The 57671-nt window shown below is 46.3% G+C and carries 53 protein-coding genes and 1 other annotated feature (1 of these 54 running past the window's edge); of the genes, 49 read left to right on the top strand and 4 right to left on the bottom strand.

Features of this window, described 5'->3' with window-relative positions; genetic code table 11:
* Positions 1 to 945, top strand: the 3' portion of a protein-coding gene (locus P364_RS0101740) for an LCP family protein (protein ID WP_024628441.1). It extends 117 nt beyond the left edge of the window; only the last 945 of its 1062 coding nucleotides appear in the window; the start codon falls outside the window, past its left edge; it ends in the stop codon at positions 943 to 945.
* 99 nt (positions 946 to 1044) lie between these two features.
* A complete protein-coding gene (locus P364_RS0101735; protein ID WP_024628440.1) occupies positions 1045 to 1497 on the top strand; it encodes a pyridoxamine 5'-phosphate oxidase family protein in 453 nt (150 codons plus the stop codon).
* 7 nt (positions 1498 to 1504) lie between these two features.
* On the opposite strand, the gene P364_RS0101730 is transcribed toward P364_RS0101735, so the two are convergent.
* Positions 1505 to 2200, bottom strand: a complete 696-nt coding sequence (locus tag P364_RS0101730) for a YhcN/YlaJ family sporulation lipoprotein (RefSeq protein ID WP_024628439.1) — start codon at positions 2198 to 2200, stop codon at positions 1505 to 1507.
* A 240-nt stretch (positions 2201 to 2440) separates the two neighbouring features.
* Between P364_RS0101730 and P364_RS0101725 the strand changes: the two genes are divergently transcribed.
* The gene (locus P364_RS0101725; RefSeq protein WP_024628438.1) at positions 2441 to 3775 is read left to right on the top strand and encodes a PhoH family protein; all 1335 of its coding nucleotides are present in this window, start codon (positions 2441 to 2443) and stop codon (positions 3773 to 3775) included.
* Between the two features lie 221 nt (positions 3776 to 3996).
* A complete protein-coding gene (locus P364_RS0101720; RefSeq protein WP_024628437.1) occupies positions 3997 to 5277 on the top strand; it encodes an ABC transporter substrate-binding protein in 1281 nt (426 codons plus the stop codon).
* On the opposite strand, the gene P364_RS0101715 is transcribed toward P364_RS0101720, so the two are convergent.
* Together P364_RS0101715 and P364_RS0101710 are read right to left on the bottom strand one after the other, a co-directional pair.
* A complete protein-coding gene (locus P364_RS0101715; protein ID WP_024628436.1) occupies positions 5269 to 6348 on the bottom strand; it encodes a coiled-coil domain-containing protein in 1080 nt (359 codons plus the stop codon). The two genes, P364_RS0101720 and P364_RS0101715, sit on opposite strands and share 9 nt — an antisense overlap.
* Before the next feature lie 180 nt (positions 6349 to 6528).
* Positions 6529 to 6765 carry a DUF2626 domain-containing protein gene (locus P364_RS0101710; RefSeq protein WP_017687281.1) on the bottom strand — a complete coding sequence of 79 codons (237 nt, stop codon included), beginning with the start codon at positions 6763 to 6765 and terminating at the stop codon, positions 6529 to 6531.
* A gap of 314 nt (positions 6766 to 7079) precedes the next feature.
* Here P364_RS0101710 and P364_RS0101705 point away from each other — a divergent pair, with 314 nt between their 5' ends.
* The 37 genes from P364_RS0101705 to P364_RS0101525 all read left to right on the top strand — a co-directional run bounded on the left by P364_RS0101705 (position 7080) and on the right by P364_RS0101525 (position 50115).
* Positions 7080 to 7730: an RsfA family transcriptional regulator gene (locus tag P364_RS0101705; protein ID WP_024628435.1), complete on the top strand. Its 651-nt coding sequence runs from the start codon at positions 7080 to 7082 to the stop codon at positions 7728 to 7730.
* Positions 7731 to 7874: 144 nt separating this feature from the next.
* Positions 7875 to 8837 carry a ketopantoate reductase family protein gene (locus P364_RS0101700; protein WP_029880646.1) on the top strand — a complete coding sequence of 321 codons (963 nt, stop codon included), beginning with the start codon at positions 7875 to 7877 and terminating at the stop codon, positions 8835 to 8837.
* Positions 8837 to 9211, top strand: coding sequence for a DUF3397 domain-containing protein (locus P364_RS0101695; protein ID WP_024628433.1), 375 nt, complete (start codon positions 8837 to 8839; stop codon positions 9209 to 9211). The genes P364_RS0101700 and P364_RS0101695 overlap by 1 nt, the downstream gene beginning before the upstream one ends.
* 151 nt (positions 9212 to 9362) lie before the next feature.
* The gene (locus tag P364_RS0101690) at positions 9363 to 11060 is read left to right on the top strand and encodes a peptide ABC transporter substrate-binding protein (RefSeq protein WP_024628432.1); all 1698 of its coding nucleotides are present in this window, start codon (positions 9363 to 9365) and stop codon (positions 11058 to 11060) included.
* 189 nt (positions 11061 to 11249) lie between these two features.
* Positions 11250 to 12182, top strand: a complete 933-nt coding sequence (locus P364_RS0101685; protein ID WP_024628431.1) for an ABC transporter permease — start codon at positions 11250 to 11252, stop codon at positions 12180 to 12182.
* Between the two features lie 65 nt (positions 12183 to 12247).
* Positions 12248 to 13111 carry an ABC transporter permease gene (locus P364_RS0101680; RefSeq protein WP_373456220.1) on the top strand — a complete coding sequence of 288 codons (864 nt, stop codon included), beginning with the start codon at positions 12248 to 12250 and terminating at the stop codon, positions 13109 to 13111.
* A 17-nt stretch (positions 13112 to 13128) separates the two neighbouring features.
* On the top strand, positions 13129 to 14892 hold the full coding sequence (locus P364_RS0101675; protein ID WP_024628429.1) for an ABC transporter ATP-binding protein: 1764 nt from the start codon (positions 13129 to 13131) through the stop codon (positions 14890 to 14892).
* 153 nt (positions 14893 to 15045) lie between these two features.
* Positions 15046 to 16677 carry a bacillithiol biosynthesis cysteine-adding enzyme BshC gene (gene bshC, locus P364_RS0101670; protein WP_024628428.1) on the top strand — a complete coding sequence of 544 codons (1632 nt, stop codon included), beginning with the start codon at positions 15046 to 15048 and terminating at the stop codon, positions 16675 to 16677.
* A 45-nt stretch (positions 16678 to 16722) separates the two neighbouring features.
* Positions 16723 to 17988 (top strand): adenosylhomocysteinase, encoded by a 1266-nt coding sequence (locus P364_RS0101665; RefSeq protein WP_024628427.1) that lies wholly within the window; start codon positions 16723 to 16725, stop codon positions 17986 to 17988.
* A gap of 275 nt (positions 17989 to 18263) precedes the next feature.
* The gene (mraZ, locus tag P364_RS0101660; protein ID WP_017687291.1) at positions 18264 to 18701 is read left to right on the top strand and encodes a division/cell wall cluster transcriptional repressor MraZ; all 438 of its coding nucleotides are present in this window, start codon (positions 18264 to 18266) and stop codon (positions 18699 to 18701) included.
* Positions 18702 to 18719: 18 nt separating this feature from the next.
* On the top strand, positions 18720 to 19670 hold the full coding sequence (gene rsmH, locus P364_RS0101655; protein WP_024628426.1) for a 16S rRNA (cytosine(1402)-N(4))-methyltransferase RsmH: 951 nt from the start codon (positions 18720 to 18722) through the stop codon (positions 19668 to 19670).
* 27 nt (positions 19671 to 19697) lie between these two features.
* Positions 19698 to 20126 carry a hypothetical protein gene (locus tag P364_RS0101650; protein WP_024628425.1) on the top strand — a complete coding sequence of 143 codons (429 nt, stop codon included), beginning with the start codon at positions 19698 to 19700 and terminating at the stop codon, positions 20124 to 20126.
* Positions 20127 to 20259: 133 nt separating this feature from the next.
* Positions 20260 to 22590 carry a penicillin-binding transpeptidase domain-containing protein gene (locus P364_RS0101645; protein ID WP_024628424.1) on the top strand — a complete coding sequence of 777 codons (2331 nt, stop codon included), beginning with the start codon at positions 20260 to 20262 and terminating at the stop codon, positions 22588 to 22590.
* Positions 22591 to 22683: 93 nt separating this feature from the next.
* Positions 22684 to 24648 (top strand): stage V sporulation protein D, encoded by a 1965-nt coding sequence (locus P364_RS0101640; RefSeq protein ID WP_024628423.1) that lies wholly within the window; start codon positions 22684 to 22686, stop codon positions 24646 to 24648.
* Positions 24649 to 24776: 128 nt separating this feature from the next.
* Positions 24777 to 26264, top strand: coding sequence for a UDP-N-acetylmuramoyl-L-alanyl-D-glutamate--2,6-diaminopimelate ligase (locus P364_RS0101635; protein WP_024628422.1), 1488 nt, complete (start codon positions 24777 to 24779; stop codon positions 26262 to 26264).
* Entirely contained in the window at positions 26264 to 27676 is a 1413-nt protein-coding gene (locus tag P364_RS0101630) for a UDP-N-acetylmuramoyl-tripeptide--D-alanyl-D-alanine ligase (protein WP_024628421.1), read from the top strand. Before P364_RS0101635 ends, P364_RS0101630 begins: the two co-directional genes overlap by 1 nt.
* Positions 27677 to 27688: 12 nt before the next feature.
* Positions 27689 to 28657 (top strand): phospho-N-acetylmuramoyl-pentapeptide-transferase, encoded by a 969-nt coding sequence (gene mraY, locus P364_RS0101625; RefSeq protein ID WP_024628420.1) that lies wholly within the window; start codon positions 27689 to 27691, stop codon positions 28655 to 28657.
* A 3-nt stretch (positions 28658 to 28660) separates the two neighbouring features.
* Positions 28661 to 30082, top strand: a complete 1422-nt coding sequence (gene murD / locus P364_RS0101620; protein ID WP_024628419.1) for a UDP-N-acetylmuramoyl-L-alanine--D-glutamate ligase — start codon at positions 28661 to 28663, stop codon at positions 30080 to 30082.
* A 48-nt stretch (positions 30083 to 30130) separates the two neighbouring features.
* Positions 30131 to 31228: a stage V sporulation protein E gene (gene spoVE / locus P364_RS0101615; RefSeq protein ID WP_024628418.1), complete on the top strand. Its 1098-nt coding sequence runs from the start codon at positions 30131 to 30133 to the stop codon at positions 31226 to 31228.
* 7 nt (positions 31229 to 31235) lie between these two features.
* The gene (gene murG, locus P364_RS0101610) at positions 31236 to 32345 is read left to right on the top strand and encodes an undecaprenyldiphospho-muramoylpentapeptide beta-N-acetylglucosaminyltransferase (RefSeq protein ID WP_024628417.1); all 1110 of its coding nucleotides are present in this window, start codon (positions 31236 to 31238) and stop codon (positions 32343 to 32345) included.
* A 148-nt stretch (positions 32346 to 32493) separates the two neighbouring features.
* Positions 32494 to 33399 (top strand): UDP-N-acetylmuramate dehydrogenase, encoded by a 906-nt coding sequence (murB, locus tag P364_RS0101605; RefSeq protein ID WP_024628416.1) that lies wholly within the window; start codon positions 32494 to 32496, stop codon positions 33397 to 33399.
* Between the two features lie 17 nt (positions 33400 to 33416).
* Positions 33417 to 34700: a UDP-N-acetylglucosamine 1-carboxyvinyltransferase gene (gene murA / locus P364_RS0101600; RefSeq protein WP_024628415.1), complete on the top strand. Its 1284-nt coding sequence runs from the start codon at positions 33417 to 33419 to the stop codon at positions 34698 to 34700.
* Positions 34701 to 34758: 58 nt separating this feature from the next.
* Positions 34759 to 35526: a cell division protein FtsQ/DivIB gene (locus tag P364_RS0101595; protein WP_024628414.1), complete on the top strand. Its 768-nt coding sequence runs from the start codon at positions 34759 to 34761 to the stop codon at positions 35524 to 35526.
* Positions 35527 to 35818: 292 nt separating this feature from the next.
* Positions 35819 to 37102: a cell division protein FtsA gene (gene ftsA, locus P364_RS0101590; protein WP_024628413.1), complete on the top strand. Its 1284-nt coding sequence runs from the start codon at positions 35819 to 35821 to the stop codon at positions 37100 to 37102.
* A gap of 150 nt (positions 37103 to 37252) precedes the next feature.
* A complete protein-coding gene (ftsZ, locus tag P364_RS0101585; protein WP_024628412.1) occupies positions 37253 to 38365 on the top strand; it encodes a cell division protein FtsZ in 1113 nt (370 codons plus the stop codon).
* 248 nt (positions 38366 to 38613) lie between these two features.
* Complete coding sequence (gene spoIIGA, locus P364_RS0101580; RefSeq protein WP_024628411.1) at positions 38614 to 39594, top strand: sigma-E processing peptidase SpoIIGA; 981 nt, start codon at positions 38614 to 38616, stop codon at positions 39592 to 39594.
* Positions 39595 to 39605: 11 nt separating this feature from the next.
* A complete protein-coding gene (gene sigE / locus P364_RS0101575; RefSeq protein ID WP_017687308.1) occupies positions 39606 to 40328 on the top strand; it encodes an RNA polymerase sporulation sigma factor SigE in 723 nt (240 codons plus the stop codon).
* A 111-nt stretch (positions 40329 to 40439) separates the two neighbouring features.
* On the top strand, positions 40440 to 41222 hold the full coding sequence (sigG, locus tag P364_RS0101570) for an RNA polymerase sporulation sigma factor SigG (protein ID WP_024628410.1): 783 nt from the start codon (positions 40440 to 40442) through the stop codon (positions 41220 to 41222).
* 194 nt (positions 41223 to 41416) lie between these two features.
* Entirely contained in the window at positions 41417 to 41806 is a 390-nt protein-coding gene (locus tag P364_RS0101565; protein WP_236642200.1) for a YlmC/YmxH family sporulation protein, read from the top strand.
* A 51-nt stretch (positions 41807 to 41857) separates the two neighbouring features.
* The gene (gene pgeF, locus P364_RS0101560; RefSeq protein WP_024628408.1) at positions 41858 to 42751 is read left to right on the top strand and encodes a peptidoglycan editing factor PgeF; all 894 of its coding nucleotides are present in this window, start codon (positions 41858 to 41860) and stop codon (positions 42749 to 42751) included.
* Between the two features lie 6 nt (positions 42752 to 42757).
* Positions 42758 to 43459 carry a YggS family pyridoxal phosphate-dependent enzyme gene (locus tag P364_RS0101555; protein WP_024628407.1) on the top strand — a complete coding sequence of 234 codons (702 nt, stop codon included), beginning with the start codon at positions 42758 to 42760 and terminating at the stop codon, positions 43457 to 43459.
* Positions 43450 to 43917, top strand: coding sequence for a cell division protein SepF (locus P364_RS0101550; protein WP_024628406.1), 468 nt, complete (start codon positions 43450 to 43452; stop codon positions 43915 to 43917). The genes P364_RS0101555 and P364_RS0101550 overlap by 10 nt, the downstream gene beginning before the upstream one ends.
* A gap of 7 nt (positions 43918 to 43924) precedes the next feature.
* Positions 43925 to 44194, top strand: a complete 270-nt coding sequence (locus tag P364_RS0101545; protein WP_024628405.1) for a YggT family protein — start codon at positions 43925 to 43927, stop codon at positions 44192 to 44194.
* A gap of 15 nt (positions 44195 to 44209) precedes the next feature.
* Positions 44210 to 44992 carry a YlmH family RNA-binding protein gene (locus P364_RS0101540; protein ID WP_024628404.1) on the top strand — a complete coding sequence of 261 codons (783 nt, stop codon included), beginning with the start codon at positions 44210 to 44212 and terminating at the stop codon, positions 44990 to 44992.
* A 242-nt stretch (positions 44993 to 45234) separates the two neighbouring features.
* Positions 45235 to 45744, top strand: coding sequence for a DivIVA domain-containing protein (locus P364_RS0101535; RefSeq protein ID WP_024628403.1), 510 nt, complete (start codon positions 45235 to 45237; stop codon positions 45742 to 45744).
* Between the two features lie 58 nt (positions 45745 to 45802).
* Positions 45803 to 46094, top strand: a binding site (T-box leader).
* 339 nt (positions 46095 to 46433) lie between these two features.
* Positions 46434 to 49532: an isoleucine--tRNA ligase gene (ileS, locus tag P364_RS0101530; protein ID WP_024628402.1), complete on the top strand. Its 3099-nt coding sequence runs from the start codon at positions 46434 to 46436 to the stop codon at positions 49530 to 49532.
* Between the two features lie 229 nt (positions 49533 to 49761).
* Complete coding sequence (locus P364_RS0101525; protein WP_024628401.1) at positions 49762 to 50115, top strand: DUF5665 domain-containing protein; 354 nt, start codon at positions 49762 to 49764, stop codon at positions 50113 to 50115.
* A 12-nt stretch (positions 50116 to 50127) separates the two neighbouring features.
* On the opposite strand, the gene P364_RS0101520 is transcribed toward P364_RS0101525, so the two are convergent.
* Entirely contained in the window at positions 50128 to 50865 is a 738-nt protein-coding gene (locus P364_RS0101520; RefSeq protein ID WP_024628400.1) for a TraR/DksA C4-type zinc finger protein, read from the bottom strand.
* Positions 50866 to 51085: 220 nt separating this feature from the next.
* On the opposite strand from P364_RS0101520, the gene lspA reads away from it, so the two are divergent.
* The 8 genes from lspA to P364_RS0101480 all read left to right on the top strand — a co-directional run bounded on the left by lspA (position 51086) and on the right by P364_RS0101480 (position 57628).
* Entirely contained in the window at positions 51086 to 51580 is a 495-nt protein-coding gene (lspA, locus tag P364_RS0101515) for a signal peptidase II (protein WP_024628399.1), read from the top strand.
* Positions 51573 to 52556 carry an RluA family pseudouridine synthase gene (locus P364_RS0101510; protein WP_024628398.1) on the top strand — a complete coding sequence of 328 codons (984 nt, stop codon included), beginning with the start codon at positions 51573 to 51575 and terminating at the stop codon, positions 52554 to 52556. Before lspA ends, P364_RS0101510 begins: the two co-directional genes overlap by 8 nt.
* A gap of 109 nt (positions 52557 to 52665) precedes the next feature.
* On the top strand, positions 52666 to 53919 hold the full coding sequence (locus P364_RS0101505) for an LL-diaminopimelate aminotransferase (protein WP_024628397.1): 1254 nt from the start codon (positions 52666 to 52668) through the stop codon (positions 53917 to 53919).
* Positions 53920 to 54097: 178 nt separating this feature from the next.
* Positions 54098 to 55012 (top strand): decaprenyl-phosphate phosphoribosyltransferase, encoded by a 915-nt coding sequence (locus tag P364_RS0101500; RefSeq protein ID WP_024628396.1) that lies wholly within the window; start codon positions 54098 to 54100, stop codon positions 55010 to 55012.
* 32 nt (positions 55013 to 55044) lie between these two features.
* Positions 55045 to 55677, top strand: coding sequence for an HAD family hydrolase (locus tag P364_RS0101495; protein ID WP_024628395.1), 633 nt, complete (start codon positions 55045 to 55047; stop codon positions 55675 to 55677).
* Between the two features lie 26 nt (positions 55678 to 55703).
* Positions 55704 to 55994, top strand: coding sequence for an EamA family transporter (locus tag P364_RS0101490; RefSeq protein WP_090810048.1), 291 nt, complete (start codon positions 55704 to 55706; stop codon positions 55992 to 55994).
* A complete protein-coding gene (locus P364_RS0101485) occupies positions 55981 to 56301 on the top strand; it encodes an EamA family transporter (protein WP_236642199.1) in 321 nt (106 codons plus the stop codon). Before P364_RS0101490 ends, P364_RS0101485 begins: the two co-directional genes overlap by 14 nt.
* A gap of 25 nt (positions 56302 to 56326) precedes the next feature.
* Positions 56327 to 57628 carry a DUF6080 domain-containing protein gene (locus P364_RS0101480; RefSeq protein WP_024628392.1) on the top strand — a complete coding sequence of 434 codons (1302 nt, stop codon included), beginning with the start codon at positions 56327 to 56329 and terminating at the stop codon, positions 57626 to 57628.
* Positions 57629 to 57671: the final 43 nt, after the last annotated feature.

The raw sequence follows: 57671 nt of genomic DNA, 5'->3' as shown, positions 1-57671 counted from the left end.
TTTGGCAGACTAATTTTAAGTTTATTGGTTATTGCAATAGTGGTAGGCGGCGGATATGCGTATTGGGTATACAACCAGGTAGCGGATACGGGCATTGACAAGCCAGTACCTCCAGGGATGTCAGCCAAGACCAAACCGATTACGATGTTGTTATTAGGAACAGATAACCGTCCTGAGACAGGTACGTACCTTTCAGATGTGGTTATGGTAGCTTCTCTAAATCCGGAGACCAAGACGGCAACTATTGTGTCTTTACCTCGGGATACGCGTATTCAGTTGGATGGCTACAAAGCAAACAAGTTGAACTCCTACTATCCCAAATTCAAAGCACAAGAAAAAACCTCTGGCAAAAATGCAGAGGATCAGATGAAAGAAATGATGGGCAAATATCTGGATGTGGATATTAATTATACTACAGTCCTGAATTTTCAAGCGTTCCGTGATGCGGTCAATGCTGTAGGTGGCGTGGATGTAACGGTGGATAAAAACATGTGTTACAAAGATACGGCCGATGGCACAGATATTAATCTGGTGGCTGGCGCACAGCATTTGGATGGCAAAGAAGCACTTGATTTTGTTCGTTATCGTAAGTCGAACTGTAAACCAAAAACAGATGAATCCAACGATTTTGACCGAAATAAACGTCAGAATCAAGTGCTGAATTCCATGTTGGATCAGTTGAAATCATTGGGCGGTGTAACGAAAATTGGTAAAGTGATCGGTGCCGTTGATGAGAACATGACAACAGACGTGGAATCAGAACAAATGAAGAACTTCATTTCGACCTATTGGAATATTTCCAAATCGGATGTGCACTACACACCTGTAACCGGAGAATGGAGAAGTCCCTATGTGTATATCAACGAAACCGAATTGGCAAATGCCAAACAGGCGTTGCAGGATACACTCTCAGGTAAAGTAACAGCTTCTCCATCAGCCGAGTAACATGCATTCTTTTAGGATTGGAAGCAGCTTTGGTGGTATGCTATAATAACATCAACAATGAATCAAGAATTGCATAAAGAAGATTAGGGGGCTGGTTGGATGTCCGAAGCCGTCACACAATTGACTGAATCTCTTTTACAGCAATTCAAGAACGAAACATTTGTGCTCTTGAGCACCGTGGACGTTGAAACTGGAGGTCCAACCTCAACAGCAATCTCCTGGGTTTATGCGGAGAATGCTTCTACCCTGCGTGTGGCGATTGACCATCGTTCACGTCTCGTGAACAATATGATCGAAAATCCGGCTATTACCGTCACCATTTTTGGAGAAGAGATGGTGTATGCGGTAAACGGACGTGCTTCCGTACGACAAAATCCGTTACTGGATGTTCCGTTTAATATGTGCTGTTTCGACATCTCCATTGAAGCGGTAAGGAATGCGCTTTTTTATGGAGCCCAACTGTCCTCTGTGCCTCAATATGTCAAAATATATGATCAGCGTGCTGCTGAGAAATTAGATGAGCAGGTTTTTACTGCCATGAAAAAAGCCTAGTGAGAGATCACTGGGCTTTTTGTTGTCTTTTGTCAGACGAATGCAGCTGCTGCATTTGTTGTTTACGCTCTACATGTTCATCCGGATTTTGACGGACTTTGACATCTTTGGGCAGTTGGGGAATGATTCGGCCAACCATGTCAGCAAGTTCTGAGGCAAAACCGGATATCGGATGACCTTGACGAATATGCTCACCAATTTCCTTGATTCGTTCAGAAACATCGGCATCTGCGGTAACAATGGAATCCACACCTTCCGGATCTTTGCGGAGGGCTTCGGCAACAGAGTACTTAATGGTACCCACTCGTGCTCGTTCCAGTTCACCGTCAACATCAATGCCAACTACGGCTGTATTGCCAAGAATGACACAGTTGGCGTCTTTAACACCTTCCACTTGCTTGGCAAGTGTCTTGAGGTGGGTGACCCTTTTTTCATTTGGCATCCGATCAGCCGTGGTGTTGTTCTTGACGTTTTTCTCATGAACCTCACCTGTATTCTCGGTCAGATGATCCACAGCAGAAGGGTGCAACCGATCTTCCTGAGTATTGAGCATGTGAGATCCTTTACGTTGATCTTGCTGAGTTGTAACATTTCCTCCGTAGCCTTTGGCATGCTGACCTTGTTGCTGCGAGGCATTACGCGTAGAACTGTTGCAGCCTGTAAGTATAAAGATCAGAAGCAGCGTGCAAACCCAATATTTCATAAATGTTCATCCTTTCCTGGAGTTTTTCAGAATGGTTGACAATTATTTTGTCCTAGTCGAATACATTTATGTATGGGAGCATGATTGTCCATGCCGCTGCTGAAAGATCACACGATCAAAGATGAACTTGGGAAAGGAAAAAAGGACTGCCCATGTATGGTAACAAAATGATTTAATCTGGCATTCCCGAGTTTACGTTCTAGTCCATGCCTTTAACGACGCCGCTTTGGAGGGGATTGAATGAAAAAGATTTTTGTATTGGATACGAACGTGCTTCTGCATGACCCCAATGCCATATTTGCCTTTGAAGAACATGAGGTAATCATTCCCGCGGTTGTACTGGAGGAAATCGACTCCAAAAAGAGAAATGCTGATGAGATTGGCCGCAATGCCCGCAATGTATCGAGACTTCTTGATGGATTACGTGAATTGGGACATTTGCACAGTGGGGTGCCTTTGGCTAATGGAGGCAATCTGAAAGTGGAACTGAATCACCGCAGTTTTGTGAAAGTACAGGAAATGTTTGGAGAAGTGTCCAATGATAATCGAATTTTGGCCGTCGCCCTGAATTATCAGATTGAGGAAAATGAGAAAGAGGTTGTTGAACGACAAGTGGTTCTGGTCAGCAAGGATGTGCTTGTTCGTATCAAAGCGGATGTACTCGGCCTATTCACACAGGATTACTTATCTGATCGGACGGCAGGTCTCAGTGAATTATATCCAGGATATACTGCACTGAAGGTTCATCCTTCGGTCATTGATGAGTTTTACACATATCGCTTTCTACCAATCAAACCGTTACAGTTGTCTTATTCGCTTTACCCGAATGAATTTGTAATTCTCAAGGATGAGATGGGAACCAATAAATCAGCTTTGCTCAAAGTAAATACAGAGGGAACGAAGCTGGAGCCACTTTTCCTGAGTAATGATAATGTATGGGGCATCAGTGCACGTAACGCGCAACAGCGTATGGCTCTGGAACTGCTTCTGAATGATGACATTCCACTTGTCACGATTACAGGGAAGGCGGGAACGGGGAAAACCTTGTTGGCGCTTGCTGCGGGATTGCTTAAAGTGGAGGATGACCATAAGTATAAAAAATTATTGATCGCTCGCCCGGTTGTTCCAATGGGGAAAGATATCGGTTATCTACCCGGAGAAAAAGAAGAAAAACTGAGACCGTGGATGCAGCCGATTTATGATAACTTGGAATTTTTGTTTGATACCAAAAAAGCAGGCGACATTGATAAAATTTTGATGGGTCTTGGCAGCATTCAGGTTGAAGCCCTCACTTATATTCGTGGGCGTTCCATACCAGGACAGTTCATTATCATCGATGAAGCACAGAATCTGTCTCGCCATGAAGTGAAGACCATTGTATCAAGGGTGGGCGAAGGCAGTAAAATTATTTTGATGGGTGACCCTGAGCAAATTGACCACCCTTATCTGGATTCAGCAAGTAATGGTCTGACGTATATTGTGGAGCGATTCAAGCAAGAGGGGATCAGCGGACACATTATGTTGGAAAAAGGAGAACGTTCCAAGCTGGCTCAGCTTGCAGCGGATTTGTTATAGAATTACGGGGAGTTATTTCCCGGAAAATGTTTCTAGTGAACCGGCTCTTAGAGCCGGTTTTTTGCTGAAAAAATAAAAATCAGTTATTGCACAGAACTCGATATGCTCGAAGTATGCAAAATATCGGAAAACTGTTTTTTGGCAGGATAGGACAAGAGCACTACTTATTTGTTACAATGAACGTTGCAGGAAAAAATTAGGTGAGCAAGGAGGAGAAGTTAATGAAGCGTGGTCATCAGGTTGTTTTGTTCGCAGTACTGCTGCTTTCGTTAACGATTTTGTCTCCCAGCTTTGATTTTAGAGGTTCACAGCATAATCAGGAACGGGATCAGGAAAAAGATGCTTTTCCTAACACGTCATCTCGTAATGAGGACCATCATGCCCCGTTAGAGATTGTGGTGTCAATGTCTGAGACAGACTTTCAGTCGTTTCAAAGAATGGCTAATGAAGTAGCAGATTCTCAGCATGTGGAAATTAATCTGCGCAATTTAGAGCCGGATACATATAAGCGAGTGCTTGATAATAAATTTTCGGTAGGAGAGAGCGGAGATATTATTCTTCTGGACAGCGCAGAAGTTCAATACCATGCCAAAAAAGGACATCTGTATCCGTTAAACGGTACAACGCTGTCCAAGTCTTTGGGAGAAACGGTGGTGGGCTTGCGGGAAATGACCGAGTGGAATGGGTATCAATGGGGAATGCCGTTTGATTTTGATCCCTATGTAATCGCAGCTCGCTCTTCATTCCTAGATGAAGCCGGTTTGGCAGCTTTGCCTGAAAATAAGGAGCAGTGGATTAAACTTGTACAACAGGCAGCACAGGATAGAACGGATTTAATTAGAATAAACTTGAATGACCTTCATGCGGTAAGTGCATGGTTGAATCAGTTTGAACCAGGTATGGCCCCCGACAAAATCAAGAAAGCGCAAACTTCTTCCCAAACGGAGGCGTACCAACAGGTCACACAACTACTGGATCAGATCCAGCCTCATATTACGGGTGAATCAATAAATCCGACGCTCTCTGCCCTTAATAATCAGACAGATGCTCCTATGGTAGTAACGTTACTGTCTCGTTTGTTAAGCGGAAATCAAGGCAGGGCAGGAGATCAGGCTTCAATGGAGAGGATAGCCCTCAGTATGTTGGAACCTTTAGGCTCAAGAAGCCTTGTTATCGCAGCTGGCTCACTTGAGGCGGAAGAGGCCAGCCGCTGGATTGAAGGTATGACTTCCTCTTCCGTGCAATCGGAGTGGTACCAGGAGGCTAACTATTTGCCAGCAAAGCAGCAAGAACTAGATCTTGAGTCACAGAAACTAATAACAAAATATGATACCACTGATATAAAATCTTGGTTTCCAGCTGAATCTTCACCGTCTTTAATGACTGAAAGTCTTATACAGACTGCTGCCTTTCAAAAGAAGGTCCAACAACTACTTGCGGGAGAGATTACGGCCAATCAATACGTAAAAAGCATTATCGCCTTGCAGAGCGAATCAAAATGAAATAGCAAGCTTCACTTCAAGTATGCCTTCACTTGTGGATACCTCAGTGGCTTTGACAAACGACAGGATTTTCTGTGGGTAAAATCCGAGATCGAATTCCCGTTCCATCATACGACGTGTGGTATCGGGGAGTTCTAACTGATTAAACACAAGTTTATCCACATGAAAACGAATTGAATTCTGCGGTTCATTCTCGACCGTATAATGACCTTCAATACTTAATTGCAACTGATCACGCTGTCCCGAGGCAGTAATCTGATCTTTTTCAAACTTGAAGGCGAAGTCTTCGAAGATGGGATTTTGGGTACGCAGAAACGTATTCAGTTCATCTTGTCCAATGCGAATTGTGTACGTCGTTCCAGTAGTGGAGATTCCTCCGTTCTGTTCCTGGATAAATTGCGGCAGGTTCTGCATGGCTGCTGCCAATGCTTTGAAGTATCGCTTGACCTCGTATATGCCGATGTTCTCCCAATAGATGGTTAACTCATCCATCAATTTTTGCATGGCTGCAGCATCCCCGCTGGCGGCTACTTTTCCGTCCACTTCTTTTTGTAAGGCAAGTACGCGTTCGCGTTGATTTTGAAGATTGTTTTTGAGTTCAGACAGTTCTGAAGAGGTTTGGTTAATCTGGGCAGACGTTTGCTGCATGGCGCGATATCGATCCTGATACTTGTCCAGAACAGCCTGATCCCTGCCAATAATAATCTGATAGTAATCGTATAGAACAAACAGGTCTTTAAAGGATCTTGCCCCCAGAACCGTCATCAAGAGACTATCACGCTCCCCTGTATAGTAGGATCTTACAACTGAACCTGCACGGTCTTGCTGAGTATGTATCTGTTCTTTCTGTTCCTGAAGCTGAATGGATAACGTCTGACGCTGTTCGTCCAGCTGTTTTTGTCTTTCTGCAATACGTTCGATTTCATGATCGATTTCGACGATGGATAGGCTTTGTTGCAAAATTTCGCGTGTATCCTCAGAGGAAGGCTCTCCGTAGGCATAAGTCCAAGGTAGCTGGATCAAAAATATAATGCATACAATAAAGCCAGGAATGCCGTATCGACGTTTCACCTATCATTCTCCTTTCCTTATCTAAATAGATACGAACAAGCTTATCTCTTCCAGACAATATATGAAATAGATACGTGAAATATCCGTAGTGGTTACATAACACAAAGAATGGTCATTTAATCTGAAAACGACAAAAAAGCAATCCGACTATAGCCGGATCGCTTTGATGCTGCTGGCGGATTAAAGCGGCAATCCCATTTCGAATACGGTCCAGTAGCTGAACCCTGTGAAAGTCACGATCATATAACCCCAGAAGAGCAATATGTACGTACGTTCGGTGAATTTCAAATATCCCAAAATGACAAAAAACGCAGTCTGCAGGAAAAAAAGCAAAGCCATTTCGACCAAGTCTCCCGCAAAAGCCATTAGGCCAATCGCTAGCGTGAAGAACCCGAGTACCCGAAACATGCGCGCCACGGTAAGTCCTCCTCTCCTATGTACGTTCATAGATTGTCTACACAACATTATACCGGGAAAGGAAAATGGTGTAAACAAATTTGGATATGAAAGCGAATTCTTTTTTAACCAAAACGAGTTAACGTATAGTTTGTTTTGTATATGCAACGTATGAGCACACATAAATGTGGAAATACATTTTAGTATGAAATCAATTCTATGAACTCTATGAGAGGCATAAGAATGAATGAAGCAGCTTTTATACCTAATTCACATGCCGGGAAATCGGTAATGGGGACGGTTATTTTAGGATGTTGTTAGGAGGGTATTATAGCATGACTGCAGTGAGACAGGATGCTTGGAGTACAGAGGACGATTTGATTTTGGCAGAGGTTACTTTGCGTCATATTCGGGAAGGAAGCACACAACTGGCTGCTTTTGAAGAGGTTGGCGAAAAAATAGGCAGAACCTCTGCCGCTTGCGGTTTTCGCTGGAACAGCTGTGTACGTAAGAAGTATGAGTCTGCCATTAGCAATGCTAAGGCTCAACGACAAAAGCGGAGTTATCTTCGCAAACAACCGGTTTTGCTTGGACCACAGGTAGCAGCTTTGTCTACCCTGGATACGGAAGAAAATCTGTACAAAGCGGATGGGATTTCGGAAGACTCTCTATCCATTGATGCGGTTATACGATTCTTGCGGCAATGGAAGGGAACAGTGCAGGAAAACGGTCGCCAGCTTAAGATGCTTGAGAAAGAGCTTCGTGAAAAAGAGGATGAACTTCATGAACTGCGTTGCGAGAATGACCGTCTGTCCAAGGAAGTGAATGAAGTACAGACCGATTATCGTGTCGTAAATGACGATTATAAAGCATTGATTCAGATTATGGATCGTGCTCGCAGACTCGCATTTCTGACGGAAGAAGAAGAGGAACTCAAAACGAGATTCAAAATGGACGCCAACGGGAATCTGGAACGAATTGAATAATCGGAAAATGTATTTGTGGATCAGCATTAGATTAGGCCTGTCACACCTCCGTTACATAACGGCGGGTATGACGGGTTTTTTGTTTACTGTTTTTGTTCTATTATAGATAAAAGCAACTATTGGAGCAGAGAGTAGGGATGCAGCATGATCATTGACGTTGTAGGATCAGGGTCACTGGGTCTTTTGTATGGAGGAAAGCTTCAGGACGCAGGTAATGAGGTTCGATTTTGGACCAGAACGGCTGAACAGGCGAATAAACTAAGTGTAGAAGGATTTAAGATCATCGAAAGGGAGAAAACCATCCAGATTCCACCTGACCATATCCAGGTCAAGCCGATTACGGAGTTAACCCGAGTGTGGGAAGACTTACCTGGAGATTGGCTATTATTAATGGTGAAGCAGACAGCAATACATGATGTTATTCGTGAAATTGGTTCGTTGGAGAAGCAATCCATAAACATCGCATGTTTTCAAAATGGGGTCGGGCATCTGGATTATGTACAATCCAACTTGCCGCACTCTAATATATACAGCGTCATAACCACTGAAGGGGCGAAACGTCAGCAGGATGGAGTCGTTCGTGCTGGGAAAGGGGAGACCTGGATAGGTAAAAGTGAAGAGAAACCTTACTCCGCCCCAACTCCAATGGATCAGAATGAGTCCATTCGTTTACAGGGACTTTTGCAACAGGCAGGATTTGGCTGTACAGTGTCGAATGAAATCGATAAGCTTATTTATAGGAAGCTGTTAATCAATGCTGTCATTAACCCACTTACTGCGATATGGCGTATTCCCAACGGTGAGTTAATTAAAAAGGAAGAGCGAATTGTATTTATGCGTCAGCTATATGATGAGGCGTCAGCAGTATACAAAGCAAACGGAATACTTCTAGATGTAGATATGTGGGAACAAATACTCTCCGTCTGTCGTTCTACAGCCTCGAATACATCTTCCATGCTTTCGGATGTTCTGCATGGACAACTAACGGAGGTGCAAGCCATTAACGGTCAAATCGTAAGGCTGGCGTGTCAATGTGGCCTGACTGCGCCGATGCATGAAGTACTGCTTCATCTGATTGAAGGTATGCAACCGGAAGGAGTGAGTTAATGGGATTTTTTATAGTGTTGAGCATACTGCCGTTCTTTCCGTTTTTTCTGGTTTATTGGATCATGTATGGATGGAAGAAAGATAAGCGTGTGGCGTTGCGCTCGGCCATGGATGTGACAACCGTATTCCTTATTTTCTCTGTGTCGGCGTTATTCAACTTAACATTTGATTCGAATTTTGGATTTTATTTAACACTAATACTCATACTAATAGCACTTGGATTCATCGGCGGAGCACAAAATCGACTCAAAGGTAAGGTCGATGGGGGTAGAATGTTCCGGGCCGTTTGGCGCATGGCTTTCGTAATAATGAGTTTTGGGTACGTTTTGTTTACTTTATTTGGACTATTTAGATACTTCTTGAAACAGATGTGAGGATACATAACGCAAAAGGGTTAAAAAATGTGTCGATTTTGTCGAAAACTGAAAAAAACATTACTTTCTGAAAAAGTAATGTAGATTTTTTTGACCGGTGGTTGTATAATCTATAAACATATACCACATCAATTTAGGGGGAAAGTGTTAGATGAAAAGGAAAAGTCTATTAGTCCTTTTGACGCTGATTTTGGCGTTCGGTACCGTACTTGCAGCGTGCGGTTCGAAAAACGAAGGCACAGGTAACACCGATAATGGTTCTGCAACCGAAGGAAATGGTCTTGCTAAAGATCAAGTCTTGAAAATTAACCTGTCAGCTGAACCTCCTACGTTGGACCCGGCTCAAGCAAAAGACAGCCAAACCAACACTGTTCTGAAATTCTTGTATGAAGGTCTTGTGCGTATCGGCGCTGATGGCAAAGAAGCTCCAGGCGTTGCTAAAGACTGGACAATTTCCGAGGACGGTCTGAAATATGTTTTCAACCTGAACCCGGATGCTAAATGGAGCAACGGCGATGCAATCACTTCCGAAGACTTTGTACGTTCTTGGGAACGTGCGTTGAAACCGGAAACAGCTTCTCCATATGCTTACCAATTGTATTACATTAAAGGTGCAGAAGGATTTAACCGCAGTGTTGATGAAAAATATAAAGGTACTAAAATCACAGACTTCTCTCAAGTAGGGGTTAAAGCTACTGATGAGCACACGCTGGAAGTAACGTTGGAAAACCCAACACCTTACTTCTTGGGTCTTACAGCATTCTACACGTACTACCCAGTACACAAGTCTGCTGACACGAATGACAAATTTTTTACAGACTACAAAAACATGATCGTTAACGGACCATTCACAATGGATCAATACGCTAAAGGTCAAAAAATCGTCGTGAAGAAAAACGAAGGCTACCATGCAGCTTCCGATATTAAATTGTCTGCAATCAACATGTCCCTGACAAACAGCAGTGCTTCCGAACTGCAAGCTTACAAGTCTGGACAATTGGACTATACAGGTGCACCTAACGGTGAAATTCCTTCCGACCAAATTCCTTCTGTAAAAGCGGAATTGCCGAACGAGTTTAAAGCTACTGGTATTGCTAGTACGTACTACTATCAGTTCAACGTTAATGAAGCTCCATTTAACAACGTTAAAATCCGTAAGGCTTTTGCGATGTCAATCGAGCGTCAATTGATTGTTGACAAAGTAACACAAGGTGGACAAATTCCAGCTTTCGGCTTTGTACCTCCAGGTATCCGCGGTGAAAACGGCGAATTCCGTGATGAGCACAAAGATGACTACTTCACTGAAAACGTAGAAGAAGCTAAGAAATTGCTTGCTGAAGGTATGAAAGAAGAAGGTTACACAACATTGCCAGCAGTAACATTGATCTATAACACTAGTGACGGTCACGCGAAAATCGCTCTTGCTGTTGCTGATATGTGGAAGAAGAACCTTGGTGTTGACGTGAAAACGGAAAACCAAGAGTGGGGCGTATTCCTTGAGAACCGCCAAAACCAAAACTTCCAAGTGGCTCGTGCAGGCTGGTCTGCGGACTATAACGATCCATACAACTTCTTGGAAATGTGGACTACTGGAAACACAAACAATGATTCCAAATTCAGCAACGAACAGTATGACAAAGATGTTAAAGAAACTGTAAAATCGGCTGATCCAGCTACACGTATGGCTGCATTTGCTGATGCAGAGAAAATCTTGATTCAAGATGAAATGGGCGTATTGCCGATCTATTACTACACAAATGTATCTTTGACTAAGCCTTACCTGAAAGGCGTACAACTTGATTTCAGTGGAGCAATTGACTTCACTCGTGCATATCTGGAAGAGAAATAAGTTGTTCTGAAGTCTATATGATTACTTCGGGATATATATGTGGAATTCCATATATATCCCGATTTTTTTGTATGTGCACCGATTTTCCTTATAATTCTTGAAATTTCCGATAAATGGATTGGACATTATTCTTGTCTAATTCTACAATCGATTTGTATACAAAATATTGTTTGTGGAGGTGTGCAAGGGTTGGTTAAGTACGTGCTGAAAAAACTACTATTTGTGCTGCTATCGCTTTTCATACTCGCATCAGCAACCTTCTTCCTGATGAAGGCTATTCCAGGTGACCCTTTTACATCCGAGAAAAAAGTCTCACCTGAAATTCGGGCGCTTTTGGAAGTGAAGTACGGTCTGGACAAACCGATGTATGAACAATACCTGAAGTATATGGGTGGAATCATTCAGGGTGATTTCGGGGTTTCTATGAAATACCTGAATCAAGATGTATCTGGTATGATCACTCAAACGTTTACAGCATCGCTGAAGCTTGGAATCTTTGCAATTATTATCTCAATTGTTGTGGGTGTCTTGTTGGGGCTTCTTGCCGCAGTTTACCATCGCAAGCTGATTGATGATATTACGATGATCCTCGCTGTTATCGGGATTGCTGTACCGAGTTTCTTGCTCGCGTCCCTGGTACAATATGTTTTCGCATTCAAACTTGGCTGGTTTAACGTTATGGGCTTCGATGGCCCACTCGACTATGTGCTTCCAGTTGCAGCTTTGTCTGCATCACCAATTGCCTTTATCGCACGTTTGACGCGTTCAAGCATGTTGGAAGTGTTGCATGCAGATTACATCAAGACAGCCAAAGCGAAAGGCTTGAAATGGCCTGCTATCATGTTTAAACACGTTTTACGGAACGGTATTCTGCCAGTCGTTACTTATGTTGGTCCGATGACTGCGAATATTATTACAGGTTCCGTTGTTATTGAACAAATCTTTAACATTGGTGGAATTGGTAAAGTATTCGTAGAGAGTATTACGAATCGTGATTATACGATGATTATGGGGATTACAATCTTCTATGGTATTCTCTTGATGCTTGCACGTTTCCTGACGGATATTGCTTACGTGCTGATCGATCCTAGAATTAAGCTAGAAAGCCGGAAGGGGGCATAACGTTGTCTGGCACGAATAAAAACAATAATGAAACGGTGAACACAGGCCTGGATAGTCAGGCAGCGTTGAAATCGCAAGAGAGTGTATCGCTATTCAAAGACGCTATGTATAGACTTGCAACCAACAAGGCCGCTATGATTAGTTTGGCTGTTCTAGTCCTTGTTGTGATTTTCTCTATGATTGGTCCAACTTCGTTGTTCTCAAGCTATAATTATTATTCCAATGATTTGTTGAATGCCAATGCCGCACCGAGTGCGGAGCACTGGTTTGGAACAGATGAACTCGGTCGTGATGTATGGGTAAGAACCTGGGTAGGTGCGCGTGTATCTCTTACTGTAGGTCTAGCTGCTGCTTTAATTGACCTTGTTATCGGGGTCATTTATGGAGCAATTATGGGCTTCTACGGTGGGCGTGTTGACGGCATCATGAACAAGTTCTCCGAGATCCTGTACTCCCTGCCTTACATGCTCGTTGTTATCTTGTTGCTGGTTGTATTGGAGCCAAGTCTGACAACGATTATCATTGCACTTACCATCACAGGCTGGATTAGTATGTCTTGGATTGTGCGTGGTGAGATTATGCAACTCAAAAACAGAGACTTTATCCTTGCTGCTCGTTCCATGGGAGCCAGTACAGGACGTCAGCTTTTCCGTCATTTGTTGCCAAATGCTATTGGACCCATTCTCGTCACATTGACGTTGTCCATTCCAAATGCGATTTTTGCTGAGGCATTCCTGAGCTTCCTCGGATTGGGTGTATCTGCACCTAAATCTTCCCTTGGATCCATGATCAATGATGCACTTACAGGCTGGACGCTGTATCCTTGGCGGATGTGGTTCCCTGCAGGTTTGATGGTTATGACAATGCTCGCATTTAACTTGCTTGGTGACGGCTTGCGCGACGCGCTTGATCCGAAATTACGTAAATAGAAATAGGAGGTGGGATTATGGAGCCGATTTTAACAGTCAAAGACCTGAGTGTGTCGTTTACGACGCGTTCTGGTGAATTTGATGCCGTTAAAAATGTGAGTTTTGAACTTGGCAAAGGAGAGACGCTGGGGATCGTAGGTGAATCCGGTAGTGGTAAGAGTGTTACTGCCCAAACCATCATGAAATTGATTCCCTCCCCGCCTTCGAAGGTCAAAAGCGGAGAAATTACTTTTCACGGGCAGGACCTGCTGAATAAGACAGATAAACAGATGGAAGCCATCCGTGGTAAAGATATCGGCATGATCTTCCAGGATCCAATGACTTCTTTGAATCCTACCATCAAAATTGGTAAGCAAATTACCGAGGTACTGCGCAAGCATCAGAATATGTCCAAAAAAGAAGCTGAAAAAAGCGCATTGGAAATGCTCGAACTTGTAGGCATCAAAAATGCCGAAGTGCGTATGAACCATTATCCACACCAATTTTCGGGTGGTATGCGCCAGCGTGCTATGATTGCGATTGCCTTGGCATGTCGTCCATCCCTTCTGATTGCGGATGAGCCTACAACTGCACTCGACGTAACGATTCAGGCACAAATCTTGGATGTTATGAAAGACATGCAGCAAAAGCTTGGAACTTCGATCATGCTAATCACGCATGACCTTGGCGTAGTAGCAGGAATGTGTGATCGAGTTGTCGTTATGAAGGAAGGCGAAGTTGTAGAAACAGGAACAACTGCCGAAATCTTCAGTAATCCTCAACATCCATACACGATTAAATTGCTGAATGCTCTTCCTCGTCTGGACGAGCCTAAGAAAGAAAAGCCTACTCCAGTTGGTATTATCAAAGGTGCCAACAAGCCGCTGGTTCAAGTGAAGAACCTGAAACAATACTTCAATTTGGGCAAAGGGAACATTCTCAAAGCGGTTAATGATGTTAGCTTTGATATTTTTGAAGGCGAAACACTTGGAGTTGTAGGGGAGTCTGGCTGTGGTAAATCCACAACTGGCCGTACAATTCTGCGCCTTTATGAGCCAACAGGCGGAAATGTTAACTTTAATGGAACGGACATCTACAAGCTGTCTCCGCGCAAGATGAAAGAAATGCGTAAAGATATGCAGATGATTTTCCAGGATCCTTATGCTTCCTTGAACCCACGTTTCAACGTTATGGATATCATCGGTGAATCTCTTGATATTCATGGTCTGGCGTCAAGCCGTGCAGAGCGGAAGAGACGCGTTGAAGAATTGCTGGATCTTGTAGGTCTGAATCCTAGCCATGCACTCCGTTATCCACATGAATTCTCTGGTGGTCAAAGACAACGGATCGGGATTGCCCGTGCACTGGCTGTAGACCCTAAATTCATCATCTGTGATGAGCCATTGTCTGCACTGGACGTTTCCATTCAGGCTCAGGTCGTTAGTTTGCTTGAAGAACTTCAGCAACGCCTCGGCTTGACGTACCTGTTCATTGCGCATGACTTGTCCATGGTTAAGCATATCAGTGACCGTGTAGCTGTAATGTATATGGGTAAAGTGGTGGAGTTGGCAGAAAGTGAAGAACTGTATGCGAATCCGATTCACCCTTACACCAAAACATTGCTGTCTGCGATCCCTGTACCTGATCCGGAAGTAGAAGCGAGCAAACGTCGCATTTTGCTGCCGGAAGAACAAGCACTTAAGAATGGATCTGGTGGTCCTGCAAATGATCCATACAACCTGGAGAATGCTCAATTGATTGAGGTATCCAAAGGTCACTGGGTTTCAGAACCTTACGTATAAAAGTACAATTTGTATTTGGACTAATCCATGAATATCAAACCGCCGACCTTGTTCGGCGGTTTTTTATTTTTTGATGCACTTTCTTTTGACGAAAAGGGCTCTCATTCGGTACAATCAAGTAAGCTCTTTGAAGCAGAATAGGAGGCAGACCTCATGAAAGGTATTACCGAGGCTCTCCGCAGCGGAACGAGACTTGCAGAAGACTATGTCTGTTCAAGGGATGCTGCGCGTGGCCTTTACCAGTATGACATTCGCTGGGAAACGGGGCTACATACACGTGCCGAGTGGCTGGACCAATCGGAGAACACACGTGTACCTCGTCAAAGTCTGGCAGAGTATCTACGTATATATAATAAACGCGTGAATGATCATGGTGCAGTCCATGAATCCATCACACGTCTCGCGGAACAAGATGCGTTGGTTGTTACGGGAGGGCAACAAAGCGGCCTGCTCACAGGTCCGTTGTTTGTAATTTATAAAGCGGCAAGTGTAGTTGCAGCTGCGCGGGAAGCGGAGAACAGGCTACAGCGGCCGGTCGTTCCCGTTTTTTGGATTGCAGGTGAAGACCATGACTGGGATGAAGTCAACCATACGTATTTACCTGATCCCAACGGAGAGATGAAGAAGCTCAAGTTACAGGGGCGATTCGCAGGCAGGGATTCCGTGAGCTATGTCCATGTGGAAACGGAGCAATGGATGAATGTGTTAGATCAGGTGGAACATGTATTGCCAGATACGGTCCATAAATCAGGATTGATGAAGCTGATCACCGAAATCCATCAATCGAGTTCGAACCTGAGTGATGCGTTTGCCCGATTAATTTCAGCCTTGTTTGGAAGTAGTGGACTTATTCTGATGGATGCAGCAGATCCAGACTTGCGCAGACTGGAGCAGCCGGTATTTGAGCGATTAATTCGTGAGAATGAGACATTACGCAATGCATACTCATATGGCGCTTCTATGCTGGAACAAGCCGGATATGCAATGCCTGCTGAAGTCGCGGAAGATGGGGCCAATTTGTTTTACATACATGATGGAGCACGGTTGCTTCTGATGTTGAAAGACGGATTGTACATTGACCGTAAAGGTCTGGTTTCATTTACAGAAGAGCGGCTGCTTCAGGAACTGGCTGAACATCCTGAGCGGTTTAGCAACAATGTATTGACGCGGCCTTTAATGCAAGATTCCATTTTACCTGTAGCGGCTGTTATTTTGGGTCAAGGCGAGATCGCATATTGGGGGTTAACGCGTGAGGCGTTTCGCCGCTTCGGATTACAGATGCCGATCTTACTTCCGCGTCTGTCCTTTACCATTATGGAAGATGTTCATCACAAACATATGAAACAATACGGTCTTTCTTTCCAGGACGTTCAATACCATATGGAAGAAAAGAAGGAACAGTGGCTGGCACAACAGGAGACCTTCCAGGTCGATGAACAATTTGAGCGAGTTCAGCAAGCATTTGCCGACTTATATCGTCCATTGCTTGATCAGATCGCTGAGATTCATCCTGGTCTGGACCGTATTGGAGATACCAATATAGGCAAGATCATCGAACAGATGCAGTATCTGCAGCAGCAGACCCACAAAGCCATTAAAGATAAACACAATGTGAGTCTAAGACACTGGAACGGGATGCAAAACTCACTCTTTCCCATGAACAAACCCCAGGAAAGAGTACATAATGCACTCTTTTACCTGAACCGTTATGGAACCGAGTGGATCGGACAACTGATTGAAAGTCAGAGCGAATTCCGTGGACAACACCAAATAATCACATTGTAGTTACCTTTTATAATAGAAGGAATTTATAATCGAGGAGGATGAGGAATGACTACCCCTGCATTGCAAAACAGTATCGTTAAGGATATGGGACTCGCTTCGGAAGGTCATCTGAAAATTGATTGGGTAGAAGCGCATATGCCGGTGTTGAACCGCATTCGTTCTCAATTTGAACAGGATCTTCCGTTTAAAGGTTTGAAAGTAGCCATTTGCCTTCATCTTGAGGCCAAAACAGCTTATCTGGCGAAAGTCATTCAAGCGGGTGGTGCAGAAGTAACGATTACACACAGCAACCCATTATCAACACAGGACGATGTTTGTGCTGCTCTGGTGGAAAACGGCGTTACCGTTTATGCCAAACATAATCCGGACCCTGTAGAGTTCAAGGAATTGCAACTCCGTGCACTTGAAGTGAAACCTGATCTGATCATTGATGATGGCGGCGACTTTGCTACCATTATTGCATCCGAACGTCCTGATCTTGCTGCCACGATTCGTGGCGGGGCAGAGGAAACGACAACGGGCATCATTCGTCTGAAAGCTTTGGCGAAAGAAGGACAATTGCGCTTCCCGATGGTTGCAGTCAATGACGCTTATTGCAAATACCTGTTTGATAACCGTTACGGTACAGGTCAGTCTGCATTCGATGGTATTATCCGTACAACCAATCTGGTCGTTGCAGGAAAGAACGTAGTTGTAGCCGGTTACGGATGGTGTGGTAAAGGTGTAGCGATGCGTGCTAAAGGATTAGGAGCCAATGTAATCGTAACTGAAATTGATCCCATTAAAGCCGTAGAAGCACATATGGACGGATTCCGTGTGATGACGATGGTGGAAGCTGCAAAATTGGGTGATTTCTTCATTGCTGTAACCGGCAATAAAGATGTGATTACTGGAGAGCATTATGATGTGATGAAGGATGGAGCAATCCTGAGCAATGCGGGTCACTTTGACGTGGAAGTGAACAAACCTGAACTTGCAAAACGTTCCGATTCGATTCGTACCGTACGCCGCAACATTGAAGAATATCGCTTCAAAGATGGCCGTAAAATGTATTTGCTGGCTGAAGGACGTCTCGTAAACTTGGGTGCAGCCGACGGACACCCAGCCGAGATTATGGATACAACGTTTGCATTGCAAGCACTGGGTCTGCGTTATGTGAGCGAGAACTATGCAGAACTAGGTAAAACCGTTGTTAACGTACCTTATGACATTGACCAACAGGTTGCCAGCTACAAACTGGAAAGCCTAAATATTGCCATCGACTCCCTGTCAGCCGAGCAGGAAAAATATCTGGACAGCTGGAAATTTTAAGAGGCATCCAATAATTACAAGCTGATTAAGTGCTTCAAAGGGTTTAAAATGGTTTATTAATGATACGGCTCATATGCGGGTGTACGTGCAATTGCCCGTAAACGGGAAACGTCTTTGATCCTGAGTGACAGGATCAAAGACGTTTTTTTGCGATTACTAAATTAAAAAAAGTAAAGCAAGCAAGAAGGGTTTTGATTTTTTTGTGCGAATCTATTATGCTTAGGTGGTGGAAAGTGGGGCAAAGTGGGAGAAACGGGTGAGGAGTGAGTGGGCCAATGTTTATGGGGGAGTTCCAACATAGCATTGATGATAAGGGTCGGGTCATTATTCCGGCTAAATTCCGCGAATCTCTGGGACCGTCTTTCGTTGTCACACGGGGTTTGGACCAGTGTCTTTTCGTGTACCCCATGGAGGAGTGGGGGGTCATGGAACAGAAGCTCAAAGCACTGCCATTGATGAAATCTGATGCACGTGCGTTTACCCGTTTTTTTTTCTCGGGTGCCACCGAATGTGAATTGGATAAACAGGGCAGGGTAAATTTGCCGGGCAATCTTAGAGAGTATGCCAAGCTGGACAAGGATTGCGTTGTTCTTGGCGTGTCGAACCGGGTGGAGATTTGGAGCAAAGGCATATGGGAGAGTTATTTCAATCAATCCGAAGAAGCATTCAACGACATTGCCGAAAAGCTGGTCGATTTTAATTTTGATCTATAAAGTCAGGAGGGGTGCAGGTTGTTTCACCACATAACCGTACTCAAAGAAGAGGCAACAGAGGGTTTAAACATCAAGCAGGACGGTATATACGTGGACTGCACTTTAGGCGGTGGCGGACACAGCTCCGTTATTGCATCCAAGCTCGGTCCAGGGGGGCGTCTGATCGCACTGGATCAGGATGATTGGGCTTTGGATAACGCGCGTGTAAAATTGGCTCGGTATGGAGAACAGATTACATTGGTCAAAACCAATTTTCGTGATCTGGAACAGGTTCTGAAAGATCTGGAAGTACCGATGAAAGATGGCGTGCCGCAAGTAGACGGTATTTTGTACGATTTGGGGGTATCATCACCGCAATTCGACGAAGGAGAACGTGGATTTAGCTACAATCACGATGCTCCGTTGGATATGCGTATGGATCAGGATGCATCCCTTACCGCCAAAGAGATTGTTAATGAATGGCCGGAAGAGGAGATTGCCCGCATCTTGTACCGCTATGGTGAAGAGAAATTCTCTAGAAGAATTGCTCGTGTCATTGTTGAAAAGCGAAAGCAATCCCCGATTGAGACTACTGGTGAACTGGTGGAATTGATCAAAGAAGGCATTCCGGCCGCGGCTCGTCGAACCGGAGGACATCCAGCGAAACGCAGCTTTCAGGCATTGCGAATTGCGGTAAATGATGAGCTGGGCGCGTTCGAAGAGGGGTTACACCAGGCCGTTCGGTGCTTGGCATCAGGCGGACGTGTATCTGTTATTACTTTTCACTCACTTGAGGACCGGATTTGCAAACATATTTTTAGCAGTTATCTGGAGAAGTGTACATGCCCTCCCGATTTTCCGTTGTGTGTTTGCGGCGGTAAGGGTGTCATGCGTTTAGTGAACAGAAAACCGCTGATTCCAACGGAAACGGAACTGGCCGAAAACTCCCGTGCTCGTTCAGCGAAGCTGCGCGTAGCCGAGAAACTGTAAACCAAGAGCGGAGGAGAGAGTCGGAGTATGGCATATACACGTGGTAATCTAGCAGTGAAAGAAAAAGCGTCCCAAGAACGTGTGACCCAGCAGCGGTACAAGGAAACCACCAAAGTGGTGACCCGTCGTACCGGTCTTCCGGCACGCGAGAAATTTTTGTATCTGATCACTTTGCTTGCAGTCATTGTTGTGGGTGGTGTAATGATGTCGCGTTATGCTCACATCTATGATCTGAATAAGCAGGCACAAACGACGTTGTCCGATGTGAGAGAAGCAGAGAAAACCATTGCAGATCTGCAAGTGGAAAAAGAAAGACTGAACAATCTGGTCATCGAGAATGCTCGCAAACTTGGTTATGTTGAGGCTTCCGGCAAGGATGTCATTTTTGTACCTCGTTCAACAAGTACAACGAATTCGGCAGGTACTGAATCGTCTTCGGATACAGCAAATAACTAGAACATTTTGTATCAATCCATAACGAGACTTCCAAGCAAGATGAGATCGAAATGCTCCTGTTCGTCAACATCTTGCAGTTGGGAGTGAGATGGAATTGAAATATACAAAATGCTGAAGTAAAAGAGGTGTACCGATGGTAAAAAGAATAAAGATGCGCACGCTGCTTATAGGGGGATGTATTACCCTCTTTTTTCTTGTATTAATAACCCGCATTTTTTTTATTCAGGTTGTTAATGGCGGTATTTGGCAGGAGCGAGCGGCTGGTTTGGTCGAACGCGAACAAACCATCAAGGCAAGTCGCGGGACAATTACAGACCGCAATGGCAGCATTCTGGCGACGGATGCACCTGCTTACACGGTGTCTGTGAATCCGGCTCTGATTAACGAGTTCGGGATTGAAGATGTGGTCACTAAAGAATTGTCGGGTTTGTTGGGGAAAAACGAGAGCGAAATGCGTACACTTGTAACAGCCAAAGATAAGGATGGAAAGTTCTACAAGCAACGTGAAGTTCGCAGTGAAGGTTATAAAATCAGCCCTGAATTGGCTGCTAAAGTAGATGCATTTCGTGAAAAACTGCAGGATGACTACAAGGCTAAAAACGCGATTGTCATGACACAGGAGTCGAAGCGATATTATCCCGAGGAAACGCTCGCCTCTCATCTACTGGGATACATGAGCCGTGATGGCAAGGCTGTTAATGGACTTGAGGTTTCGTATGATGAACAGCTTACAGGTACAGATGGTTATCTGAACTATCAGAAGGATGCCAAAGGTATTAAGCTTCCTGACTCCCAGGATAATTATCTTCCTCCGCAGAACGGGAACAATCTGAAGCTGACGATCGATGATACCATTCAGTACTACATCGAAGAAGCGATGAAAGAAGCGGTAGCCCAGTACAATCCACTGAGCATGACTGTCATCGCAGCAGATCCTAACACCATGGAAATCTTAGGTATGGCCAATTGGCCGACCTTTAATCCTAATACGTATGGGGAAACGCCGGATCAGAAAAACTTTATTAACCATGCGATACAATCCATCTATGAACCAGGGTCTACTTTTAAAATTGTTACTCTGGCGGGTGCGGTTGAAGAGAAGCTGTTTGATCCAAATGCAACATTTGAATCCAAACGGGTATACATCGGTGGCTATCCAATCAGTGATAACGGTCACGCCTATGGCCGGATTTCCTACTTGGAAGGTGTCAAACGTTCAAGTAACATTGCGTTTGTTAATCTGGGTTATAACATGCTTGGTGGTGAACGGTTGCGTCATTACATAGACCAATTCGGTTTTGGTAAAAAGACGGGCATTGATCTGCCGAGTGAATCAGCCTCACCAATCAAGCCGCTGGTCTATAAATCAGAAATTGCCACAGCAGCATATGGTCATGGTCTTGTACAGGTAACGCCAATCCAGCAGGTAGCAGCCGTTTCGGCCATTGCCAACGGTGGCAAACTCATGGAACCGCATCTGGTAAAAGAAATTATTAATCCAAATGACGGTACATCAGAAGTAATTAAACCGAAGGTCGTTCGTCAGGTCATTTCGAAGGAATCTTCCAAACTGGTGAGCGGGTATCTGGAACAGGTCGTAGCAGACCAAACAATTGGTACAGGGCGTAATGCATACATTGAAGGTTATCGCGTGGCTGGTAAAACGGGTACAGCAAGAAAAGTTGTGAACGGGACATACAGCAAATCGAAGGATGTCGTTTCTTTTATCGGATTTGCACCTGTTAATAATCCCAAAATCGCGATGTTGATTGTGATTGACCAGCCTGATGGATCCAATATTGGCGGAGGGACTGCAGCAGCTCCGGTATTCAAGAAGATTGTAAGCCAGACTCTTCAGTATATGGGAGTTCCCAAAGACACGGTGAAGACCACTGACAAAAAGTCAAAAACAACTCCGGTCGTTCAAGCTAAAGCTCCTGATCTGTCAGGTAAAACAGCCAAACAGGCCAGAAGCCAATTATTGAACGCAGGAATTGCCTATGAGACGCTTGGTCAAGGTGAAAATGTCATTCGCCAGTATCCTGTGGCGGGTGCAGCCATGAATCCTGGCCAGCGAATCTATCTGCTAACCGAAGAGAGCAGCAAGATGAAGATTCCTGATCTGACTGGCGAATCTCTCCGGGATGCCCTTGAAGTTCTTTCTCTTATGAAAGTGGGGGTAACCGTTAAAGGCGAAGGGTATGTCGTGAAACAAACGGAGCAGGTATCAGGCGAACAGAGAACGGTTGAGCTTTCGCTGCAGACGGCCAAAGCGGCAGTTACCGGTATAGCAGATGAAGCCCCCGAGTCTTCTGATCCAGCCTTAGGTGACGAGACTAACAATCAGGGAGCGGCTGATGGTACGGAGAACACCGAAGAAACGGGCAAAACGGATACTACAAAACCACCTTCAAATGAGACAAAATCGTCTGCCAACACATCGGACGAGGGTTCGCTCCCATAGAGATCACTGACAGCTTGTTCTAACCCCCGGTTGTCCTGAATATTCATGAATGGAACACAATCATGATTTTGGGACGAGTGGGGGGATCTTTTCGTGAAGGGGTCAAGCGTAAATCTGCGGCGCAGGCTGTTGTGGAGTTTAGTGATTTTAGTTCTGTTATTCTCAGCCTTGGTGATCAGGCTTGCTTATGTACAGTTGGGAAAAGGACCGGAACTATCCGCGAAAGCGGAAGAGTCTTGGCGGCGGAATATTCCTTATTCAGCCAAAAGGGGAGAGATCCTGGATCGAAACGGAACCTCTCTTGCCTACAATATAACTACACCGACCATTATGGCGATTCCTGCCCAGGTGAAGGAAGCAGAGACAACAGCAAGAGCACTCGCTCCTTTGCTGGGGATGACCGAAGAGAAAGTGCTGGCAACCATCAAAAAAAGAGAACTGATTGTAAGACTACAACCCGGTGGCCGCAAAATTACGATGGAGAAAGCTCAGCACATCCGTGATTTGAAGCTTCCGGGTATCGTTGTTGCTGAGGATAATAAACGCTTTTATCCTTATGATGATTTGGCGGCTCATATTCTCGGTTTTACGGGCATTGATAATCAGGGCTTAACGGGTGTAGAAAAAAGATATGATGATAAGCTGAACGGTTTAAATGGCAGTGTGTCCTACTTGTCCGATGCGGCCGGAAGGCTGATGCCGGGCTCATCTGAGAAGTATGTGGAACCGAAGGACGGTCTGAACCTGAAGCTGACTATTGATAAATCGATTCAGTCCATCATGGAACGTGAGCTGGATCAGGCTATGGTCAAGTTCCAGGCCAACTCGGCGCTTGCCATTGCAATGAACCCCAAAACGGGTGAAATCCTTGGCATGGCCAGTAGACCCGGATATGAACCAGCGGATTATCAGCAATACCCGGCCGATGTATACAACCGGAACTTACCGATCTGGATGACGTACGAACCAGGTTCAACGTTTAAGATTATTACGCTCGCAGCAGCACTTGAAGAGAAGAAAGTAAATCTGACGCAGGATCAGTTCTATGATCCCGGATTTGTTGAAGTTGGAGGCGCTCGCCTGCGTTGCTGGAAAAAGGGTGGCCATGGAAGTCAAACCTTCCTCCAAGTCGTGGAGAACTCCTGTAACCCTGGATTTGTCGCACTGGGTCAGAGACTGGGTAAAGAATCGCTATTCTCCTATATCAAAGACTTCGGATTCGGGACCAAAACAGGCATCGATTTAAGCGGTGAAGCCAGCGGGATTCTGTTCAAACTGTCACGGGTCGGACCTGTCGAGCTTGCAACAACTGCTTTTGGTCAAGGTGTTTCCGTTACACCGATTCAGCAAGTAGCGGCTGTGTCAGCAGCCATTAATGGTGGTAAACTATACAAGCCATATGTTACAAAGGCATGGGTTCATCCGGAAACGGGTGAAGTGATGGAAGAGGCCAAGCCGGAATTGGTTCGTCAAGTGATCTCGGAAGATACGTCCAAGCAAGTGCGTGAAGCGCTAGAGAGTGTAGTTGCCAAGGGTACGGGACGTCCGGCGTTTATTGATGGATACCGGGTTGGCGGTAAAACGGGTACAGCCCAGAAAGTAATTAATGGACGTTATTCCTCTACCGAGCATATTGTATCCTTTATCGGTTTTGCTCCGGCAGATGATCCGCAGATTGTTGTTTATACTGCAGTGGATAATCCAAAAGGAATTCAGTTTGGCGGCGTGGTTGCCGCACCGATCGTACAGAACATTCTGGAGGATGCGTTGCATTATATGAATGTTCCTGTTCGGAAGGATCAGGTAGCCAAAGAATACAAGTATGGAGAAACGAAAATCGTGACGGTTCCCGATCTGACAGGAGCTACGGTCGAAGACTTGTATGAGGACCTGAATATGAATTTTATGCTGGCCAAATCCGGCAGTGGAAAATATGTCATTAACCAGGCTCCGAAGCCAGGAGCAAGGGTCGATCAGGGTTCTACCATACGCATCTATATGGGTGATGTACTGAATGATATCCATGACCATAGCAAGGAGGAAGGACAAGAGCCCTGATCGGGCTCTTGATCTCCACCGCAACAAAATGCACGGAGTTGCGTTTCATTAATTGGCTGTGTTGACGATAGTAATAAATACAGAACTGTTGAAATTGAAGTAAACTTGGAAAAAGTGAGGTTATTCATGTGCTTTTAAAACAACTTTTATCAATGCTGACAACCGCCCGTATCATTGGCGAACCAAATACAGAATGTCAAAACCTACAGACAGATTCTCGCCAGGTACAACCGGGAGATCTGTTTATCTGTCTTCCGGGGCATACGGTTGACGGACATGATTATGCCGAGAAGGCCGTAAACGCTGGAGCTGTTGCTCTGGTTGTGGAACGAGAGCTGGATCTGCCTGTACCGCAGCTGCTTGTAAAAGACAGCCGTTTCGCTATGGCCGTACTGGCGGATTCCTTTTTTGACTCACCAAGCCGCAAGATGAATATGATTGGTGTAACGGGAACCAACGGGAAAACAACGACTACCTATTTAATTGAAAAAATCATGAGTGATTTTGGTCAAAAAACAGGATTAATCGGGACTATTCAAATGCGTTATGACGGGCGTACGTACCCGATGTCAGGCACTACACCGGAAGCACTTGATTTGCAGCGCAGTCTGAATGATATGGTGCAAGCGGGCACGGACTGTTGTGTAATGGAGGTTTCCTCCCACGCTTTGGAGCAAGGTCGAGTAAAAGGAACGGAATTCCGTACGGCTGTATTTACCAACCTGACGCAGGATCATCTGGATTACCATCATTCCATGGAAGAATATCGCGGAGCCAAAGGATTGTTCTTTGCAAGGTTGGGTAACGGATATACTGCGGATGTTTCCAAGCGCAAATTTGCAGTGATCAACGCAGATGATCCCGCTGCAGACTATTTTATATCTGTAACGGCAGCTGAAGTGATTACATACGGCATGGAGGAAAATGCGGATGTACGCGCATCCCAAATTTCAATTACTTCGCAGGGTACTTCTTTCCATGTAGACACATTCAGAGGCAGCACCGATATTCGTTTACGCATGGTAGGTAAATTCAATGTGTACAACGCAATGGCTGCCATCGCTGCTGCTCTGGTTGAGGACATTCCGCTGGAGGAGATCAAACGTAGCTTGGAGACAGTTCCTGGCGTAGATGGACGTGTTGAGGCTGTTGACGAAGGACAGTCGTTTGCTGTCATTGTTGACTATGCGCATACTCCAGATGGCCTGGAGAACGTATTACGGACGGTGAAGGAATTTGCTGAAGGACGTGTGATCTGTGTATTTGGCTGCGGTGGTGACCGAGATCGTACGAAGCGACCTCTAATGGGCAAAATTGCAGCAAAGTATAGTGATGTTGTATTTGTCACTTCCGACAATCCGCGGACAGAAGATCCCGATCTGATTCTCAAGGATATTGAACAGGGCCTGATTGAAGACGCCATTGAACCTGACCGTTACACCATGATTGTGGATCGGCGCCAGGCGATTCATGAAGCTATTGAAATGGCAAGCCCTGCCGATGTAGTATTGATTGCGGGCAAGGGGCATGAAACCTATCAGATTATCGGCACAACTAAAACGGACTTTGATGATCGGATCATAGCGAAAGAAGCGATAAGGGGCAAATCCAATTGATAAAAAGAACATTGGCACAATTGGCCGAGATGTGTGGAGGAACACTAACTGACATTGCTGCTTATGGTAATGATGGTGTTGAAGGTGTATTTACAGATTCGCGTAAGCCCGTTCCAGGCAGTCTCTTTATCCCGCTAGTTGGCGAAAGGTTTGACGGACATGAATTTGTGCAAACCTGTTTAGAGAAGGGCGCTGCCGGGACATTATGGCAAAAGGATCATGGAACTGCACCTCAAGGTGCTGTGATTATTGTGGAGGATACCCTTGTTGCCTTGCAGGAGCTTGCGACCTCCTATTTAAAAGAAAACAAGGCCTCCGTTGTAGGCATTACAGGCAGCAATGGTAAAACAACAACAAAGGATATCGTGGATGCCATTCTGTCTACCACTTTCAAAGTGCATAAGACCCAAGGCAACTTCAATAACCATATAGGTCTCCCGCTCACCGTGCTAAGCATGGAGCCGGATACGGAGATCGTCATTCTGGAGATGGGCATGAGTGGCCGAGGAGAGATCGAAGAGTTATCTGTAATCGCCCAGCCTGATGTCGCGATCATCACGAATATTGGTGAATCCCATCTGCTTCAACTGGGATCTCGATTGGAGATTGCTCGGGCCAAAGTTGAAATTGCGGCTGGCATGAAACCAGGTGGGCTACTGATCTATAACGGAGACGAACCGTTGATTGAGCAGGTTCTGGCAGAGCCAGCCACTAAGCTCCCAGAAGGACTCCAGCGGTATACATTCGGCTTGCAGGCAGATAATGATGATTATCCTACCGGAATCATGAATGCGCAGAGCGGGGTCGCTTTTACAACCAAGCAGTCTGGAGAAGTTGCTCTTACAATGCCATTACTGGGGACACATAATGTGGTCAACTGTCTTGCTGCATTAGCGGTTGCCCGTCATTTCGGAGTGGCCGCTGAGCAGATTGTGGCAGGACTGTCACGTCTGAAATTAACCGGCATGCGAATCGAGATTATTAACGGTGTCAGTGGTTTGACCATGCTCAATGATGCTTACAACGCCAGTCCGACTTCCATGAAAGCAGCTGTGGATGTGCTGGAGAGCCTTAAGGGGTATCGGATCAAAGTAGCCGTGCTTGGTGACATGCTTGAACTGGGGCCTCAGGAGCATGAGCTCCATCGAGGAATCGGTGAATACATCACACCCGATAAAATGAATATGGTGCTGGCTTATGGCCCATTATCAGCGAGTATTGCAGAAGGGGCAAGACAAAACATGCCAGCGGAAGCCGTGCACGCTTTTGAGAGCAAGGAAGAATTGACTCATTATCTGCTGGAGAATCTTCATTCTAGAGACGTTGTCTTGTTTAAGGCCTCCCGGGGCATGAAGCTGGAAGATGTGGTCGATGCGCTAAAAATAGCTCCATTACAGAATAGAGTAGACTAGAGGGGTGAACCCATGGATTTTCAGGTATTACTGTTAACAATCGGTGTTTCATTTATTTTGGCGGTGATCGCCGCACCGCTCTTGATTCCATTGCTGCGTCGAATGAAATTCGGACAGCAGGTTCGGGAAGATGGGCCACAGAGCCATCTGAAAAAGAGTGGAACACCTACAATGGGCGGAGTTGTTATTTTACTCGCGTTCACATTGGCCTTTTTGAAATTTTCAGCGGTCAAAAATACGGACTTTTATGTCCTGCTTGTGGCTACACTCGGTTTTGGTCTGATCGGCTTCCTGGATGATTACATCAAGATTGTATTCAAACGTTCACTGGGGCTGACGGCTAAACAAAAGATGATTGGTCAGTTGTTTTTCAGTGCCGTGATGTGCTACTTGCTGATTCAGAATGGCCACAGCACAGCCATATCGATTCCAGGTACATCCTTCTCCTTCGACTGGACGGGATGGTTCTACTATCCGTTTGTCGTATTCATGATGCTTGCCATCACGAATGCAGTCAACTTTACCGATGGTCTGGATGGCTTGTTGTCCGGCGTGAGTGCCATCGCTTTTGGGGCATTTGCCATTGTGGCGATGCAGGCTACATCCATGCCGGCAGCGGTATGTGCGGCGGCGATGATTGGTGCGGTACTAGGCTTCCTGGTATATAACGCACACCCGGCCAAAGTGTTTATGGGAGATACGGGATCACTTGGAATTGGTGGTGCGATCGGTGCTGTTGCGATTGTAACGAAGACAGAACTTCTTTTTGTCATCATTGGCGGTATTTTCGTCATCGAAATCCTGTCTGTTATTATCCAAGTGGTATCCTTCAAAACTCGTGGCAAACGCGTATTTAAAATGAGTCCGATTCATCATCACTTTGAACTAAGTGGCTGGTCGGAATGGCGAGTTGTCATCACTTTTTGGGCGGTAGGTGCCATTTTGGCCGCTCTTGGACTTTATCTCAACAAGGGGTTGTAAACAATGAATCATCCTGAAACATATCGTGGGCAACAAATCGTCGTGCTTGGACTGGCCAAGAGCGGCGTGCAGGTCGCCAAAGTGCTGGATCGTGCCGGCGCAATAGTTACAGTCAATGATAAAAAAGAGAGAGAACAGTGTCCCGAAGCATCCGAATTGGAGGCTTTGGGAATTTCTGTTGTATGCGGGGGACATCCGGACGATCTGATTCACAGTGATGTGAAGCTTGTGGTCAAAAATCCGGGTATTCCTTACCAGGCGCCTCCTGTGCAGCAGGCACTTGCCTTAGGCATTGAAGTGGTGACTGAGGTTGAAGTGGCATATCATCTATGCGCTGCACCTATGATCGGAATCACTGGCTCTAATGGAAAAACGACTACAACAACGTGGGTAGGCAACATGTTGGAGCATGCCGGCTTGAAACCGATTGTTGCCGGTAATATTGGAACACCATTGTGTGAGGCGGCAGAGCAGGCTTCTGCGGATAACTGGATGGTGGTGGAGCTTAGCAGCTTCCAACTGAAAGGCACATCCGATTTCCGTCCGCGCATTGCCAGTTTGCTAAACGTAGCGGAGACTCATTTGGATTACCATGGGGACATGGATGATTATGTGGCTTCCAAATCCAAGTTATTCTCCAACCAGCAACCGGATGATGTAGCTATCCTGAACTGGGATGATCCAGTATGCCGTGGACTCGTTCCTTATATCAAAGCAAGACTGCTCCCATTCTCGCTGACAGAGAAGCTTGAAGCAGGGGTATATGCTGATCCTCCATTCGTGGATGGGGAAGAGGATGACGTGAAGCGCCAGGTGATCTATGCAGATGGTCAGGGAAACCATCATATCATTATTGATGTGGAAGACATCGGACTCCCAGGGCGATTCAATGTGGGAAATGCATTGGCAGCAGTAGCTATTGCTGTGACCGCTGGAGCCGACCCGTCTGTTCTTGCTGCGCCTCTGGCTGATTTCAAGGGGGTTGAGCACCGTCTTGAGTATGTACTTGAACATGATGGAGCCAAATATTACAACAATTCTAAAGCGACCAATTCCAAGGCAACTGTAATGGCGCTGAACTCATTCAAGGAACCGGTTGTACTCATTGCCGGAGGACTGGATCGTGGTTCAGACATGATGGAACTGCTGCCCTTGTTCCAGGAGCGTGTAAAAGCTGTGGTTACTCTAGGAGAGACAAGAGAGAAAATTGCCAAAGTCGCGGAACTGGCGGGATTAAAGCAAATTAAGGTCGTCGATAATGAGGAGGACGCTGCCCGGACGTTAACCGCTGCCGTGCAGGAAGCTTCACAGTTTGCAGATCCAGGTGACGTTGTCTTGTTATCACCGGCGTGTGCAAGCTGGGACATGTTTGCTTCCTATGAAGAGCGGGGACGCATTTTTAAAGAGGCGGCGCATAACTTGTAAGTAGGGGGGTGGAAAAGCCCCTACTTCCATGCAAGGGGTGGCCTCCTGATGAAACAGACGCGACCGGCGCCGGATTTCTGGCTCCTAATTTGTATTCTGGCATTGCTTGCCATCGGCATTATTATGGTATACAGTGCGGGCTCGGTGCTTGCTTTTCATGACTACGGTGATTCATTTTACTTTGTCAAAAGACAGCTGTTGTTCGCCGGACTTGGACTTGCTGCCATGTTTGTTACGGCAAATGTGGACTATCGGGTCTGGAGAAAGTATGCAAAGCCGATATTGATTGCCTGCTTTATAATGCTGATTGCGGTGCTGATTCCTGGCATCGGAGTGGTTCGCGGAGGGGCACGAAGCTGGTTGGGCATTGGCTCATTTGGCATACAACCTTCAGAATTCATGAAACTGGGTATGATCTTGTTTCTGGCTCATTGGTTAAGCAAGGAACCTGGTAAAATCAAAACGTTCACGACGGGGCTTCTGCCACCGCTCGGCCTGATTGGTTTGGCCTTTGGTATTATTATGCTTCAGCCCGATTTGGGGACAGGCACAGTCATGCTGGGTGCTTCAATGCTCATTATTTTCACAGCAGGAGCACGGATGAAGCATCTATTACTGCTTGCCCTCGGTGGTGCAGCAGGGTTTGCCGGGCTGATTGCGGCAGCTCCGTACAGATTGCAGCGAATAACGGCTTTTTTGGACCCGTGGTCTGATCCACTTGGTGCCGGATATCAGATTATTCAATCTTTATATGCGATCGGTCCTGGAGGACTTGCGGGCTTGGGGCTGGGTATGAGTCGACAAAAATACAGTTATGTACCCGAACCACAGACGGATTTTATTTTTTCCATTTTGGCAGAAGAGCTTGGCTTCATTGGTGGAATGATTGTATTATTGCTGTTCCTGGTCCTGGTGTGGAGAGGGATGCGCGTAGCGATGACGATACCGGATGCTTTTGGCAGCCTTCTGGGCGTAGGCATTGTGGGTATGGTCGCTGTGCAGGTCATTATCAACATTGGCGTGGTCATCGGGCTTATGCCGGTTACGGGGATTACACTCCCACTCATCAGTTATGGCGGTTCATCTCTGACCTTGATGTTGACAGCGTTAGGCATATTATTGAACTTATCCCGTTATGCGAGGTGAATGTACGATGCGAGTCGTTCTAAGCGGCGGCGGTACCGGTGGACATATCTATCCGGCCGTTGCGATAGCAAGGCAATGTGAGGCGGAGAATCCCGACTCGACATTTTTATATATTGGTGGTACCCGTGGTTTGGAAAGCAAACTGGTGCCACAAGAGAATATTCCATTTCAATCGATTGATATTACAGGTTTTCGCCGGAAATTATCCTTTGACAACGTGAAGACGGTAATGAGATTTCTGCAAGGTGTACGCAAAGCCAAGAAAATGCTCAAGGAATTCAAACCCGATGTTGTCATCGGTACGGGGGGCTACGTGTGTGGGCCTGTCGTGTATGCGGCAGCCAAACTTGGTATTCCGAGTGTCATCCATGAACAGAATGCCATTCCCGGACTAACCAACAAGTTCCTTACACGTTATGTGGATACGGTCGCAGTTAGCTTTGAGGGTTCGGAGAAAGCATTCTCTGGAGCCAAAAGGGTTGTGTATACCGGCAATCCAAGGGCTACCACGGTAGCTCAAGCCAGCCGTGATCGTGGTTTTGCCACACTGGGTGTACCTATGGACAGCCGAGTTGTTCTTGTGGTTGGTGGCAGCCGTGGTGCGAAGGCAATCAATAAAGCTATGGTCGATATGGCACCGATGCTGGCCAAGCTTGAAGATGTGCACGTGGTCTACGTAACAGGTGATTCTTATTTTGACGAAACGCGTGAAGCGATCCGCAGCTCCCTTGGAACGATGTCAAATCATCTGCATGTGCTGCCCTACGTACACAACATGCCAGAAGTTCTTGCATGCACATCGCTGATCGTGAATCGTGCTGGGGCTTCGTTCCTTGCCGAGATCACATCGCTCGGAATTCCATCCATCCTGATTCCGTCACCTAACGTGACGAACAATCATCAGGAGGCAAACGCCCGTACGCTTGAGGGTGGAGGCGCATCGGTTACGATGCTGGAGAAGGATCTGACAGGCCAGGGGCTGTATAAAGCGATTGCTGGAATTATGAATGACGAAGCGGCGCGCAAAAGGATGGCGGAAGCTTCCAGGAAACTGGGAAAACCCGATGCAGCTGAGGTACTTGTGAGCGAGATTCGGCGTCTTGCTGCAGGGCGTTAAAGTGCGTTTTGGGCGATTGTCACACACACGGCGGGACTGACATAAGATACCCTATAAATCGTGACAATCGTTCCATGGCGATGCAACACGGCCAGCAGCAATGTAAACTGCCGTGCTCATCGGTTTTGAAGTAAAGGAGGATGTTAATATGCAGCAGTGGATATCGCTACTATCCCAGAACAATGTCGGCAATGTTCTTGAAAACGAGCCGCTAGCCAAATACACCACATGGAAGATCGGCGGTCCTGCAGATGCGCTGGTCATACCGGAAAACAAAGAGCAGATGGTTAATCTCATCCACTTACTGCACAAGCATCAGATCCCATGGATGCAGCTTGGACGGGGTTCAAACATGCTGGTGTCCGACAAGGGAATACGCGGAGTTGTTGTGAAACCGGGAGAAGGCTTTGATTATGCCGAGTTTCACGAGGGCGGGGTAACTGCCGGAGCGGCACATTCCTTTGTTAAACTCAGTGTTGTTGCTGCCAAAAAAGAGTGGACCGGTTTGGAATTTGGCAGCGGCATCCCCGGAACGGTCGGGGGAGCCGTATATATGAATGCTGGTGCCCATGGATCGGATGTGTCACGGATATTTCAATCCGCTGAGATTGTACTGGAGACAGGGGAATTGGTACGTTACAGCAAGGAGGACATGGAGTTTGCTTATCGCCACTCTGTTCTGCATGACCGGAGAGGCATCGTGCTGGAGGCTACATTTGCACTCCAGCAGGGAGAACGCAAAGTCATTTCGGAATCCATGGCAGCTTACAAAGACCGTAGGCGCCGTACACAGCCACTGCAGATGGCGTGTGCTGGCAGTGTGTTCCGGAATCCACCTGGTGATCATGCCGCTCGTCTGATTGAAGCAGCGGGGCTAAAGGGTATGACTCAGGGAGGCGCACAGGTATCCACCATGCATGCCAATTTCATTGTCAATACAGGCCAAGCAACAGCAGAGGACGTTATCACCCTAATGCAGCAGATTCAGAGCACTATATCATCTCAAAACGGTATTAACCTGGTACCGGAAGTCTTCGTAGTGGGTGAACGGTAAACCCCGGAGGTGATACATTGGACAAATTGGTGATTGAAGGCGGGAAACCCCTCTCAGGATCCATACGCATCCATGGAGCAAAAAATGCCGCTTTACCGATCATGGCCGCAAGTTTGTTGGCAGACGGAGAAATTACGCTGCACAACGTTCCGCACTTGCTGGACATCGAAGTGATGCTGTATATCCTGGAACGACTTGGATGCACGTGTCGGCATGAACAGGGAACAGTGACGATAGATACGTCGTCCATCCGGTCATATGATGTGCCTGAGGATCTCATGAAACAGATGCGTTCTTCCATTTTTTTAATGGGACCATTGCTGGCTAAGTTTGGGCAAGTATCCGTGTACCAGCCAGGTGGCTGTGCAATCGGGGAACGCAAAATTGATCTTCACCTTCGGGGCCTGGAAGCGCTCGGAGCTTCGATTGAAGAGTTGGATCAGCAGATCATTTGCCGTGGGCGTAAGCTGATAGGTACAGATATTCATCTGGATTTCCCCAGCGTAGGAGCCACAGAAAATATTATGATGGCAGCCGTTACGGCTGAGGGCACAACAACGATATTTAATGCAGCCAGAGAACCAGAAATACAGGACCTGCAACATTTTCTGAATGCGATGGGTGCACGAATTATCGGTGCTGGTACGGATACGATTACGATTAGTGGTGTGGAGAAACTCAAGCCTTGCTCTTATGAAATTATACCGGATCGGATCGTTGCTGGAACGGTGATGATTGCGGCCGCAGCAACGAGAGGGAATGTAACGCTTACACACTGCAATCCGGCCCATCTTACTTCCCTTATACATGTGTTGAAGCGTACTGGTGTTCAAATCACAGTCTGCAATGATATAATGACGGTGAGCTGTATGAGCCGTCCCAAATCAGTAGACCGCATTGTGACTTCTCCGTATCCTTCATTCCCAACAGACCTGCAGTCGCAAATTATGGTGCTGCTCAGTCTGGCTGACGGTTTTAGTGTGATGAAGGAAACGGTATTCGAGGGTCGGTTCAAACATGTGGATGAGCTGAATGTCATGGGTGCCGATATTTCGGTAGACCTGAATGCAGCATTTATCCGTGGTGTTCCCCGCTTGTACGGGGCTACAGTGGAAGCAACCGATCTGCGTGCAGGTGCGGCATTAGTCATTGCTGGCCTTGCTGCCCAGGGAAAAACGGTTGTGGAGCAAGTGCATCATATTGATAGAGGGTACGATCGTATCGAGAAGCTCTTTCAGAGTTTGGGAGCTTCGGTTGAGCGACAGTCCCCCGTTTCGAAGCAGCTGGATTTTGCCAATTAACGTCCTTTGAGTCCCCTTCTTAAGGGAAGGGGGCCGGAGGCTTTGTGGAGCGCGACCTATGCCTAAAAGCCAAATTCCGGTTCTGAAGAAGAATCGGCCCAAACGAAACACAAGCCGTAAAATTGTTTTTATTCTATTACTTCTTTTTATTGTATTACTTGCTGTACTTTTTTTTCGTTCTTCGATGAGTCGGATTTCGGCAATTGAGATTACGGGTAATGTATACACAACAACTTCGGAACTGCTGGAGAAAAGCGGTCTGAAGGAGGGCGAACAGTTTTTTGGGACAAGCTCGGCTGATGTGATCGAGCGACTGAAAACGATCAAGGCTATATCAACCGTAACTGTGGATAAACAATTTCCGGGTACTATTCTTATCAAGGTGCAGGAATATCCAACGGTTGCGTATGAACTTGGTTCTGACGGTACGCTAAAAGCCATACTGGCAAGCGGGACAAGCTTAACGGTTCCTGCCAACATTGGAGTTGCCGTAGAGAAACCTATATTAACCCAATGGAAGGCTGATGATCCGCTCAAGGCCAAGCTGAGTGAAGCGTTAGCCAAGATCCCGAATGAACTAACGACGGATATTTCAGAGATTATTCCGAATCCTACGCCTTCATTCCCGGATCAGATTCGGATGTATACCAAGTCACAGTTTGAAGTGATTACAACCGTCTCTCTATTGTCCGATAAGGTAGAGTATCTCAATCAGGTCATTGAGACGGAACGGCCAGGGAAAATCACGATGCTGGAGGCCGATACGTACGTGCCTTTCATTCCGGATAACCCGGAAGAAGATGCTGAACTAGGAGCAACTCCCTGATTTCCGCCTTTAATTCGGTTAAGCTGCATTCAAAACCAGGCGGGATCGGGGTTTAGCCCCTCTTATCCAGTGAAAGTTGTTCTTTCTGAGACGAAGAAAAAATGATACACTTGAATATGGCACCTAAGTTGCCTCCTTCTTTTTTCTTCAAGGTTTTATGTCTCACAACCAGATCTTGGCACCCAAAAAAATTGTAGAAAAAAGAGGGAAAGCCTAAAGTGTGTTGAATATGTTTTAAGAGTGTTTAAACCCGAACGTATTTTACTATTTGGAGTCAGGAGGTGCCACAGACTTGAGCAACAATGACATCATTGTTAGTTTGGACATCGGTACATCCAAAATTCGCGCTATTATTGGGGAAATGAATAATGGAACCTTTAATATTATTGGAGTTGGATCTGCCGACTCGGAGGGAATTCGCAAAGGTGTAATCGTAGATATCGATCAGACGGTGCAATCGATCCGCAATGCAGTGGATCATGCAGAACGTATGGTAGGTATTCAAATATCCGAAGTATATGTTGGAATCTCGGGAAATCATATCGGACTGATGAGCAGTCACGGCGTCGTGGCAGTGTCTAACGAGGATCGTGAAATCGGAGAAGAAGACATGGAGCGGGTGTTGAAAGCAGCCGAAGTGATTGCGGTCCCACCGGAACGGGAAATTATTGATGTTGTAGCCAAGCAGTATGTTGTAGATGGCTTGGAAGGCATACAGGACCCCCGTGGTATGATTGGTGTTCGTCTGGAAGTGGAGGCGACCATCATTACGGGTGCAAAAACCGCGATACATAATCTTTTGCGCTGCGTGGAAAAAGCGGGTCTGAAAGTAAGTGATCTGGTACTCATGTCACTTGGAGCAGGTCAACTGGCTTTATCCAAAGATGAAAAAACGATGGGTTCCGTGCTTGTTGATATCGGAGCAGGGGCTACAACCATCGCCATCTTCGAAGAAGACAGTCTCGTTGCAACTTCAACCCTGCCTATTGGCGGGGAGTTTGTAACCAATGACATCGCCTATGGTTTGCGCACATTAACAGATCAAGCCGAAAAGGTGAAACTGAAATATGGCTGCGCATGGCTGGATGACGCTGCGGCGGATGTCATGTTCAAAGTAACACGGATCGGCAGCAATGTAGACAAGGAGTTCTCTCAAGAGGATCTGGCGGCTATTATCGAACCTAGGGTTCAGGAAATATTCCAGATGATTTCTCAAGAAGTGAAGCGTCTTGGTTACAATGATCTTCCGGGAGGTTATATACTAACGGGAGGTACGGTCTCTATGCCGGGTGTTCTGCAGGTAGCTCAGCATGAGCTTGCTGCTTCGGTACGAGTTGCAGTGCCGGATTATATTGGTGTGCGTGACCCGGGCTATACAAGCGGTGTCGGTATTTTGCACAGTGTAATCCGCAGTTTGCGTATTCGTCCCTCGATCAACAACGGCGGTGGAAATAATAATAACAACAATAATAACAAAAAACCGACCAACCGTCCTAAGCCGAATGCGGCCCAGGAATCGGAGCAGAAACCAGGTCTGTTCGAACGGCTGAAAAATATGTTCAGTGAATTTATATAACAGGTTGGATCCATTTCATACAATCTTGAAGCCGTTTGAATGCGCTGGTTCTAAAATAAACGCTTTCGTTCGTCGATATATGAAATTGATTCGGTTCAAATCAAAAATTGGACGGGCCATCCATGCACATTGAGGGGGAGATGGAATAATATGTTGGAATTTGATTTCGAGATGGAGAGCTTGGCTCAAATTAAAGTCATCGGTGTAGGCGGCGGCGGAAGCAATGCAGTCAACCGAATGATTGAAAATGGTGTACAAGGTGTAGAATTTATTACGGTGAACACGGATGCACAGGCGTTACACCTGGCAAAATCCGAGCATAAATTGCAAATCGGTGATAAATTAACCCGTGGTCTTGGCGCTGGCGCCAACCCGGATGTAGGTAAAAAAGCAGCGGAAGAATCCCGCGATTTGATCATGAATACCTTGAAAGGTGCAGACATGGTATTTGTGACAGCCGGTATGGGCGGCGGTACGGGTACAGGTGCAGCTCCGGTGATTGCCGAAATCGCCAAAGAGTGTGGCGCACTTACCGTTGGTGTGGTTACTCGCCCGTTCACATTTGAAGGACGTAAACGTTCCAGCCATGCAGAGCAAGGTATTGAAGCTCTCAAGGAAAAAGTGGACACGCTGATCGTCATTCCTAATGATCGTTTGCTTGAGATTGTTGACAAAAAGACACCGATGCTGGAAGCATTCCGCCAAGCTGATAACGTGCTTCGTCAAGCGGTACAAGGTATCTCCGATCTGATTGCAGTACCGGGTCTGATCAACCTTGACTTTGCAGACGTCAAAACGATCATGCACGAGCGTGGATCTGCGCTGATGGGGATTGGTGAATCGACTGGCGAGAACCGTGCAGCAGAAGCAGCACGCAAAGCCATTATGAGTCCTTTGCTGGAAACTTCCATCGAAGGTGCACGCGGCGTTATCATGAACATTACGGGTGGCATTAACCTGTCCCTGTATGAAGTTAATGAAGCAGCTGAGATCGTTACGTCCGCTTCCGATCCGGAAGTAAACATGATCTTCGGTGCGATCATTGATGAGGATCTGAAGGAGGAAATCAAAGTAACGGTTATTGCGACTGGCTTTGAAGATAAACCTGCTCCACCACCACCTGGACGTAAACCGACTCCCGCAAGTGAGCCTGCGGATAACCGTTCGCCGAACCTGCGTCCATTCGGAAATCAGCCGAGCAGTGATCAGCTGGATATTCCGACATTTTTACGCAATCGTTCACGCAATAATAATAACGATTAATACGTTAATCAATTTTATGGAAGACCCGGTACTCCTGATGGAGCCACCGGGTCTTTTTTTTTACATTTTATCACACATCATTGAACAAATTCTGAACAAGGGGCCTGAGTAATTCCGACAAAAAAAGTTGAAAGGGTCCCCCCATGATTAGACAGACTTTGAAAAGTGCGCTCCTTATACTTGTGAATATGCTCATGAATATCGGGATAGCGTTATTTCGATATGTTGCGCGCAGGCAGGTGAAGAATGTGGTAGTTTATGTGGATCTTATCTTTTTGACGAACCTGTGTATTGACGGTGCACTCATCGGCTTGACGGCCTGGATGCGCAAAACGAAGCTGGTCTGGTGGAGATGGTTGCTGTCCGCGATCGTCGGTGCGTTGTACGTCGTCATGATGTTTGTGCCGGAGTTTGATTTTATGTTCACCTTTTTGATCAAGTTTGGATTGTCTCTGGTGATGCTGAGTATTGCATTTGGGTTTAAGGGCCTTCAAGCATTTATACGGACTTTAGGCACCTTCTATGTGATCAATTTTGTCGCCGCCGGAGGAATTCTGGGTGTACATTACATGCTCCAAAGCTCCGGGGAGTTGTTCAACGGCATATGGTTCACGGCATCGGGTGGAATGTCATTTGATCTGAAAATCGCCTTCTGGTTCACGTTTGTCGTCTTTTTTGCCATGCTTTTTTTATTCAAAGCCGTGCAGAGCTCGAAACGTAAAACAGACCGAATGACAACGTACTTGGGTAAAGTGGAGGTTTTTATTGACGAGGTGACTATTTCTTGTACAGGCCTTCTGGATACAGGAAATCAACTCACAGACCCCCTTTCACGAATGCCCGTCATGGTCATGGAGGTATCGTTATGGCAAGACATGCTGCCTGCTGCATGGAAGGGCAGGTTGAAGGATGAGGCGCCGGACAACCTTATCATGGAGCTCGATCAGGAGGATTTTCACTGGCAGAATCGTTTAAGGCTGGTACCTTATCGAGGCATTAACAAAGGAACTGCGTTTATGCTGGCAATGAAGCCAGACCGGGTGAAGGTAACGATGGATGAGATGTGTTATGAGACGACAAAAGTATTAATAGGGTTGGACGGGGGCGTACTGTCATCCGATGGAAAATACCAGGCCGTGATTCACCCTGAGCTTGTGCAAGACGCCGCTTCTGCGCAGTCTACGGCTATCTCTGCGGGAGCAACAGAAAAGCCGCTGAATGTGGTATAGGAGGAACGTACATGCTTGTAAAATGGAAACTGGTGGCGCAGCTGCAGTACTATCGTTTATTATTTCTGCTTGGTTTAAAAAGTGAAGAGATTTATTATATCGGAGGCAGTGAGGCGTTACCGCCCCCATTAACACGTGAAGAAGAAGAATTTTTGTTGCAAAAGCTGTCTTCAGGCGATTCGGCGATTCGTGCCATGTTGATTGAACGTAACCTGCGGCTGGTGGTATACATCGCGCGCAAATTCGAGAACACAGGTATCAATATCGAGGATCTCGTCTCTATCGGTGCAATTGGGTTGATCAAAGCGGTGAACACGTTTGACCCGGAAAAGAAAATTAAGCTGGCAACCTATGCTTCCCGTTGTATCGAAAATGAAATATTGATGTACCTGAGACGTAACAGTAAAATTCGTACAGAAGTTTCTTTTGATGAACCACTCAATATTGATTGGGATGGAAATGAACTATTATTGTCCGATGTACTCGGTACAGAGAACGATACAATCTATCGGAATATTGAAGAACAGGTAGACCGGAAGCTTTTGCATAAGGCATTGGAAAAATTAACCGAGCGGGAACGAATGATTATGGAGCTTCGTTTTGGGCTGACGGATGGGGAAGAAAAGACACAAAAAGATGTCGCCGATCTGCTTGGAATCTCCCAATCCTATATCTCCCGTCTCGAAAAAAGAATCATTAAAAGACTCCGTAAGGAGTTCAACAAGATGGTCTGAACAGGAGCATTTTTCATAATGGGTATTAATGGCAAGGGTGCCAAGTGCGAATAAAAAAGCCTGCCCCGGAGATAATGTACATTAATGTTTCTCCTTGGGAGGTAAATCACGATGACCCGAAACAAAGTCGAGATTTGTGGCGTGGACACCGCAAAATTGCCTGTCCTCACCAACACAGAAATGCGGGAATTGTTTCATTCCCTTCAGCAACACCATGATCGCTCAGCAAGAGAGAAATTAGTGAATGGCAACCTGCGTCTTGTACTCAGTGTCATTCAGCGCTTTAACAATCGGGGAGAGTTTGTCGATGATCTGTTCCAGGTTGGATGTATTGGCCTGATGAAAGCCATTGATAATTTTGATTTATCCCAGAATGTCAAATTTTCAACCTACGCGGTGCCGATGATTATCGGTGAAATCCGTCGATACCTGCGCGACAATAACCCCATTCGGGTATCTCGCTCTTTGCGGGACATTGCTTATAAAGCACTTCAGGTGCGTGACAGCCTGACGAATAAAAACTCTCGTGAACCGACGATATTCGAAATTTCTGAGGTACTGAACGTGCCGAAGGAAGATGTGGTTTTTGCATTGGATGCCATTCAGGACCCGGTTTCGCTCTTCGAACCGATCTATCATGATGGTGGAGATCCGATTTATGTAATGGATCAGATCAGTGATGACAAAAACAAGGATGTGTCCTGGATTGAGGAAATTGCACTGCGTGAAGCGATGCACCGTCTCGGTCAAAGGGAGAAAATGATTCTGTCGATGCGGTTTTTCGAAGGGAAAACCCAGATGGAAGTGGCTGATGAAATTGGCATTTCCCAGGCGCAGGTATCCCGTCTGGAGAAATCAGCTATACAACAAATGCAGAAACATGTGAAGTCGTAACAAGGGGCAAGCCATGAGGCGATTCAAGGGAAGAGATATTCCTTGGATCGTCTTTTTGCTTTTTGCATTTCGACACCAGTGGAAGTGAATTTGTTCAGTTTCCTCTGAAAAAGAGGACATTTTTCGCGTATGAAACATATATTGTATAGAAGCGGAGAACGGGCAGAAGCGGATTAATCGGGGGGCGGGACCATATGAAAGTGAACACAGGTGAACCGGTGGGCAGCGGTATGAAAATTTCGGATTTTCAAACCAAAGATGTTATTAACATTACGGATGGCAAACGACTGGGTCAGATTAGTGATTTGGAGCTGGATCTGAAACAGGGACGAATCGAAGCGATTGTTGTGCCGGGTTATAGTCGTTTTATGGGGCTGTTCGGCGGGGGAACGGATCTGATTATCCCATGGAGAAACATTGTGAAGATCGGTTCGGATGTCATTTTGGTTAAAATGGATGAAATGAAGGAAACTACCTATGATGAGCGCGACCGTGAAGCACGCTTGTATGACGAACAGAACAACCGCATGGACCGGGTGGAACGAATCGAACGGCTAGATCGCAGCCAGCGCCGAACGATATAATCGAGACAGAACGGGGTTCATTTGGTACACTGGAAGTTGTGAGGTGAGAAGATGGAACCGTTTATTTTGGATAAGGAAATACGGTCGGGAAGCCAGAACTCAAATTTGGGTCCTGACCCGTTGTTATTATATGTGGAGCCGTGGAAACTGGTTTTTAAGCATATGAAAGCCGGTTTTACGACAAGGCAGGGTGGTGTCGGAAGCGCGCCTTACGCCAGTCTCAACTGTGCCTATCATGTGGGGGATGGTCCCGCTGACGTGCTACATAATCGTAAACTTGTAGCTGAAAAGTTGGGTTTCCCTTTGGAATCGTGGACTTGTGGAGAACAGGTACATGGGAAACATGTAACTGTAATTACAGCTGATGATCGTGGCAAAGGTTTGCTGGATCGGCAGTCTGCATTGCAGGATACGGATGGTTTAGTCACCAATGTGCCTGGTGTGCTGCTGACTTCCTTTTATGCAGATTGTGTTCCCCTTTATTTCTATGACCCCGTACAACAGGCAGTGGGGCTTGCTCATGCGGGATGGAAAGGTACAGTTGCCGGTATAGCCGAATCGATGGTTGAAAAGATGGAGCAGGAATATGGAAGTCGCAGACAGGATATCCGTGCTGCAATTGGTCCCTCAATTGGGGATTGCTGTTATGAAGTGGATGAAGCGGTTATGCAGCATGTAAGGGTTTGGCTGGATCATTCCTCGGGTAATGATGAATACAAGAACTCTGCTTCAAATCAAGTATATCGGACAGCCGGAAATGGAAAAACGATGTTAAACTTGAAAGAATGCAATCGACACATTATGATGAAAGCAGGAATATTGCCGGATCATATCGAATGTACAACTTGGTGTACAAGCTGCAATCCCGAGCTGTTTTTCTCATATCGTAAAGAAAATGGCATTACCGGGAGAATGGCGAGCTGGATTGGGCTGGAAGAGAGGTGACCCTCTGTGTCATTGGAGGAGCGTATACAACTGGTAAATCAGAAGATCGAAGCCGCGTGTCAGCGCAGTGGCCGTCAACGTGAAGATGTGAATGTGATTGCTGTCACGAAATACGTCTCACTTGAAACAACGGGAGCTGTGCTGGACCACGGTCTTGAGCATATTGGCGAAAACCGCTGGCAGGATGCACAGGCGAAATGGGAAGCATTCTGTCAGCAAGGTACCTGGCATTTTATCGGTCATTTACAGACGAATAAGGTGAAGGACGTCATCGGTAAATTCCGTTACATACATTCACTGGATCGTTTGTCCCTGGCCAAGGAGTTGGATAAAAAGGCGGCGTCTCTTGGCATCCAGGTGGAAACACTATTGCAGGTGAATATTTCGGGTGAAGAAAGCAAGTATGGCTTGCAGCCTGAACAGGCGAGTTCTTTTTTACGTGAAATCAGTTCGTTCAACAACCTGAAGGTCATCGGTCTGATGACCATGGCACCCCATGAGGAAGATCCGGAGCTTACACGTCCCGTATTTCGCGGACTACGTGAGCTTAGAGACCATTTGAATGGACAAGCTCTGACGGCAGAGCCATTAACCGAGTTGTCGATGGGCATGTCCAATGATTTTGAAGTGGCGATTGAAGAAGGGGCAACCTGGGTTCGGCTTGGATCGATTCTCGTAGGAAAAGAGGAGGGTTCACAATGGGCGTAATGAATAAGTTTATGAATTTCCTCGGGCTACAGGAAGAGGAAGAAATTGTGGAACGTGAGCGTATGGCGGCACAAGAGGAACATGATCCTGATCAACAGGAAGCTGAAACCTCAAGTCTCGATAAACGTAGAAACCAAAGGGGGAATAATGTGGTGAGCATTCATTCCCAGAAAAATGTTAAAGTCGTCCTTTATGAACCGCGTTCTTATGACGAAGCACAGGAGATCGCTGACCATCTGCGCTCCCATCGGACAGTTGTGGTTAACCTGCAGCGAGTGCGTCAGGATCAGGCACTGCGCGTCATTGATTTCTTGAGTGGCACAGTATATGCACTGGGCGGCGGTATTTCAAAAATTGGTGGCAACATTTTTCTCTGTACGCCAGATACGGTTGAAATTCAGGGAGCAATTACGGAAATACTGGCTGACAGCGAGCAAGATTATAACAGAATGAGGTGAGCCACTTTTGCAACAGGTTGAAGTTGTATTGTACACGCTATACCAGATTTATTTTTACATGGTCATTGTCTACATATTGATGTCATGGCTTCCCAACGCACGGGAAAGCTTCATCGGTGAATGGCTAGGCAAATTGGTGGAACCATACCTAAGACCTTTCCGTCGATTTATTCCGCCTTTGTTCGGTATGTTGGATATTTCACCGATTGTGGCGTTAATCGTTCTGCAACTTGCGCTTAATGGGCTGATCTCCATCCTCCGATACTTTGTATATTAGGTAGGGTGAACATAGATGAGCGGTGAAATTTACGAGCATTTTAGTCATGACGAGCGGGATTTTGTGGATAAAGCCTCAGACTGGGTTGAACGTGCAGGCAAGTTTCATGACATGAAGCTAACTGACTTTCTTGATCCCAGACAGGCCTTTATTTTACAAACACTTGTTAACCGTCGAGATGATGTACAGATTCGTCTGGATGGTGGTTATGAAACAGCTGAACGTAAGCGGGCGCTGATTGCACCGGATTATCGGTATCTCGACGATGAAGATATGGGTATGCAGGTGATGAGCATTACGTCTGACGATCAGAAGATTAAAGAGCTGGAGCATGGGGACTATATGGGTGCCCTGCTCGGGCTTGGAATGAAACGTGGCAAGATCGGTGATATTCAAGTGCTGGAGGACGGGTGCCATACGGTGGTGGCGTCGGAAACCGGCGCTTTTTTATCGCTTCAATTGAACCAGGTGCACCGGGTACATGTGTTTACAGAGCTACTGGCATTGGATCAGCTGAAATGGTCCCAAAGTAAACTGGAGACGATGGATATTACCGTGGCTTCCCTGCGTTTGGATGGTATCTGTGCAGATGTGTATCGGCTTAGTCGCAGTAAAGTTCTGGTCCCGATCAAGGCTGGTCGCTGTCGTGTGAATTGGAAAGTGGAGGAAGATCCGTCCAAATCACTAAAGGCCGGTGACGTGGTTTCGATTCAAGGTTTTGGTCGATTCAAGGTGCTGGAACAGGATGGGTTGACCAAAAAGGGACGCTGTCGCGTAAAAATCGGCAAATTTGCCTAAGTGTGTTGCAGGAAAACCCGCTTTCTTGTCGAAATGTTTAAGGTAAAGGTGCAAAAAACATTCGGTGTTTCCGATATACATTAAAGTGTAAAGGTTGATATGATCGCTAAAGGATCAGAGTCTGATCCTGCATTCCGTATTAGTTGCCAGGATTGGGCATCTCATATACGGCCCCTTGGGTGGAACCCATATGCTGCAAACCTTCTCGGTCCGGGAAGGAACTTTTACAGGAGGTGGACAGCATGCCATTAACGCCGCTGGACATACACAACAAGGAATTTTCCCGACGCTTGCGCGGGTATGACGAGGATGAGGTCAATGAATTCCTGGATCAAGTCATCAAAGATTACGAAGGCGTCATTCGCGAAAACAAAGAGCTGAGCAATCAGTTGCTGTCCGTACAGGAGAAGCTTGATCATTTTGCAACGATTGAAGAGACGCTGAGCAAAACGATTATCATTGCGCAGGAAGCTGCGGATGATGTGAAGAACAATGCGAAAAAAGAAGCACAGTTGATCGTGAAAGAAGCCGAGAAAAATGCGGACCGGATCATAAACGAATCGTTGTCTAAATCACGCAAAATTGCTTTGGAAGTCGAAGAGCTGAAAAAGCAGGCGTCCATCTACCGTGCCCGTTTCCGTACACTTGTGGAAGCACAGCTCGAACTGCTGACTCAGGATGGTTGGGAAGCGCTGGAGAGCCGGGAACAGGAAGTCCGTGACCGTGAGCGGGAAATGAAGGAAATTTATTAGTCTATCCGCCTGGTTGACTTTTGCCTGTAAAGAGGCTATAACTATATTCATAATGAATAGTGATTCCATGACGGGTTCAGTACGTTATGATCTCATCCCTCAGAGAGTTGGCGTTCGGTGCAAGCCAATGGATGAGTTATAGCCGAATATCTCCCCGGAGAAGTGACGCTGAAGCGGTGAATTAGTAGCCGTGTGTAAGCGAAACCGTGAGCCGAACGTTATATCGGCACCCTGCTGTAGTGAAGCGGGGCATAAGCGCTGTTGATGACAGAGCATACCCAATTTATATTGGATGTGGTTTGTGATGAACAGAATTAGGGTGGTAACGCGAGTATAACCTCGTCCCTTTCCAGGGATGAGGTTTTTTTGTGTCCAAAAAAAGCAGCGAACGCCCATGAGGCCCGAAGGGAGCTCAAGGAGAGAGCTACTTGCCGGAAGAGCGAAGCGTCCGGCAGCTCCCCCACGTAGTAAGGCCCGGCGGCGTTCCTGGGGAGGGGACAGCCGCAAAAGGGCCGACTCCAACATACACACTTTCGCAAACGCCGCCGCAATCCCGCCAAAGACAACCCATCCCGGGTGTCCAGAGGGCGGAGCGCCTATGGGGTCCCCCTTGGTAAGGGGGATTTAGGGGGATTGAAACGCTTTTTGTGGACGGTCCACAATCTAACACAGTTGAAAGGAAGATAATCATGCAACGAGTTGACGTCAAAGAGAAAGCACGCGCCAGAGAACTACGCGTGTTAAACAAATGGAAAACAGAGAATACATTCAAAAGATCCATCGAAAACCGGGAAGGCAAGCCGAACTTCGTATTTTACGAGGGACCGCCAACGGCCAACGGTAAACCGCATATCGGTCACGTACTCGGACGGGTCATCAAGGATTTCGTGGGACGTTATAACACTATGAAGGGTTACCGCGTCGTTCGTAAAGCAGGCTGGGATACGCATGGTCTGCCTGTAGAACTGGGTGTTCAGAAAAAGCTGGGTATCTCCCACAAGTGGGAAATCGAAGATTACGGCGTGGAAAAATTCATTAACGAATGTAAAGCGAGTGTGTTCGAATACGAGCAACAATGGCGTGATCTGACGGAAGGGATCGGCTACTGGACGGACATGAATAATCCGTATATCACACTCGACAACAATTACATCGAAAGTGTGTGGAACATTCTGGCGACGATTCATGAAAAAGGCCTGCTGTACCGCGGTCACCGTGTGAGTCCGTACTGTCCTTCTTGTCAGACGACACTTAGCTCCCATGAGGTAGCGCAAGGGTACAAAGACGTCAAGGACCTCAGTGCTACGGCCAAATTCAAGCTGGATGACAGCGGCGAATTTGTGCTTGCCTGGACAACGACGCCTTGGACATTGCCATCACACGTTGCGCTGGCCGTGAACCCGGATATGGATTACTCCCGTGTTCGTCAGGACAACGAAGTGTATATCATGGCGACCAATCTGGTTGAGAAGGTTATGAAGGACGCCAAAGGTGAATATGAAGTTATCGGTTCCCTGAAAGGGTCCGATCTGGTTGGTAAAACGTATAATCCTCCGTTCAACTACGTGCAGGCTGAGAAAGCAAACATCATCCTGGGCGCTGGATTTGTAACCGATGCAAGTGGTACAGGGATTGTACACATGGCACCTGCTCATGGTGAAGATGACTATCGTGTATGTCGTGAGAATGGCATCAGTTTTGTGAACATGGTGGACCTGGAAGGCAAGTTTGTGCCGCAGGTAACTGATTTTGCCGGACGTTTTGTGAAGGATTGCGATATTGATATCGTTAGATACCTGTCGGAAAAAGGACGTTTGTTCAGTAAAGAAAAATATGAGCACAGCTATCCGTTCTGCTGGCGTTGTGATACACCTCTTCTGTACTATGCTATGGACAGCTGGTTTATCCAAACAACAGCAATCAAGGATCAACTGATCGCCAATAACAGTGAAGTAGACTGGTATCCAGGTCACGTTCGTGATGGTCGCTTCGGCAAGTTCCTTGAAGATCTCGTAGACTGGAATATCAGCCGTGACCGCTATTGGGGAACGCCACTGAACATCTGGGTGTGTGAAGAGACAGGTGAACAATTCGCCCCACATAGCATCGCTGAACTGCGTGCCCGTGCGATTGGGGACGTGCCTGAGAATCTGGAACTGCATAAGCCTTATGTAGATGACGTCAAAGTCATGAGCTCTTGTGGCAAATATGAAATGAAGCGTACACCGGAAGTGATCGATGTCTGGTTCGACAGCGGCTCCATGCCGTTTGCCCAGCAGCACTATCCATTTGAAAATAAAGAAACATTCGAACAGCAATATCCGGCAGATATGATCTGTGAAGGAATTGACCAAACGCGCGGGTGGTTCTACAGCTTGCTGGCCGTATCTACACTTTTGACAGGCAAAGCGCCTTACAAAGCAGTTATGGCAACAGGACACGTTCTTGATGAGAATGGACAGAAGATGTCCAAATCCAAAGGCAACGTTATCGATCCATGGGAAGTGATTGAAGAATACGGTACAGATGCATTCCGCTGGGCTTTGCTGTCTGACAGCGCACCATGGAACAGCAAGCGTTTCTCCAAAGGTATCGTGGGCGAAGCGAAATCCAAAATGGTGGATACGCTGGTCAACACCCATGCATTCCTGACGCTCTATGCTACGATTGATGGATTTGATCCACAGGAGCATCCGTTCAAGCTGTCTTCACACAACCTGGATCGCTGGATCTTGTCAAGACTGAACAGCCTGATTCTCGTTGTAGAAAAAGCACTGGCTGTTAACGACTACCTGAACTCTTCCAAAGCTATCGAAGCATTTGTGGATGAGCTCAGTAACTGGTACATCCGTCGTTCCCGTGACCGTTTCTGGGGCAGCGGATTGACAGAAGACAAACTGGACGCCTACCGTACATTGACTGAAGTGCTGGTAACTACAGCCAAGCTCGTGGCTCCGTTCACACCGATGCTTGCAGAAGATATCTATCTGAATCTGACTACTGGTGAGAGTGTGCACATGGATGATTATCCGGTTGCCAATGAAACGCTGATTGATTTGGATCTGGAGCAGGATATGGAGACAGCTCGTCGAATCGTTGAACTTGCCCGTAACGTTCGTAACGAAACAGGCATCAAGACACGTCAACCGTTGTCCGAACTGATCGTTTCTCTGGATAAAGGTTTCAATCTGGCAAGTTATGAAGAGATCATCAAGGATGAGATCAATGTCAAAAGTATTCGTACCGAGCATGATGATGCGGACTTCGTTGATTTCACTTTGAAGCTGAATCTGAAAGTAGCAGGCAAAAAATACGGTAAAAACGTAGGCTTCCTGCAGAACTTCTTCAAGGGAATGTCAGCGGATGAGACTCGCAAAGTGGTAGCAGAGGATGTGCTAAACGTCGTTTCTCCGGAAGGTGAGGAGCTGCAAGTGACGGGTGAAGAATTGCTGGTGGAGAAACAAGCCAAATCCGGTTTTGCCTCGGCATCCGGCTATGGTCTGACGGTAGCTCTCAATACGGAGATCACAGCAGAACTCGAACAAGAAGGCTGGGTCCGTGAAGTCATTCGTGCAGTTCAAGACACGCGGAAGAAGCTGGATCTGCCGATTGAGAAAAGAGTACGTTTGACGCTGGATGTGGACGCTGCTCTTCAAGCAGCGATTCAGGCCTTTGAACATGTGCTGCGTGAGAATGTGCTCGTTACCGAAGTAACCTTCGGAACAAATGATTCGATGCAACGTATTGAAGCCGGAGGAAAAGCCATCGGTGTATATATCGAGGGGTAATACAGTAATTTTCACGTAAGGTGGTCCTGAAGAAAGGATAGCTTTGTCAGACTTTAACGGAGACAGAGTAACTCTATTTCAAATAGGACAGTATATAGAGACAGAAATGCCAACGAGCCTCAGATGCAGGAGAAGAATCCTGTGTCCTGGCTCGTTTGGTTTTTCAGCAAATGGGCAATGATTTCTATTGTGCAAACACTCTATATACATCAAAGGAACTGAGTAAATTATGAACGAACAGGATAGCCGATCACCATTGAATTCAGAATCCACGCATTCCAAGAATGCAGAGGACAAAATTGAAGAACTTCATACGCTCACCAACCGGCTCGCCAATGAGCTCGAACGTTCACGGATCGCGCAGTACACAGAATTGCTGAACCGGCCATGGAAGCTGATTGGACTTAATCTGTTGTCCGGAGCAGCACGCGGCGTGGGGATCGCAATCGGGTTTACCTTTTTTGCAGCCACGATCATTTATGTGTTACAGGTTCTTGGGGCTCTTAATCTGCCCATTGTAGGTGATTACATTGCAGATATTGTGCGAATTGTGCAACGACAGCTGGAGTTGAACACATATTAGTCAGTCAAGTGATCAATACGAATCGTCCGAATCGAAATCCGGTTCTAACAGTCCTTCGCCTTCACGGTTCTCCAGATACTGTCGATATTGCCGATTGCGCACGATGGACACATCATGACCGTAGATATCGGTTGCGACAAAGCTCTCATATGCTTCAACGCATCCCTCGACTTCGTCTGTGGCTTCAATCGCCATAACATCATAACTGTCGATGTCCCGTCCCTCAGCCATGGCTGGCGTGTTGGAGGTACCCCAACTTTCAACAATCTGCCACGCATCTTCGCCGTCGAAGCCGTTCTGGTCATCCCGTTCATCCAGGCTTGTGCGGCCAAAGGCCGGAGCGAGGAATTCTTCCTCGACAGGACGATTTTCGGAGACAACGGTTTCGGGTTGATGCTTTTTGCAATACTTGGTGTAAGGAACAGCTTGCATGCGATCATAAGGGATGGGCTGCTGACACACGGCGCATGTTCCATAATGTCCTTCCTCGATGGAATGCAGGGCAGAATCAATGCGCTCCAGTTGAAATTCATCATGCTCCAGCAGCGAAATATCCTTTTCGCGTTCATACATTTCGGTAGCGATATCACCCGGATGGTTGTCAATCGGTGATAATTCACCTGTCTGGAGTTTCATGGAGTCACCAAGACCATAATGTTCGTTTTGCTCCAGTCTATGTTCAATATCACGCTTTTCGGTTATCAGTTGGGAACGTAACAATTGCAGTTGTTTGGCAGTGAAATGTGACATCGTTTTCCCCTTTCTGTTCCGTATGGACTCCGGATTTTGTCTCTGTTGTAGGATGTACCATTTCGTGCAGATTTACAGAAGGGAAATGTTATCGTTTTTGCCATCCGGACCGCGGCGTACCGCGTCGTGGACGATTTCCAAACAGCTGTGCTACAATGAACAAGTCTGGCGTTAAGCCTGGTATCGTTTGGAAAAGACAAGAACGGAGTGACAAACAAACGTGGTGTATTATATCCTCGCTTTTATCGTATTTTTAGTCGATCAGGGAACGAAGTTCCTAATTGCAACCCGGATGGAACTTAGAGATGAAATTCCGGTGATTGGCAATTTCTTTGTCATCACATCACATCGCAACTCAGGTGCAGCCTTTGGTATTTTGCAGGATCAACGCTGGTTCTTTATTGTGGTTACGCTGGTAGTGGTGGTGGCTTTGGTTTGGTATTTGCAAAAGGTAAAAGATACTCCGCACAAATTGCTGCCCGTGGCGCTTAGTTTGGTGCTTGGGGGAGCTATTGGTAACTTCCTGGATCGGGCTTTGACCGGAGAGGTTGTCGATTTTATCCAGCTTAATTTTGGAAGCTACACGTTTCCCATTTTCAACATAGCCGATTCGGCGATCTGTATCGGTGTGGTACTGATTATTGTGGAAACGCTGCTTGAAGGACGGCGCGAGAAAGCTGCCGCAAAGGTCGAAGGGAATGAACATCATGAGTAAATCGCAAAATGAAGAACAAATTAACGGAGATACGTCAACGCATGACGATGAACTCTTGAATGACAATGATCGTATGGAATGGAAGGTTGCCGCAGAACATAATAGGGAACGAATTGACAAATATATTACAGAATCCATGGATAACGTATCGCGCTCTCAAGTTCAATTATGGATCGGAGACGGGTTCGTAACGGTGAATGGGGCTAAAGTCAAAGCCAACGCCAAATTATTTGAAGGTGATCTGATAGAGCTTCTGATTCCGGAGCCGACGACTGTGGAGATTATTGCTGAAGACATTCCGCTTGAAGTGGTATATGAAGACAGTGATTTGATCGTTATTAACAAACAGCGTGGCCTGGTTGTACATCCAGCACCAGGGCATACGTCGGGAACACTTGTTAATGCACTGATGTATCACTGTAAAGATCTCTCAGGCATTAACGGAGAGCTACGTCCCGGTATTGTGCATCGGATTGATAAGGACACATCAGGATTGATTATGGCTGCCAAAAATGATCGTGCTCATGCTTCGTTGGCCGCTCAGCTCAAAGAGCATAGTGTGAATAGACGATATATTGCACTCGTTCATGGGCATCTTAGTCACGATCAGGGAACCATTGATGCACCGATTGGTCGAGATACCAATGATCGCAAAATGTACACCGTTACAGAGCGGAACAGTAAACATGCGGTCACGCATTTTACTGTCACGGAGCGCATCAATGACTACACATTGTTGGAACTGAAGCTGGAGACAGGACGTACCCACCAGATTCGTGTTCACATGAAGTTCATTGGTCATCCGCTTGTTGGAGATCCGACGTATGGCCGTAATAAAGGGATCAAAATGCAGGGACAGGCTCTGCATGCTGCGATTCTCGGTTTTGTACATCCAACGACCGGAGAATACCTTGAGTTTACAGCGCCGCTTCCGCAGGATATGGAAGATGTTCTGGCCTCATTGCGTAGTCGCTGACAGCTCGAGAAAGTACAAATGTTCGGATAATTTGTCCATGGTTTTGAACGCGCAAATGCTTCATATTAAAGTGTAGAAATTTGCGTCAAATGAGGAGATGAACAAAATCATGAGTATCGATAAATATCAGGAAACGTACATTCAGACTAATTTTGCCGACCGTATTGGCGGCTCCAACTATGGTAAAGACACCAACATCTATAAATTCGAGAAAATCAAACGTGCCAAAGCTTCGGCTAAAAAAGATTTTCCTAATGTAGAACTGATTGACCTCGGCGTAGGTGAACCGGACGAGATGGCAGATGCAGGCATCGTAGCTGCATTGGCGGAGCAAGCCTCCAAACCCGAGAACCGTGGTTATGCGGATAACGGTATTCCGGAATTCAAGGAAGCGGCTGCTGCTTACCTGAAAAATGTATTTAATGTAGAGGGTATCGACCCATCAACTGAAATCGTGCATTCCATCGGTTCCAAGCCGGCTTTGGCTATGATGCCTTCCTGCTTCATCAATCCAGGTGATGTAACGATCATGACCGTGCCAGGATATCCGGTTATGGGTACACACACCAAATACCTGGGTGGGGAAGTATTCAACATTCAATTGACCAAGGAGAACAACTTCCTGCCTGACCTGACGGCCATTCCGGAAGATATTGCAAAACGTGCGAAGTTGCTCTATCTGAACTATCCGAATAACCCAACGGGTGCGAGTGCAACGGTGGAGTTCTTTACGGAAGTGGTTGAATGGGCGAAGAAATACAGCGTTGTCGTTGTTCATGATGCTCCGTATGCAGCACTGACATATGACGGCAAAAAACCGTTCAGCTTCCTGTCCGTACCTGGTGCGAAGGATGTTGGCGTAGAACTGCACTCCTTGTCCAAGTCCTACAACATGACAGGCTGGAGAATTGGTTTTGTAGCAGGTAACCCGCTTGTTGTAAAAGCATTCAGTGACGTAAAAGACAACAATGACTCCGGTCAGTTCATCGCGATCCAGAAGGCTGCTGCCTATGGATTGAACCATCCGGAAATCACGGAAAAAATCGCGGAGAAATATTCCCGTCGTCATGACCTGCTGGTAGCTGCACTGAATGAGCTGGGCTTCCAGGCTGAAAAACCTAAAGGTTCCTTCTTCCTGTATGTTGAAGCGCCAAAAGGGATTGTGGGTGGCCGCCGCTTTGAATCCGGCGAAGACTTCTCCCAGTTCCTGATCCGTGAGAAACTGATCTCCTCGGTTCCTTGGGATGATGCCGGTAACTTTGTTCGTTTCTCCGTTACCTTTGAAGCTAAAGGGGAAGAAGAAGAGAAACGTGTTATCGCTGAAATTAAACGCCGCCTGAGCGACGTGCAATTCGAATTTTAATTTAAGTTCACATCATCATAATGATGTAGCTAAAAGAGACCGGAAACGGTCTCTTTTTTTATGCAAAAAATTATAAATTCTTCCTGTAATCCCTTTACAAAATTATACAAGCAACATATGATTAAATCTTTACGTTATGTATTTAGTCAGAAGTTGCTTTGGAAGGGAGTTATGGAAATTGTTATCATCTCGTACCAATACCGTGTCCACACCTGCTGCAGGAACAGGTAATACCTTTTCAGGTTTGCTTAAACTGTTGAGGCCGAAACAATGGACCAAAAATTTGCTATTGTTTGCCGCACTGCTTTTCTCTTTTGAGGAAATTCGGACGGAGACGATTCTATCGACTTTGTTAGGTTTTATTTTATTTAGCCTGGTTGCAGGCTGCGTTTATATTTTAAACGATTATGTAGATCGCGACAGAGATCGTCAGCATCCGGTGAAGATGTTCCGTCCCCTTGCTTCTGGACAGGTCAACCCGGCTCACGCTATGGTATTCGGAGTTCTGCTGCTGATTCTTTCCGTCGGGACAGCCTTTGTGATGAACCCGTTATTCGGAGTGTTATGTATTGTTTATTTCCTATTGAATGTGTCGTACTCATTTGTGCTGAAACATCTCGTTATTTTGGATATGATGACTATTGCGGCTGGATTTGTGCTTCGAGCGATTGCGGGTGGCGTGCTGATTCATGTGCCATTTACGCCGTGGTTCCTCATTTGTACAATGCTGCTGTCCTTATTCCTGGCTATTGGCAAACGGAGGAATGAACTTACCCTGCTTGAGGGAAATACCGGTTCGCACCGTAAAGTACTGGATAACTATTCGATTACGTTATTGGATCAGTTTAATACCATTGTCACAACCGCGACCATTATCAGCTATTCGCTTTTTACGTTCACATCCGATCGCACGATTCATTTAATGTGGACGATTCCATTGGTCATATACGGGATGTTCCGTTATCTGTATCTTATTCATATGAAGAACCAAGGTGGTTCGCCGGATCGAGTTCTATTTGAGGACAAGCCTATCTTAATCACGGTCATTTTATATGTCATCAGTGTTATTTTGATTTTTGCTATTTTTGAATAAAAGTTAGAGTCTGGAAGGTAGAGGGGATCAGGGTGAAAAGCACGAAAGTCGCCATCTTTGATATTGATAAAACGATTATACGCAGAGATTCCATGTTTCAGTTTGTACATTACGGCGTTCGGCGTTACCCGTGGCAGGTATGGAGATTGCCTGTCATTGCATTTCATACCGCGCTGTTCAAGGCAGGTCTGATGAGCGTTGAACGTGTTAAACGTTCCTATTTCAAGAGCATTGAGCGCATGTCCGAAGAAGATCTGGAGCATTTTTTTGATACGCGACTCCGTACTGCCATTTTTGCGGAGGCAAGTGTAGAGATGCAGCATCGTAAGGAAGCCGGTTACCACGTATTGCTGGTGACTGCATCTCCGCATGCCTATATGAAATATTTTAAAAACTTCCCTTGGGTGGATCATGTCATAGGTACCGATCTGGTTCGTCACCCGAATGGCTATACCTGTAGGATCGAAGGCAGTAATTGCAAAGGGGATGAGAAGGTTCGCCGAATTCAGGCCTATCTGGATGAGAAAAAAATGGTGATTGATTATGATCAGTCCTGTTCCTATTCCGACTCCTTATCCGATCTTCCAGTGATGCAGTTGGTAAGTCAGCGATACTTTATTAACAAGCGCGTGCCGGAGATGGAGGCATTGTCGTGGGGGAGGTAAGAGGGCGCCATACAGGCAAGTTATTGATGTTGGTCTCCGCCTTTCTTACAGCGACGGGCCAACTGTTCTGGAAGTGGGGTCTGACTGAGTGGATCTATTTGGGCATCGGCTTTCTTTGTTATGGACTGGGTGCCATTTTGATGATCAAGGCGTTTGCTTTGGAAAAACTGTCTGTGGCCTATCCTTTGATGTGTGCCAGCTACGTGTTTGCGCTAATCTATGGATACTTTTTGCTAGGAGAAGAAATTACGGTGCAGAAGTTGGCGGCTGTCGTGCTGCTTGGAATCGGGGTGACATTGACCAGTGTTGATCGATAGCTGGATGATTGCTGTACTGATCGCAATGACCCTGTGTGGAGCGATGGGAGGAGCGGGTCTGAAAGCCTACGCCACCAGCCGCAAAAAGCTGCATGTTCTAATAGGGCTTGGATTCTATGGTACAGGTGCGCTTCTGAACATTGTATTGTTGAAATTTCTTCCGTTAACGGTTGTACTGCCTGCCAATGCCTTAACGTATGTATGGACGCTCGTTATAGCGCGGTTTGCATTTAAGGAGAACGTAGGCCCTTTGCGCTGGATAGGTGTAGCTTGTATTATGGGCGGATTGTGTTTATTGGTTTTCTAGAATAATTGAAACTGGATGTGAACGCATGAAATTTTTGGACTACATATTTGTTAATCGCAGAACCAATTGGACGGCATTTTGCCTGTTTGCGGGTTTTGCTCTTTTTTACGGTCTGATGAACGGGTCTTACGTGACGTACATTGCAGATCACGCAGAGCTTCTAGGGTCATACACGCCATTTAGTACGGCGCAGTTCCCACTTAATTTATTTAACTTTGATCCTTCCATGTATTATGGAGCCAACAGTTCTTCGGTTATTCATCCGTTAATTTCATTTCTGGCGGTTACGCTTGAAGCAGGTGCTCAATTACTGGGCGGAAATTGGTTCTTTCTTATCCTGCAGTCACTTGTGAATGCGGGCTCGGTTGTGCTGGTATTTCTGTTCTTGAATCAAAAAGATAAACAAAGCGCTACACCGTTACTTTTCGCTTTATTATTCGGTTTTAGCTCCTATCTGATGTTTACTGCATTGATTCCGGACTCCTATCCGTATGTTCAGTTTGTTATCCTGTTCTCTGTGCTGTACATGCAATACACCCGTGAATGCAAAGATGTCCGTTACATCCCGAATGCGCTGCTGGCATCCATTAACTTCGGACTGACATCGACCAACATTGTACCATTTGCGGCCGCCATGTTTTTCAATTTGCGGACGTGGCGTAACAAGTCGGGTTGGAAAAAGTATATCGGAATCATGGCGCTGGCCGTTGCTTTCATCGTAGTATTGACTGGGATTCAGTACATCGCGTTTGGCGGTCGCAGTTGGGTCAGCAATTGGTTGCTCGGTATTCAAAATGGGGGAACAAGCTATGCCACTCCATTCCAGTTCGCAGTTCATTGGAAGGCTCTAAGCTTGCTAACGATTAATCCGATGCTGTCACCGAAAGTGCATTTGCTGGACCCGGGCATGGTAGCGTTTGTAACGGACCTGTCCCGTTCGAATCCGATCTATGTGCAGCTCACGGGTATTTTTATCCTGTTGCTGGCGCTTACTGGGTTTATTAAGGGCATCCGTGAACGGGAAGTGTGGACTCTTGCGCCATACATTCTGTTTGCATTTGTACTTCATATCGTTGTTGGTTTCGGGCTAGCGGTATTTCAATACGATATGTACCTGTACGCAGGACACTATCTGTTTGCGTTTTTCCTCCTCGGTGGGGGCTTCGTCATTGGTCTTCGTCAGGGGCTGGGGAAAAAAGTGTTAATAGGCTTGATCATGCTATGTATTCTCGTTACCGCAGTCAACAATATCTATCGTCATGTAGAAACATTAACAACCATTAAGCAGTCCTATGATCAATTGGAACAGGAACGTACAGTGAAATAATCAGACATTTTAATTATTCTATACAAAGAGACAAGGCCATTGG

The organism is Paenibacillus sp. MAEPY2 (assembly GCF_000499205.1).
Taxonomy (GTDB): Bacteria; Bacillota; Bacilli; order Paenibacillales; family Paenibacillaceae; genus Paenibacillus; species Paenibacillus vandeheii.
The sequence above is the reverse complement of the archived record's forward strand: the minus strand, read 5'-3'. Positions and strand labels throughout refer to the sequence as shown.

What these genes read in the sequence shown, in the direction of transcription:
- P364_RS0101735 (WP_024628440.1), top strand. Translation starts at nt 1,045, where the DNA reads ATGTCCGAAGCCGTCACACAATTGACTGAATCTCTTTTACAGCAATTC.
- P364_RS0101730 (WP_024628439.1), bottom strand. Translation starts at nt 2,200, where the DNA reads ATGAAATATTGGGTTTGCACGCTGCTTCTGATCTTTATACTTACAGGC.
- P364_RS0101725 (WP_024628438.1), top strand. Translation starts at nt 2,441, where the DNA reads ATGAAAAAGATTTTTGTATTGGATACGAACGTGCTTCTGCATGACCCC.
- P364_RS0101720 (WP_024628437.1), top strand. Translation starts at nt 3,997, where the DNA reads ATGAAGCGTGGTCATCAGGTTGTTTTGTTCGCAGTACTGCTGCTTTCG.
- P364_RS0101705 (WP_024628435.1), top strand. Translation starts at nt 7,080, where the DNA reads ATGACTGCAGTGAGACAGGATGCTTGGAGTACAGAGGACGATTTGATT.
- P364_RS0101700 (WP_029880646.1), top strand. Translation starts at nt 7,875, where the DNA reads ATGATCATTGACGTTGTAGGATCAGGGTCACTGGGTCTTTTGTATGGA.
- P364_RS0101695 (WP_024628433.1), top strand. Translation starts at nt 8,837, where the DNA reads ATGGGATTTTTTATAGTGTTGAGCATACTGCCGTTCTTTCCGTTTTTT.
- P364_RS0101690 (WP_024628432.1), top strand. Translation starts at nt 9,363, where the DNA reads ATGAAAAGGAAAAGTCTATTAGTCCTTTTGACGCTGATTTTGGCGTTC.
- P364_RS0101675 (WP_024628429.1), top strand. Translation starts at nt 13,129, where the DNA reads ATGGAGCCGATTTTAACAGTCAAAGACCTGAGTGTGTCGTTTACGACG.
- bshC (WP_024628428.1), top strand. Translation starts at nt 15,046, where the DNA reads ATGAAAGGTATTACCGAGGCTCTCCGCAGCGGAACGAGACTTGCAGAA.
- P364_RS0101665 (WP_024628427.1), top strand. Translation starts at nt 16,723, where the DNA reads ATGACTACCCCTGCATTGCAAAACAGTATCGTTAAGGATATGGGACTC.
- mraZ (WP_017687291.1), top strand. Translation starts at nt 18,264, where the DNA reads ATGTTTATGGGGGAGTTCCAACATAGCATTGATGATAAGGGTCGGGTC.
- P364_RS0101650 (WP_024628425.1), top strand. Translation starts at nt 19,698, where the DNA reads ATGGCATATACACGTGGTAATCTAGCAGTGAAAGAAAAAGCGTCCCAA.
- P364_RS0101645 (WP_024628424.1), top strand. Translation starts at nt 20,260, where the DNA reads ATGGTAAAAAGAATAAAGATGCGCACGCTGCTTATAGGGGGATGTATT.
- mraY (WP_024628420.1), top strand. Translation starts at nt 27,689, where the DNA reads ATGGATTTTCAGGTATTACTGTTAACAATCGGTGTTTCATTTATTTTG.
- murD (WP_024628419.1), top strand. Translation starts at nt 28,661, where the DNA reads ATGAATCATCCTGAAACATATCGTGGGCAACAAATCGTCGTGCTTGGA.
- spoVE (WP_024628418.1), top strand. Translation starts at nt 30,131, where the DNA reads ATGAAACAGACGCGACCGGCGCCGGATTTCTGGCTCCTAATTTGTATT.
- murG (WP_024628417.1), top strand. Translation starts at nt 31,236, where the DNA reads ATGCGAGTCGTTCTAAGCGGCGGCGGTACCGGTGGACATATCTATCCG.
- murB (WP_024628416.1), top strand. Translation starts at nt 32,494, where the DNA reads ATGCAGCAGTGGATATCGCTACTATCCCAGAACAATGTCGGCAATGTT.
- P364_RS0101595 (WP_024628414.1), top strand. Translation starts at nt 34,759, where the DNA reads ATGCCTAAAAGCCAAATTCCGGTTCTGAAGAAGAATCGGCCCAAACGA.
- ftsZ (WP_024628412.1), top strand. Translation starts at nt 37,253, where the DNA reads ATGTTGGAATTTGATTTCGAGATGGAGAGCTTGGCTCAAATTAAAGTC.
- sigE (WP_017687308.1), top strand. Translation starts at nt 39,606, where the DNA reads ATGCTTGTAAAATGGAAACTGGTGGCGCAGCTGCAGTACTATCGTTTA.
- sigG (WP_024628410.1), top strand. Translation starts at nt 40,440, where the DNA reads ATGACCCGAAACAAAGTCGAGATTTGTGGCGTGGACACCGCAAAATTG.
- P364_RS0101565 (WP_236642200.1), top strand. Translation starts at nt 41,417, where the DNA reads ATGAAAGTGAACACAGGTGAACCGGTGGGCAGCGGTATGAAAATTTCG.
- pgeF (WP_024628408.1), top strand. Translation starts at nt 41,858, where the DNA reads ATGGAACCGTTTATTTTGGATAAGGAAATACGGTCGGGAAGCCAGAAC.
- P364_RS0101550 (WP_024628406.1), top strand. Translation starts at nt 43,450, where the DNA reads ATGGGCGTAATGAATAAGTTTATGAATTTCCTCGGGCTACAGGAAGAG.
- P364_RS0101540 (WP_024628404.1), top strand. Translation starts at nt 44,210, where the DNA reads ATGAGCGGTGAAATTTACGAGCATTTTAGTCATGACGAGCGGGATTTT.
- P364_RS0101535 (WP_024628403.1), top strand. Translation starts at nt 45,235, where the DNA reads ATGCCATTAACGCCGCTGGACATACACAACAAGGAATTTTCCCGACGC.
- ileS (WP_024628402.1), top strand. Translation starts at nt 46,434, where the DNA reads ATGCAACGAGTTGACGTCAAAGAGAAAGCACGCGCCAGAGAACTACGC.
- P364_RS0101525 (WP_024628401.1), top strand. Translation starts at nt 49,762, where the DNA reads ATGAACGAACAGGATAGCCGATCACCATTGAATTCAGAATCCACGCAT.
- P364_RS0101520 (WP_024628400.1), bottom strand. Translation starts at nt 50,865, where the DNA reads ATGTCACATTTCACTGCCAAACAACTGCAATTGTTACGTTCCCAACTG.
- P364_RS0101510 (WP_024628398.1), top strand. Translation starts at nt 51,573, where the DNA reads ATGAGTAAATCGCAAAATGAAGAACAAATTAACGGAGATACGTCAACG.
- P364_RS0101505 (WP_024628397.1), top strand. Translation starts at nt 52,666, where the DNA reads ATGAGTATCGATAAATATCAGGAAACGTACATTCAGACTAATTTTGCC.
- P364_RS0101490 (WP_090810048.1), top strand. Translation starts at nt 55,704, where the DNA reads ATGTTGGTCTCCGCCTTTCTTACAGCGACGGGCCAACTGTTCTGGAAG.
- P364_RS0101480 (WP_024628392.1), top strand. Translation starts at nt 56,327, where the DNA reads ATGAAATTTTTGGACTACATATTTGTTAATCGCAGAACCAATTGGACG.